Genomic DNA, 56,771 nt, shown 5'->3' on the forward strand with positions numbered 1-56,771 from the left:
TCACGAAGTTCCCACAGTTCGAGACGAATCCAGCGGCATACTACCGGGCCTACCCAGAGTTCTCCCGGCGCGCCGAACGTGAGCCGGTGCATCCACAGATTGTCGCCGAAAACGCACCGGACAGCGCGCATTTCGAGTATGTGCACCACTCGACCGTGACGCCGCGGGTGCTGGACTGGCGCATCGTCGACCACGAGTGGCAGTTCACCGCCGGCTGGCCGGACGCACACAGCGGCGATCCCAACGATCTGGCACTGCTGTTTCACAGCCACTTGTTCGGACTCGGCGGCGCCATCAGCGTGTTCGAGGGCGCGCAGAATCACCGGCTGATCTTCACCTGCACGCCGGTCGACGACCACTGTTCGGACCTGTTCTACTCGATCTGGTGGCCGCGGCAGCCGGGCGACGACGCCCCGGTACCCGATGGCAAGCTGCGTGACGTAATCGAAAAGCAATTCCTGTCAACCGTCTTCGACGACCTGCAGATCTGGCGCTACCAGAAGTACGTGGAGCATCCGCCGTTGTCCAAGGTGGATGCCAAAGGCTATATGGCGCTGCGGAAATGGGCGACACAGTTCTACGATGTCCCGGCCGACGCTTCGCTCGAGCGGTCGGCCGGCGTCGGGACTCCGGGATGACGAGCAGACTCGCCGGCCTCGTCGAGCCGGGACGCACCGCGGTCGTCACCCAGGAATGCCAGGGCGCCGTGATGGGCCCAGATGCCGGGCTGGGGATGCTTGCCGCGGAAGCACGCCGGGTGGCATTACCCAATATCGTCCGGCTGCTCCCCGCGGCGCGTGCCGCCGGCGTGCACGTGGTGCACTGCCTGGTACAGAAGCGACCGGACGGGCTGGGCTCCAACCACAACGCCAAGATCTTCGCCCTCGGTCAGGGTGAAGTGGACATTACCCCCGGGACGCCTGGTGCGACGTTGCTACCCGAATTAGGCCCTGAACCAACGGATCTGGTCCTGGCCCGCTGGCACGGCGTGGGGCCGATGGGCGGCACCGACCTGGACGCGGTGCTGCGCAACCTCGGCGTGTCCAACGTCGTGGTAGTCGGGGTTTCCCTCAACATCGCGATCCCCAACTTCGTGATGGACGCGGTCAACGCCGCCTACCGCGTGGTGGTGCCACGCGATGCGGTGGCCGGTATCCCGACCGAGTACGGCGAGGCCGTGATCGCCAACACCTTGTCGCTGCTGGCCACCATCACCACCACCGACGACCTGCTGCAAACCTGGCCGCCGGCATGACAGAGACGGCATCGCCCAACCGCGGCGGCTTTCCCGACATCAGACCCGTCGAGGAGGCACCCCCGGAGCTGAACCGCTACGTGGCCGCGCTCCGCAGGCTGCACGATCTCACGGTCTCCACGCGCCCGGACCCCGCACTGTGGACAGCCGCCGCCGAGCACCTCGAACAGGCGTACGCACTGCTGGACGGCCACCAGGTCCCAGAGGCGGACGCCGTGGCCGGCCGGGTTCTCAGCCTGCCCGGGCTGGGTCATCCGTTGCTGCCGCCGTGGACACTCACCGATGCTGGTCCCGGCGGCGTGAGCATGGCGGGCCACTTCAGCCAGGCCCATGTCGGCGGCAATCACGCCGTGCACGGCGGCATGATCCCGCTGCTCTACGACTGGCTATTCGGCATGGTGGTCACCTCTGCCGAGATCCGCCCAACCCGCACCGCCTATCTGCATGTGGACTACCGCCGGATCACCCCGATCGACGAACCGCTGACCGCCCGCGGCCAAATCAGCGATATCGACGGCAGGAAGGTTTTCATTGCGGCTACCATGACGGCGGCCGACGGCACGGTGCTGACCCAAGCCAGCGGCCTGATGGTCCGCCTGCTACCCCACCAGCCGTGAGAGAGAAATGACCGACACCACAACACAATTCACGGTTCCCAACGTCCTGGACGCGGTCGTGGCCGCGATACCGGATCGGGATCTGATCATCCAGGGCGACCGGCGGTTCAGCTACGCGCAGATCCTCGAGCGGTCCAACCGACTGGCCAATTACCTGCATTCGCGCGGGCTCGGCTGCCACACCGAACGTTGCGACATCGCCGGCCACCAGGTCGGGCAGGACCTGCTAGGCATCTACGCCTACAACGGCAACGAGTTCGTCGAGGCGTTGCTCGGCTCCTTCGCCGCCCGGGTGGCGCCATTCAACGTCAACTTCCGCTACGTCAAGAACGAGCTTCAGTACCTGCTGGCCGACGCCGATGCCACCGCGCTTGTTTACCACGCCACCTTCGCGCCACGGGTCGCCGAAATCCTGCCCGACCTGCCCCAGCTGCGGGTGCTGATCCAGATTTCCGACGATTCCGGTAACGAATTGCTGGACGGCGCAGTCGATTACGAAGTAGCACTGGCATCCGCGGGCCCCGAAGCCCCGCCGGTGCAACATTCGCCCGACGATCTATACGTGCTCTACACCGGTGGCACCACCGGGATGCCGAAGGGCGTGCTATGGCGACAGGCCGACATTTTCATGACCTCCTTCGGCGGCCGCGACCTGGTCACCGGCCAACCCGTACGCTCCGTCGACGACGTGGTGGCACGGGTGACCGCAGGTCCGGGCAGCAAGTTGATGGTCCTCCCGCCATTGATGCACGGCGCCGCGCAGTGGAGTGTGATGACCGCGATCACCACCGGACAGTCGGTGGTGTTCCCGACGGTCGTGGACCGGATGGACGCCGACGACGTGGTCCGCACCATCGAGCGAGAGAAGGTGATGGTGACCACCGTGGTCGGCGATGCGATCGCGCGCCCGCTGGTCAATGCCATCGACAAGCGCATCGCCGACGTGTCGTCGTTGGCCGTGATCGCCAACGGCGGGGCGCTGCTGACGCCCTACGTCAAGCAGCGACTGATCGAGGTGCTGCCGAACGCAATCATCATCGACGGCGTCGGGTCGTCGGAGACCGGCGCCCAGATGCACCACATGTCGATGTCGGGGTCGGTATCGACCGGCACCTTCAACGCCGGGCCGGACACTTTCGTGGCCGCCGAGGACCTGTCCTCGATCCTGGCGCCGGGCCACGACGGCCTCGGCTGGCTGGCGCAACGCGGATATGTTCCGCTGGGCTACAAGGGCGATGCCACCAAGACCGCCGCGACCTTTCCGGTCATCGACGGTTTGCGCTATGCCATCCCCGGTGACCGGGCCCGGCACCGCGACGATGGCCACATCGAACTGCTGGGCCGCGACTCGGTGACCATTAACTCCGGCGGCGAGAAGATCTTCGCCGAGGAGGTCGAGGCCGCGATCGCCTCGCATCCCGCGGTCGCCGACGTGGTGGTCGCCGGACGCCCCAGCGAGCGCTGGGGCCAGGAAGTGGTGGCCGTGGTCGCGCTCGCCGAGGGCGCCAGCGCCGAGGCCGCCGAATTGATTGCGCATACCGCAAACTCGTTGGCGCGCTACAAGCTTCCGAAGGCGATCGTGTTCCGCGACATCATCCAGCGAAGTCCGTCGGGCAAGGCGGATTACCGCTGGGCACGGGAGCAAGCAGCCAATCCCTGACCTCGCCAACCAGCGCCACGCCGGCGCGACGGTCATGGTAAGGAGCCACGGGCGCGACGTTCGGCGCGCCCTCAGCTCTCGATCACGCCGAGGGCCGCACCTTATCCATGACCGACCTCCGCCTGGCGTATCTGTTGCAGGATCGAGACAACCGTCTCGGCGGGCAGTGACGACGGAAGTGCCGGCATCACCCGGTCTACCGCACCTGCGCAGCGGGCACGCAGAGCAGGTGCCAGTTCGTCGGCGGGCGCGACGACAGCGAAGGCTTCTAGCACGTCGTGGTCGATCAACTCGGCCATTGTGTCCCATTCACCCTGCCGGGATAACCGATGCAACTCGGCGTGCAGGTCGCCCCAGCCGTGCAGATCGAGCACCTTCAGGTACGCCGGCGTGGACCCGTAGAAGGCGATCTGCTTGCGGACTGCGGTGGACGCGGCGACCATTTCGCCCTCGGTGCGGCCCGTTACCACGAACACCGGACACGCCACCGCGACATCACCGCGGTCGCGTCCGGCGCGCATGGCCCCGCGCTCTAGCGCCGGCAGCGTCACCTCCCGCAGGTACCGGCGCGTGGTGAAGGCGTGGGCGATCAGACCGTCGGTGACCTCGCCGCACATCTCCGTCATTGCCGAACCGACGGCAGAAATGAAAACCTTTGGTACCGAACAGGTCAAACGCTCTGGGGTGAACATCGGCGTCATGATCTTGTGGGTGTAGAACTCTCCCTCGAAACGCAACCGGGTCCCGTACTGCCAGCAGTCCCAGATCGACCGCACCGCCGCGACGAACTCGCGCATCCTGGCCACCGGCCGGCTCCACGGCATGCTGAACCGCTTCTCAATGTGCGGCCGAATCTGGGTGCCCAGACCCAGGATGAATCGACCACCGGAGTAGGCCTGCAGGTCCCAGGCGACGTTGGCGACGGTCATCGGGTTGCGAGCGAAAGCCACCGCAATGCTAGTGCCTATCTCGATCGTGGAGGTGTGCTCGGCCGCGAGCAGCATGGGTAGGAACGGATCGTGGTTGATCTCCCCAGTCCAGGCGCCGTCGTAGCCGCGCCGTTGCAGCTCGGCGGCCACCGCGGGCACGCGCGCCAACTCCATGGGGATGCCCCCATCGATCTTTAATTCGGCGCCGGGCTGGGCAACCATCACTGCGCGAGCACACCGCTCATGAACGTGGACGTTACTGTAATTGATTCGGTATGGTCAACCGGGTGAACAGGTTAGCTGAAGGGCTGCTGGGCGGTTGGCGGCTGGAGTCGTTCATATCCCGCTCCGACGGCACCGACGAGGTGCGCTACCCGTTCGGGGAGAAGCCGTCGGGGTTGATCCTTTACACCAGCGACGGCCATATGTCGGCCCAGTTGACGCCGGGCGACCACTCGCAATTCGTCTCCTATGGCGGCAGATTCGACGTCGACGAAGCCGCGGCAGAGGTATGTCACCGCGTTATGATCTCGACCATGCCAGAGTTGTTGCACCAGCCGCAGATTCGGCATGCCAGGATCGACGGCGACCGATTGACACTGTCGGCGACGCAGACGTCTGCGACGGGCCGCGTCACACAGAGCACTCTGGTGTGGCGCCGCGACACCGGTTAGCGCAGCACCCGCACCGGTACGTTGCTCCACCCGGCCACGTTCTGCATGTTGACCCGCTTGCAACCGGCCCAGTCAACCTGGTAGCCCGGCATGAAATCGAGCATCCGCTCCAGCGCAATTGTGCTCTCCAAGCGAGCCAAGGCGGCACCCAGGCAGCTGTGAATCCCGTAGCCCAGCCCCAGGTTCTGCGCCTGGGTACGGTCGCGGTCCACCTCGAAGGTATCTGCGTCGGTCCAGACTTCGGGATCCCGATTCGCCGAGGCGCCCACCAAAAACACCGGTTTGCCGGCCGGGATCGTCACGCCGTGCAAGGTGACCTCGCGCATCGAACGCCGCACGTTGTACTGAGACGGAGCCTCATAGCGCAGCAGCTCCTCGACCGCCGACCCTATCTTGCTGCGGTCGTCCAGCAATTTCCGCCACTGATCTGGGTTGCACGCGAATACCACTGCGGCATTGCCCAGCAACTTGGTGACGGTCTCGGCGCCCGCACCACCCAACAACGTTGCGAATTCTGTGATCTCGAGATTGTTCAGCGGCTCCATCTGGCCGTCGTCGCGCTCGATCTCGGATTGGATCAGCCTGCTCAGCAGATCGTCACCCAGATCCTCACGTCGTGCTTTGATCAGCCGGTAGTAGTAGACGGACATGTCGATGGCCGACTTGATGCCGCCCTCGCTCGCTTCGACCTGGCCAGGTTCACGGTGCAGCAAGTCGTCGATCCAGATCCTGATCTGTTGGCGATCCGGCTCGGGCACGCCCTGCAGCGCGGTCATAACGTCGACCGGAAACAGCGCCGAGAAGTCCTGGACGAAGTCGAAGCCAGCCGGGTTCAGCGCCGCGAGATGCCTGTCAACGGACTCGGTCACCAGTGGCCGAACCGCTTGAATGGCACGCGGGGTGAACACCTTGTTGAGCAAGCCGCGCATCCGGCGGTGGGCCGGCGGATCCATCGCGATGATCGATCCGTGCTCAGCGACCTGACCGGTGCGCACCTGGGCGAGGTCGACGCCATAGGCCGACGAGTAGGTCTGGTGATCCTTGAACGCGGCCGCCACGTCCTCGTGCCGGGTCAGCGCGTAGAAGTCGTACTCCACGCTGTAATACACCGGGGCTTCCGCGCGCATCCGGCGGTAGGTCTCGTAGGGGTTGTTGAAGAACTCCTCGGAGAACGGGTCGAACATTACCGCCGTCGTGGTCATCGAGACGCCCCTCTCGCAGCGGCTTTCACAATGCGTCGGCGAATCTTGCCGCGCACCGGCCAAGGCTGGCCGGTGATCTCTATCAACGTGGTCACGCGGCGCGACTCCTCCCGGCCGCGGGCGCTTTCGGAACGCTCAACGGTAATGGTTACAGTAGTATAGACAGGTCTGTCCGCATAGCTTGCACCGAATCTCGGCGGGAAGGTGTCGCTCCGTGAACGATGTGGCCATCATCGGCGTGGGTTTGCATCCCTTCGGCCGGTTCGACGGGAAGTCCGCGATGCAGATGGGTGTCGACGCGATCGTCTCGGCCATCACCGACGCCGGCGTGCACTGGAGCGACATCCAGGCCGCCGCCGGGGGCAGTTGGACGGTGGCCAACCCGGACGCCATCGTGGGGATGGTCGGGTTGTCCGGGATACCGTTCACCAACGTCTTCAACGCCTGTGCCACCGCGGCCAGCGCCGCAAAGGCTTGCGCCGACGGAATCCGGTTGGGCGACTACGACATCGGCATTGCCGTCGGGCTTGACAAGCACCCGCGCGGCGCGTTCACCGAGGACCCGGCCTTAGTCGGGATGCCCCGCTGGTACGCCGAGAACGGCCAGTACCTCACCACCCAGTTCTTCGGCATGAAGGCCAACCGATACCTAAACGACCACGGCATCTCCCAGCGCACCCTGGCCCGGGTGGCCGCCAAGAACTTTCGCAATGGCGCGCTGAACCCGAACGCGTTCCGGCGCAAGTCGATCGCCGAGGAAGACATCCTCAACTCGACGATGCTGAACTACCCGCTCACCCAATACATGTTCTGCGCACCCGACGAGGGCGCGGCCGCGGTGGTGATGTGCCGCGCCGACGTCGCCCACCGGTACACCGACAAGCCGGTCTATCTCAGGGCCGTCGAGGTCCGCACCCGCAAGTACGGCGCCTACGAGGTAAACACCACCTTCGCCCCGGTCGAGGAGGACGTGGCTCCCACCGTATACGCGGCGCGCGCCGCGTTCGAGAAGGCCGGCATCGGCCCCGACGACGTCAATGTGATCCAGTTGCAGGACACCGACGCCGGTGCCGAGATCATCCACATGGCAGAGTGTGGCTTCTGCGCGCACGGCGACCAGGAGAAGTTGTTGGCCGACGGCGCAACCGAGATCGGCGGCCCGATTCCGGTCAACACCGACGGCGGTTTGATCGCCAACGGCGAGCCGATCGGCGCGTCAGGTCTGCGCCAGATTCACGAGATAGTCCGCCAGCTGCGCGGCCAGGCCGGCGACCGTCAGGTCCCCGGCGAGCCGAGAGTCGGCTTCACCCAGTTGTACGGCGCACCGGGCACGGCAGCCGCGTGCGTGCTCACCACCTGAGCCGCGACCAGACGCAAAAGCCCCTAGATCTGCGCGTTTTGGGGTGCTTTTGCGTCTGCTCGCGAGGGGAAGGCAAGGTGTCCGCGGTTGTGCAGCACATTCGCGGCGGCCACCGCCACGCAGATCGCGGCAGGAACCAGCAGCGCATTTCCGCCCAGCCAGGTGCCGGCGAGGATCCCCGCCGCTGCGCCGGCGAGGAACAGCAGCAGCGTCACCGAGAGCACCGCGACCTTCCACTTGTCGATCCCGTGCCGACGGCTGCGACCGAGGATCAGGCCGAGGTCGGTGACGGTACCGGTGAAGTGGGTGGTGCGGATCGCCATTCCGCGGAAGCTCGACGTCAGTCCGTTCTGAAGACCGAGTGCGGCCGCGGCCAACAACGCTTGAACTGCGGTCTGCTCGATGCCAAGTCTGTCGATTTGTGCCTGCACCGCACCCAGTTGGGCGCCTCCGGCCGCAATCAGCAAAAGCACGGCCTCGACCATCAGGACGCGGGCATGACGCGCACGCTGTGCGGCCTGGGTGTGCGCGAGCAGCGCTCCTGCACCGGCGGCCCCCATCAGAAATCCCAGCAGGATCGCGATGAGTACGTGACTCTCGTAGAGCCACGGGTGGGCGGTGTCCATCCCGATCTGGGTGGTCAAACCGGTGAGATTGCCGACCGGAACGGCAAAGACAAGCAGCGCAACGGCATTCACAAAACCCGCGGTCAATGCGAGTGCCGCGCAATAACCGATTGTGCGTCCTTGGGACGAGTGCCGGAATTCGGCGACCGAAGTAGCGTTGGCGGCGACGGTCAATTCGTCCCTCCCTGTTTGGTCGGCAGTGTGCCTCAGCGCGACCGGTTGCCGCGATCTGACCGCAATGCTGCCGCCGCAGACTTGGAAAGTTCTCAAAGGCTTCTTGACGCGCCGGTCCCCGACCACGCAGCGGTGTTCTAACGGTTGAAGAACTCCGAGGGCATCGGCCTGGCGAAGTGCCAGCCCTGCGCGGCGTCGCAGCCCAGGGTCCGCAACCGAGCAGCTTGGCTGGCTGTCTCGACCTGCTCCGCGGTCACGGTGAGGCCGAGCGTATGCGCCAGATCGATCATCGCTCGGGTGATCTGTTCGTCGGCCAGCCGGCCTTGGATGTTGCCACCGAGATTCTTGGTGAACTCGCCGGCCAGTTTGACCACGTCGACGGGCAGCTCACGCAAGTAAGCCAGGCTGGAAAAACCGGTGCCGAAATCGTCGATCGCGATCGATACACCCAAGGCAGACAGTTGCTGCAGCCGTCGCAACGATGTCTCGTCCTTGCCGAGGACCGCGTTCTCGGTCAGCTCCAGCTGCAACGCGTGCGGCGGCAGATTGGCGCTTACCAGTGCATTCTTGACCACCGAGATGAACCCCGGGTCGCATACGTTGCGGACGGCAACGTTGACGCTGACGAATAGTTGGGAGTCGACACTCTGATCTTTGCGCCAGTCATGCAAGTGGCGGCAGGCTTGCTCGACCACAAACGTCGTGAGCGGAACGATCATGCCGTCGCGTTCGGCGAGGTTGATGAATCGATCCGGCAGTAGGGTCCCCAGCGTGGGGTGCTCCCACCGCAGCAGCGCCTCGGCGCCCACGACGCAGTTGTCGGCAAGTCGCACGATCGGCTGGTAGACGAGCCGGAATTCGCCGCGATCCAACGCCCAGTGCATCGGCGTGTTTTCCTGATGTCGATCGTGGACCGCCCACCGGTTGCCGCCGGATTGCTTTGCGCGCGCTAGCGTTACGTCGGCCCCTTTCATCAGGTCGGCTTCGGAGATGATGGAAACTTCCTGTTCCATCACGCCCACGCTGGCAGAAACCGTGATCGGATTTCCGTCGATATCGAAGGGTGCCTCGAGGACCCGCAGTACAGAGTCAGCCAGGTCGGTGACTTCGTGCGATGCCGGTTCCGGCAACAGGAAGACAAACTCGTCGCCGCCCAGCCGCGCGACAAGCTGGTGGGGTCGTTGCAGGCACAGCGCCAGCCGCTCGGCAACGCTGACCAGCAGCTTGTCGCCGATGTCATGACCGAGGGTGTCGTTGACGTCCTTGAAGCCATCCAGATCGACGTAGCAGACGCCGACCCGAGAATGCGGGTCCTCGAAGGCAGAGCTGAGTCGATCGAAGAACTGTCGGCGATTGGGCAACCCGGTCAAGGGGTCGTGCAGAGTTTGATGACGCAGTTGCTGTTCTAGCTGATGACGGTCGGTCACGTCGCTAAACACCGCCAGGGTGTAAATCGGCACGCCGCTGGCGTCCCGGATCAGCGACACGTTGACGATGTTCCAGATGGTGTGCCCGTCGCGGTGCAGATGCGGTTTTTCGAGGCTGACCATCTCTACGTCGCCCCGCATCAACGCCCCGTACTGCTCCCACACTTCGGCGGTGTCGTCGGGATGGGTGAGGTCGGTGACCTTGAACGTATTGACGAATTCTTCCGTGTCGTAACCGAACATCTCCGCGAAGGCGGTGTTGACCACTAGAATCCTGCCGGTGATGTCGGAGATCCCGACCCCAACCCCGGCCTGTGCGAACACCGCACGGAGCAACGCCGCGTCGCGACCACTCGCACCCCCGGCGAGCATCGAATCGATCGCTTCCTGTGCGACCGTGTTATTGCGGCTCGCTGCGGTGCGCACGCTGCCCACCTCGCCCGCACCATTCATCTCGTCGAGATCCTCCGTCCCCGAGACGACTCAGGTCATATTTCAAACCGGCACCCGACCCGCTGGTCGCCCCCGCAAGAAGCCCCCGCGACCCCAAGTATGGCCGACATGCGGCTCAATCCTACTGGACGGGAGTATAATTAGCACACCTTCGAAAAGCCTGTGGACAATCCGCTGCTCGGCGATTTTCGTGGGGGTGTGTCGAAGTTTGCGAAGTTTGCCGGGCCCACTCCAAGAAAGACCTTGCGATGAAACATGTGATGCAACTGCGGGATGCGAAACAACAGGCGGTGCGCGAACACGCCTTTTTCGAGTGGTTGGCCAACGACCGTGTGCCGGCCCAAGACCGGCTGGCCATCGGACCGGCCGGAGCGCTTTTCATCATGCAATTCCGGGACATGAACCGCTGGGTGCTGCGATTTCCTGAACCGCACGACGAGTTCGAGTGGGTGATCAACCTTGGCACGCTCGAAGACGAGAAGCACTCGAAGATGTTCTTGGAGGACTGGCGAAAGCTCGATTTGGATGCGCAGCTGGGGTGGCGCACCGGTGACATGCTCTGGTGGCTGTTCCTGTCTGCGGATCAGGAACCATTCCGGCGCAGCGGAATCGAGTTCATCCGGCTTGTCGTCGACGACGGCGACGATGCGCTGATCCGTTTCGGCCACTCCGAGGCCGGCGAGGCTACCGGACATGTCCTGCTCAGCCACACCGCCCGAGTCGCGGCCGTGTTGTCGCGCCGCACCGGACTCGAGTATCGCTACTTCGGTCCCTACCATCTGGACCTGGAAACCGGGCACGTCGGGAACACCGAGGGCGTGTTCGAGACGGTGGTGCTCGACCCCGCGCGCCGTGAGCTGGCCAGCGAGGCATGCCAACGGATGTTCGGCATCTTCGATAACATCTTTGACGGATTCTTGCACTACGCAACGACTTACCTGGACGCCGGGACGGTGCCCCAGCGCCCGAGCTTACCCCTGCTGGCCCGCGCCGATTGGACCGCGCCGGCGCTGGTGATCAATCCGCGCGACGAGCACGACACCGAGTTGCTGCGTCACATCGAGCAGCACAAGGACAGGCTGCGCGCACACCCGTTCTACGAGTGGTTGCGCAGCGACCAACAGGGCGCTGCGGAAAAGCTTCGCCAGTTCATCCCGATGTGGGTGATGGATATCCTGGGGTACCGCGATCTGACCAAGTACGCCTTGACTTTCGCCCAGCCGGCATCCGCCGAGGAACGTGCGGTCAATGCTTGGGCGTCGCGGTTGTCTCGGCACAGCCAGCTGTTTCTCTCGGACTGGGATGCGCTCGGCCTCGATCAGCTGCTCAACCACACGGCCAGCCAAGCACTGGAGTGGCTGTTCTTCGACGCCGACATGGATCTGCATCGGCAGAACATGATGGAGTTCGCCAAAATTGCGTTGCGACACAAGGATCCGGTCCTGCGTTGGTGGATGCTGGTTGCCCTGGAATCCACCGGCGAGGAGTTTTTCGCCCAGACGCAACCGCTTGCGCTCGCCGCGGAGGCTGAAACCGGGGGCAGGCTGGATTATCTCGCCGGTCGGCACGACCCGCCGGACGACGGCGGCAGCACTACTGGCTCTATCGAGATGGCGGCGCCGGCATCAATGACCGGAACGCAACTCGAGCTGGCCAAAAGCATCACCGACCACGTATTCGACTCGATGCAACGACAGCTTTGGCGCTCGTATGCGATTGTCCGCGCGGGGAAGTACGCCGACCTGGCACTGCGCGGCTGACCCGCGGACGGTCAGGAAACTTTCTGCGCCGGCGGCGCATAGCTTGCTTTGCCCAGTCCCAGCACATGTTGGGCGATCATGTTGCGGAACACTTCCAGGGTTCCGCCGTAAATTCCGGCCAGCGGGGCGAATCGGTAGAGATATTCCGATGTTCCATTATCGGCCGCGCCCTCGGCCTCGATTGGCAGCGCCGACGCCGGTCCGGCGATATCCATCAGATCGGGTCCGATATCGCGCATGGTCTGCGCCTGCGCTACCCGCCCAAAGATGCCTGGAGTCGACAGGGCCGCTTCCAGCCGGGCCGCGCTGCGACCTAGCCGGTAGGCCACCGATCCGTCGTCGATGCCCCGTGAATCGTCCGGCCCGCGCTGTCCCGCCTTGGCAGCGACAGCGTCCACGGCCGCCGACATGAACCCGGTCTGGTGTTGCATGATCGCGACGTCCTGCAAACCGTCCGGTGCGGCGGCTACCGCGCCGTGTTCGGCGTCCAACGGTCCGCGCAGCACCGTCCAGCCCCCGTTGACCTCGCCGAGCCGATACTTGTCGTCAACCCGGACGTCGCTGTAGTAGACGATGTTGGTCCGGTCGCCGTCGACCGTGCGGATGCCGCGGATCTCGATGCCGGGCAAATTGAGCGGAACCAGAAACATGGTTAGACTCTTGTGTTTCCGCGCGCCTGGGTCGGTGTTGGTGATCAGGAAGACGTACTGACAGTTGTGTGCGCCGGTGGTGAACATCTTGGCGCCGTTGATGATCCAGCTCGACCCGTCCGCCTCCGGTACCGCCCGGGTCTTGCAGGTCGCGACGTCAGAGCCGCCCTCGGGCTCGGTGTAGCCTAGGCACATCCGGACTTCACCGGTGAAGACTTTGGGCATCACCTCGTCGACGAGCTCGGGCTTGCCGAACGCGGCCACAGCGCGTGCCACCATCGCGGTGGTCCCCCAGGTGACCCACGGTGTGTGCACCCGGCGCTTCTCCAGCTCCCAGATCCGTCGCCGCACCCGGGTGAATCCCCCCTCGGCCAACGGCTTCCACTCTTTCTCTAGGTATCCGGCGCCGCCGATTGCCAGGTGGACACCCTCATCGAAGTTGTCTCCGGTCTCGCGGTCACGGCGACGCACCTCGTCTGTGACGTGGTCGGCGAGAAACGCGCGGACTTCGGCCAGGAAAGCCTGGTCGCCTTCGTCAAGTTCTACTCGTGCGAAATCCATTGCTTATGCGCTTTCCCGCTCGGCGACGAGCCGCCCGAGCTGTTTGGCCGTCACACCCGGATCACCACCGGCCAATGCCCAGCCGCGGGCCCGCACCAGATACGCCGTCGCGGCGGCCTCGACGGATACCCCGAGACCGCCCTGGATATGCACCGCCATGGTCGCCGCCTTCGGCGCCTCCTCGGCCATGAAAACAAAAGCACAGCCGGGAAGTTCGGGCCGCTCGCCGGGTTCGTTGTCTAAGAACCACGCTGCCCGCCGGGCCAGGTTGCGGCCGCCCTGCACAACGATCGCCATATTGGCCAGCGGGTGCGAGATCGCCTGCAGCGTCGAGATCGGGACGCCAAGGGTATAGCGGGTCTTGGCGAACTCGGCAGCGATCGTCATCGTCTGCTCAACCAGTCCGGCTAGCGCGGCAGCGGTCAGCACACGCCATTCGTCGACCGCGCGACGGTAGGCTGCAACCGCTTCCGGCCCGGCGCCCAGGACGGTGCGCGAATCCGCCGCACCAGGGTCCACCCAGGCCATTGGCAGTTGCCCAAGGTTGGGCACCCGCGCCGGCCTGGTGGCGAATGTCAGCTGCACCACCTCGTCGCCGTCGGTGACAACGAGGCCGTCGGCTATCGCCGCCGACGCGATCAGCCGTGATCCGGCAGCGGGCTCCGGCGAGGCGTCGAGTCCCAGGATCCGGCTGCCTTGGACCGCGTCGGCCAAATCCGCTCTGGCGACCCCGAGACGTTCGGCCAGCCGCGCTGCGCAGACATGCTCGATCCACGGCACCGGCGCCAGTACCCGGCCCAGCTCCTCTGCCACCAACGCAAGGTCGACCAGCGTCGCGCCGTCACCACCGGCGCACTCCCCCACCGCCATCGACGTCGCGCCGGTCGCGCACAGCCGCTCCCACAGGCTCTTATCAAACCCGGTTTCCTGTGCAGCCCAGACTGTTTCGATCGGACAATGGGTTTCCAGCAGCTGCCGGTAAGCGGACTGCAGGGCCTTGTGGTCGTCGGTCAGGCTGTAGTCGACCCGGCGCAATTCATAGCGATCCATTATTCAGGGCTCCTGGTCCTCGTCAGTGCTGAAGAAAAACTTGTCGGCGTTGTTGTGGAGGTAGTTGTCCAGAGCCTGCGCGGGCAGATCCAGCGCGTTGGCCTCGGGCACCACCCGATGCTGGCGCAGCACCGGCCAGTCCGAAGCAAAGATGACCTTGCCGGAGCCACGGGTGCGCATGTAGTGGATGAGGCTGTCCGGCAACCGCTTCGGAGACCACGCCGAGGTCATCAGGCGCAGGTTGCGGTATTTGATCAGCATTCGGATCGCGGTGTCCCACCATGGGTCCGCGCCGTGGATCATGCACAACTTGAGTTCCGGGAAACGCACGCATACCCGGTCCAGATAAATCGGGTTCTGCACCTCGCCCGGGATCGGCGGACCCGGGATGCCGGTGTTGACGCAGAGCGGCAGCTGCAGTTCGGCGCACTTGGCATACAGCGGGTAGTAGACGGCATCGCTCGGCGGGTATTGCCCGTCCCCCCAGAAGCTCGGTCCCACAACGGCATAGGCAACCGGCAGGTCCGCGGCCGCGGCCGTCAGCTCGCGCAGCGAGGCCACTGGACGCAACAGATTCACACCACCCATGGCGAGTGCGAAGCGGTCCGCGCGGGCCTCGACGAACTTGCGGGCGGTGACAGACGGCTTAGCCAGGTTGTCCATCAGAATGGCCTTGCGGACGCCGTGTTGGTCCATCTCGTCGAGCAACTCGGGGAGCTCCACCGGGTCGAACATCGACTGGGGGCCCTTGAAGTAATCGTCGCGGACCCGCCTCATGAATTCGGGTTGTGTCTCGGTCTCGCCGAAATGGACGTTGACCAAGCAATCGATGACGTTTCGGGGGGCGGGCTGCGTCATCGGTGAATCCTTGCCGTGTTCATGGCCTGTTCTCTGGCCCACCGGTAGTCCGCCTTGCCGTTACCTAGCCGGCGCACCTTGTCCACCACGATATAGGCCTTCGGCGTCTTGAACCGAGCCAATTGGGCGTTGCAGTGCTCCCGCAGCGAATCGCCGGCTGTGTCGGCTCCATCGCGCACTTCGACGAGCGCCACCACCTCTTGCCCCCACCGCTCGCTATCGCGGCCGACCACCAACGCGTCGGCAATGGCCGGGTGGGCGCGCAACACCTCCTCGACCTCCTCGACGAACACCTTCTCGCCGCCGGTGTTGACCACCAGCGAATCCCGACCGTACAGTCGCAACGCGCCATCGGCGTCGACGGCGGCCCGGTCACCGGAGATCACCACCCGCTGTCCCTCTACCACCGGAAACGTCTTGATGGTCGCGGCCTCGTCGTCGAAGTAGCCCAACGGAATTCGGCCCGTGCGGGCCACCCAGCCGACCTGCGGGTCGCCAGGTGCCAAGAATCGGGCGTAGTCCTCCGACAACACCAGCCCGCCGGACCGGATCGTGAAGGTGTCGGTCTGGGTGTCCTGCTTGCTGTGCCCGAAGCCCATGTTCCCGGTCTCCGAGGAGCCGTAGCCGTTGATCACGGTGATGTGCGGTAAGTATTCCAGCAGGGCCCGTTGGTGTTTGACATTGGTGGCCGCGCCACCGGTACCGATGGCGAACAGGCTAGACAGGTCGTAGTCGCGTCGCCCGAGTTCCTCGACGATCGGTGCAGCATAGGCGTCACCCACCATCGTCATCAGTCCCACTTTCTCGCGTTCGGCAATCGCCAGCACCGTGGCTGGGTCGAACCTCTGCCGGGTGTCGTAGAGAACGACGGTCTGCCCGTTCAGGATCGCCGAGAAGGCGGTCCACATGCCGGCGGCGTGCATCAGCGGAGACACCGCGAACCAGGGTGCTCCGGCGTTCTGCACGCGCTGATGGATCTCGGCGACTTCAGAGTGGTCGGCGCCGTTCATCGACGATACATAGATGTCGGCCTGCCGCCACAGCACCCCCTTCGGGCGCCCGGTCGTGCCGCCGGTGCAGATCATCAGCAAATCATCCGGTGACGGCGTGTGGGTATGATCGGAATTGCCTTGCGCCAAAGCATCTTCGAGTGTTACAGCGTCAGGTAGCTCAGGGAGGTCGCTACCGTCGTCGATCGAGATCAGCAGTCCGCTGCCCTCGCCGGGCAGCACGTCGGCGAACTTGGCGCCCAACGCACGATGGTAGATAACGCCGCGTGGCTTGACGTAGGCCAGCAGATCAGCGACCTCACGCGGGGTGTAGTAATGGTTGACGTTGACGGGTACTACCCGCGCCTTGAGGCAGGCGATCACCATGTCGGGATACAGGTCGTTGTGCATTATCAGCGCGACCCGGTCCTGTCCACACTCCCAGTTGGCCAACTGCTCGCGCTCGGTGTGAGCACCGAATCCCTTGGCCGCCAGGAAGTTCGCCAGTCGGCGGGTCCGGTCCGTGGACTGTGCGAAGGTGCTGCGCCGGGTACCGCAGACCGACATCAGCCGATCTGGCACCGCGTTAGCGACCGCGTCGAGGACCGCCCCGATCGTCCATTCGCCCATCGACTAAGCCGATACCGGCACGTTCACCCCGAGGAGATCAAGAGCGTTGTCGCGCATGACTTTATGAGTGTCTTCGGCACTGAACTCGGGGAATTGCGGGATGTCTGCCGTGAACGCCATCGGGTCGGCCAGCCCCTCCCCGTGCGGCCAGTCCGAGCCGAAGAGGATCTTGTCCACCCCGATCGTCTCGGCGAGTAGCTTCACATCGTCCTCGTAATACGGTGCGATCCAGACGTTGTTGCGTAACTGCGCGACCGGGTCCTCTTTGAAGTGGTAAGGCGCGGTGTTGGCGGCCTTCTTCAGCCGCTTGATCAACCGGTAGACAAAGTAAGAGCCGTTCTCGATGCTGGCGACCTTCAACTTCGGATGCCGGCTGAAGACCTGGTGCACGATCATCGATGCCATCGTGTCGTGGATCGCGCGGTCGTCGAGGAGTACCTGGTCCAATGGATCCTTCTTGCCGAACCCCTCGAAGGTGGCCTTGCCGCCCCACAGCGCGTTGATCGCCAGATATCCGCTGTCGCTGAGGTGGAAGCCCACCGGTACACCGGCTTCAGCTAGTCGCGCCCATACTGGGTCGTGCAGCGGGTCGCCCAGCGAGCGCGGTTTGACCACCCCGGGTACCGGGGCAGGTCGCACCAGCACAATTTTGGCGCCCCTACCGAGCACGAATTCGACTTCCTCAACTGCCTTTTCGGGATCAGCCAGCGAAATGATGGGCGCGGAGATGACCCGGTGGTCGGGGCGGTCGAAACCCCAGTCGTCGTCCAGCCATTCGTTGAAGGCGTGCACCGACGCCATCGTCGCGGGAATGTCGTGCTTGAGGGCCTCCTCCACACCGCAGGCGAAGGTGGGCAGCATGAACACCGTCTCGAGGTTCTGGGTGTCCATCACCTTCACCCGGGCATCCCGGTTCTGGTATTCGGGATGGTTCTCCAGGCGGTCCACCTTCATCAGTGAGGCCGGGTCGACGCCCTCGGGAATCTCGCCGCGGAACAACAGATCCAGGCATCCAGGCTCGATGATGGGATCGAAGGTCGGGTTTGGGATGAATTGGTTGATTCGTTCGCCGATGACCGCCCAGGTGCGTTTGCCATCGCGCAGCATCTGCACACCACGGCGCTTGAACTCTTTGGGCAGGTACCGGGTGAACGAGTCGATCGGTTCGTAGTAGTGGTTGTCGACGTCAATCGCTCGGTATTCCAACGTCGTCATGACGGACCTCCTCGCAATCTTGTGTCTCCGGGGCTGTCAAGGGCGGAAAATTCGGCGGCCGCTTCTGAAAGAATGCGGTGATGCCCTCGATGAAGTCGGGACGAGTCATCGATTCGTGCATCAGCTGCTCGGCCCTGACGCTGGTCTCCACGATGGGCAGACCGGCGTCGGCGTACAGCTGCTGCTTCATCACGGCTAGTGAGTTGGGCGCGCAGTTGCGGGCCACGTCGTCGGCGTAGGCCAGGGTGCGGTCCAGCAACTGCGCGCGTGGCACGACTTGTTTGACCAGACCCAGCGCGAGCGCCTCCTCGGCCAAAAAGGTGCGGCCGGATAGCAGCAGATCGGTGGCGGCGCCCCAACCAACCAGCCGCGGCAGGATCCAGGAGATGCCGTACTCGGCGACCAGTCCCCGCCGCGCGAACGAGGTGGTGAACTTGGCGCCGGCCGCCGCGAACCGGACATCGGACATCAACGCCAACGACAGGCCGATGCCGGCGACCGAGCCGTTGATCGCTGTGATCACCGGTTTGCGCAGCTGGGTCAGGAAGTATGGGTGTTTCTCGGCAACCAGGGAACGGACATCCGTCTCGCGGGCGGACTCGACGGTGGTAGACGAGATCGAACCCAGATCGCCCATGTCCGCGCCGACGCAGAAGGCGTCCCCATTGCCGGTCATCACGATAACGCGGACGTGTTTGTCGGCTTCGGCGGTTTCGACGTAGCGAAAGAAGCGATCCGTCATCCCCCCGCCCCAGGCGTTGCGGCGCTCCGGGCGGTTGAGGGTGATCACCGCCACGCCGGTGTCTGAGACGTCATAGAGCACCGGCTCGCTCGACGCGATCGGCCGCTCGGCGACCGCGCTGCCGTCGGTGGTCATCGGGGCTGTCCCTTCGTAATACGGCAACCATCGAAGGATGACCGGGTAGTACATACTGTATACCTATCGGTACTGCTTTCTGCAATGTGGCCCTCCGGTGTCGATGACCCCCCTGATGCCTTCTCAGACCGGCAGTCGTGTCGGCTCCAATACTCTTTCCAGAAAGGCGATCTGGTCGTTGGACGCTTGCCCGAACCAGTCGTGCCCGGGCCACACGTCGAAGTGATCGCACGGGTAGTGATGCACCTGCGCTCGCCCGTGTACGGCAGTCTTGGCTATCGACCATGCCGGCACGAACCGGTCGAAGTCGGCGATCTGGATCAACAGTGCAGCCCGCAGATTCTTCGCGGCCGCTTTGGTCTTGATCTTGGCGAGTTCAAGTCCGACCGCGGAATCCACTTCGTTGCGCCACGACGGACCGGCGATTGACAAGTAGTTTTCATAGGCCCCGTCCAGTGACAGCGCGCCATGTTCACCGGGGCGGGAGGCAAGTTTCATCAACACTGGTTTACGTCCGCGCGACACCGCCCAGCGGCTGCGTACGCCGTCGACGGTCGTGCGCAGGGCCAAACCCAGCTTGTACTGCTTGAGCACGGCGGCGCCAGTGGCCAGCGAATCCGTCAAAGGAGTCATGGCGATCAGCGCGACGATGTCGTCTCGTCCCGCGGCCACCCGCAAAACGTGCCCACCGGACATCGAGACACCCCAGAGCACAATGCGGTCTGGATCCACCCCGGGCAGCGTCTTGGCGAAGGCGACGGCCGCCTGGTAGTCCTGCTCCTGTCGTGCGATCGAAATAGACTGCCGCGGTTCACCTTCGGAGGTGCCGAAGCCGCGGTAATCGAACGCCAACACGTCGAACCCGGCGGCACTGAACTTCTCCGCGAACGGTTGCAGACCGGAGTCCTTGGTTCCACCGAAACCGTGCGCCATGATCACGACGGGGCATACCTGTGAACCGTCGCCCCGGCCGCGAAAGTGCCACGCACTGCACGTGACGCCCTGTGATCGGAATGTTAATTCCCGGTACGGCATGTTGCGCTCCTCATCGGGTCGGTCCTGCCACGATTCCGTACACCGCACCCAGCCATATCGCCGCGGCACCGTCGAGCAATTCGGCCCGCGTCAGCGGGCCTCCCAAAGTCATCCGTTCCAACAAGCGGTCGTTAACTTCCAGCAGTACGGTGGCCAACACCGTCGCGTCGATTCCGTCCGGAGCGATGCCCGATGCGCGTTCGGCGCGGATCATGCCGGCCACCGACTCGACGAACATGGCGCGGCCGTCGTCCCACCTCCGGCGCCCGGCCGCACTGCGCCCATGTGCCTGCAGGGCTGCCTTGAACATCGACCGGTGCCGCTCCCAGGTGTCGAACAACCCGTCCAGCATGCCGCGTACCCGCTCTCGCGGCGCGCAGTCGGTCATCGTGAATATGTCGTTGACGAACATCGTGTCGTCGACCATGCGTTCCATCAACGCTGCGACGGCCGCCGCCTTGCTCTCGAAGTAAAAGTAGAAAGCGGGGCGGGTCACCCCGGCGCGGGCGGCCACCTCGGCGATGTTGACATCATCGAAATCATGCTCCTGCAAGGTGCTTTCGAGCGCGTCGAGGATCGCCTCGCGGCGCTGGTCACCGCGCTGCGGGGGGCGGCGGTCGGTGCGCGCCCGGGTCACAGCGCGGCCCCGGCACGCCGGCGGCCGGCCGGGATCTCGCGGGCCCGCAGGTCGTGCTCGTAATAGAAGTAGTCGACCTGCTGGGTATGCCGCGGCCGGTCGACGCAATGGCCGGTGTAGAGGCGCTGGTCGGCGTCGATCACCCGCTCCATCTCGTCGACCGGCGGCAGCGCATAGCGACCGACAGCGTAGGCGGCGAGCAGTCGCGACTGGCACTCGACGAACGGAAACAGGGTTGGAATGGCCTGAGCGAACCCGATGAAAACGAGGTTGTCCACGCCGGGCTTGAACATCCGCTTGTAGAGCCGGATCTGATTGTCGGGGGCGTCGACGAAGTCCGGGTCGAAGAACGGAAAGGTGATGTTGTAGCCCGTCGCGTAGACGATCGCGTCGAAGACTCCGCTGCTGCCGTCGTCGAAATACGCTGTGGCACCGTCGAGCCGGGCCACGTTGGGCTTGGGCGTGATATCACCGGACCCGAGCCGCAGCGGCAGTTCGACCGATTGGGTGGGATGTGCCTCGAACAGCTTGTGGTTGGCCGGCGGCAGGCCGTACAGAGTCGGGTCGATACCCAGCATCGGGGCCATCAACTGCGCCACTTTGCGTTGCCAGGACAGCGGGAGGTAGGGCGTGGTGCGAAAGAAGCGGTCCCCGGGTTGGCCGGCGAGGTACTTCGGCACGATCCACGCACTGGAGCGGGTGGACAGAGTGACCGTGTTCTGCAGTGCGCGGGAAGACAATTCGACAGCGATGTCCGCGGCGCTGTTCCCGATACCCACCACCAGAATGCGCTTGCCGGTCAGCTCCAGCGGGGTGTGCGGGTCGATGTAGTGGTGCGAATGGATCGCCTCGCCGGTGAAGGTGCCAGGAAAATCGGCCAGGCGCGGATCCCAGTGGTGCCCATTGCCCACCACCAGCAAGTCGAACTCGCGTGTTGCACCGCGTTGATCGCGGATCTCCCATCCGGTACCGACTTTGCGGGCGCGCAGAACGCCGTTGTTGAACTCGATGTGCTCGAGCAGTCCGAAAGCCTGCGCGTAGGAGTCCAGGTAGGCCTTGATGTCGGAGTGATGCGGGAACGACGGGAAGTCGTCCGGGATGGGAAAGTCTTTGAACGACAACCGATGTTTTGAGGTGTCGATGTGCAGCGAGCGGTATGCGCTGCTGTGCCCGTTGGGATTGCCGAACGCCCAGTTACCGCCGATTCGGTCAGACAGCTCGAAGGTGGTGTAGGGCACCCCGTAGTCCTTGAGCATCTTGCCGGCGGTCAGGCCGCTGATCCCGGCGCCGATGATGGCGGTGCGCGGACGCAACATCACCGGAGGCTAACACCGGCTTTTGACGCTGGTCAATGATTTCTGACAGATGTCAAAATACGATTTGCCAACGTCTGGACTCAATTACTGTTGCATCAACTGTACTGGGTTCAGATGATGTGCAGTACGCTGCCTAGGTGACGAGCGCCGCGCTGCCGGTCACCTTCGACAGAGGTTACGAATGATCAAAGTAATGCAGGGCTTTCGGGTCCTGGAGGTCGCACAGTTCACGTTCGTCCCGGCGGCTGGCGCCATCCTGGCCGACTGGGGCGCCGACGTCATCAAGGTTGAGCACCCGTTGCGCGGCGACACCCAGCGCGGCTTCGTCAACATGGGCGGCATCCAGGTCGACCCGCAGCGGCATCCCCTGATGGAGCATCCCAACCGCGGCAAGCGCAGCGTCGGGATCGACATCTCCACGCCGGGGGGCCAGCAGGTGATCTACGAACTCGCCAAGACCGCCGATGTGTTCCTTACTAACTACATGCCCAGGGTGCGGCAGAAGAACAAGTTCGACATCGAACACATTCGCGCGGTAAACCCAAACATCGTCTACGCGCGCGGCACGGCGTACGGCGACAAGGGCGAGGAGCGTGACGTCGGCGGGTTCGACGGCACGGTGTTCTGGACTCGCAGCGGAATAGGGCACGCATGCACCCCCGAGGAGCTGGGCGCTCCCTTGTCGCAGGGGATTCCCGCCTTCGGCGATTCCATCGGCGGCATGTTCATCGCAGGTGGCATCTCGGCTGCGCTGCTGCATCGCGAACGGACCGGCGAGGCGCTAGAACTCGACGTGTCGCTACTCAGCACTGCCTGGTGGGCCGCCGGCGCGAGTGTCACCCAAGGCATGGAGACCGGCGAGGTCATGCGCGCTCCGATGCCGGGAACCACTGGTCCACTGGTGAATCCGTTCATGGGCAACTACCAGACTGCCGACGGCGGCACCATCAACCTGTGCATCATCAGTCCGACCGGGCTGATCCGCGACACCTTCGAGCATCTCGGCATTCCCGAGGCCGCCGACGATCCCCGCTTCTCAGAGGTGCTGCCACTGATCCAAAATGCCAGTGCGGCAGCAGAATTGATTGCGAAGGCGGTCGCTGGCAAGCCTTTCGACTACTGGCGACAGCACCTAAAAACGATGCGGGGCCAGTGGGCTCCGTTCCAGAGCCTCGTCGAGCTGGCCACCGACGAGCAGGCTCTGGCCAACGACATGATCGCCGAGGTCGAGCTTGCCAGCGGCGGTTCGCCTTTCAAAGTGGTTCGCGGACCGGTTCAGTTCAACCACGAACCCCTGGTGACCACCAGGGCCCCGCAGGCTTCCGAGCACACTGAGATCGTGCTGATGGAAATCGGCATGGACTGGGACCGCATCGTCGAGCTCAAAGACGCGGGCGCTATCGCCTGACGCGCCTGACTCAGGGGCAGAAACCGAGGTGGGCGCTTCTCCGGAAAACTCACGATGCCTTCGCGGACGTCGGGCCGCGACAGCGCCTACCACATCAGCGCTTCGGCGTCGGTGGTGGCAGTCACGTCTCCCACGGCGGGAGCCGAACCCGACGAACCCAGGTGAGCGCCGGCAGAGAATGCCCGGCCCGGCCCGTCACGACGATGACCCGGATGTCCGGTTCCTGCTCGGCAGGATCTACCGCGGCATGGAGCGGCGACGCCATATCCGGGCCCATGCGTTGAGGCGCTCGCGACGGTTGAGCGTGACGACGGCAACGCCCGCCGAAGTGGTCTCATAGAGCACCGCATCAGAGTCACCAGCCGGCTCAGGCATCGACGAGGCCGAGCTTCCGATACGCAGCCCGCATCTGAGTCTTGGCCCCATCCGGCAGCTCGGCCTGCGGCGGTCGGGAATGCGGGTAAGCACCAATCGGTAGGCCCAGCAACGAGGCTGCAGCCTTGAAGGCCCCGCCCCAATGCGTGAAGTATTCGGGCCGCCCCGGGTAGCAGGTGAACCACGACGCCATGTCGAGTTCGAACTGGTCCAGACCCGAATCACGGCCATAGTCCATGGCTTCCAGCAGTTTGTCGCTCCTGATCAGGTCCCAGTACTCGGAAAAAATCGGGCGCGCTGGGGTCTCGTAGAGGTAGCCGGCGGTGCCCAGTTGCGCAGCACACACGATTCCGTCGCGCAGCCAGCCAGCCCGGTAGACCGTCTTGTCGCATTCCCACAGCACCAGGCCGGGCGCCAGCTCGTGTAGTCGCCGGCTGGCTGCGGGCCGGAACGCACCCTCCTTGGTGGCGCATACCGCCGGCACCTCGTGGTAGATCCGCGCGCTTTCTTGCGGCGTAAGCACATAGCCGGAGGAAGGCGAATTGAACATGCCCAGCGCGATGTCGGTGCGGGCGGCGATGTACTTGAAGAAGCGCAACACGCCGTCGCCGCCGTGCGTTTCCATCATCGGCGTTTGGATGTAGACGATATCGGCTCCCGCTCGCTGGGCATGCAGCGTGAGTTCAAGGCAGTCCTTGGCGCTGATCGCCGCCGTGCAGGCTTGCACGACGACATCGGGGTTGATCGCGCGCGCCTGGTCGACGGCCACCTCGAGCAGCCGCTTGCGCTCTTCGATGGTCAGTGCCCAGAATTCGGCGATCCCGCTGGTGCACCACAACATCGGGTGTCCCAGATCACCGACGCAGTAACGTATCAACGCGCGGTACGCGTCCCAATCGATATCGTCGCCGTCCTTGCCGCAGAACGGCGTGTACAGGGAGTTGCCGATCCCGCGTAACGCACCGCGCGCCCAACTGCGCGCCTCAGCTGCCATGGCCATGATCCACTCCCTGTCGGACAACTATTTTCGCGGAGTATTCCGAGGTACCCGGGCCAACGCCGCCGGACAGCTCTCCGGGTCGTCACTGCCGCTCGGTACCCTCACCGGGCAACGGGGCGCACCGGCTGCTCCGATGCTGCCACTGCCGCCGCAAGGCCGCCGGAGACGAGTTACCAAAATGCGTACGATAGGGATTACAGTAGCAGAGGTAACACCGTTCGGAGCATGCATCACCAGGGGCTACCGGTAAGCTGGTCGGTCAACGAAACACTTAGGATACGCAGCACGGATCGTCATGGAGGTGCCCGTAGTGGCAAAGCAGGCAACCGCCGAGAAGCGTCAGCGACGTGAACGCGGTTCCATCAATCCCGACGACATCATCAGCGGCGCATTTGAACTCGCCGAGCAGGTGTCGGTCGACAACTTGAGCATGCCGTTGCTCGGCAAACATCTTGGCGTCGGTGTGACCAGCATCTACTGGTACTTCCGCAAGAAGGACGACCTGCTCAACGCCATGACCGACCGTGCGCTGGGCAAATATGTCTTCGCCACCCCCTACGTCGAAGCCAGCAACTGGCGCGATACATTGCGCAACCACGCGCGCTCCATGCGTAAGACATTCATGGGCAACCCGATTCTGTGCGACCTGATTCTGATCCGCGCAGCTCTGAGCCCAAAGGCCGCGCGGATGGGCGCTCAGGAGATGGAGCGTGCCATCTCCAACCTGGTTCAGGCGGGACTGTCGCCCGAGGACGCGTTCGACACCTATTCAGCGGTTTCCCTGCACGTGCGCGGATCAGTGGTGCTTCAGCGACTGTTCGAGAAGAATCAGTCCGCCGACAGTGGGCCGCGCTCGATCGAGGACGCGGTGGGTATCGACCCGCAGACCACTCCGCTGATCGCTCAGGTCACCGGCAAGGGTCACCGTATCGGCGCCCCCGACGAGACCAATTTCGAATACGGCCTGGATTGCATCCTCGACCACGCCGAACGACTCATCGAAGAGGGCGCCAAGTCCGCCAAGGCGAACTCGCGACCACGCAAGGCGACCAAGTCCGCCACGACGCGCACCAGGTCCGCGACCAACCGTTAGGAGCGTCGGTCAGGACCCGTCGGGCTCGGGTACGTGAAAGTGCTCGTCGCGCAACCGGAAAGCCTCCTTGGTGCCGTGCTCGGCACGGGTCTTGACGAAGTTAAATTCGCCGGGGCCGAACTGCAGGTTGGTGCCATAGGCGTGGAAGAGATAACTCGCGACTTCCTCGCCGTTGTAGGCCTGGGTCTGTTCGACGAGCCGGAACGCCTCCTTGGCGATCACGATGCCGTCCGCAGGCATCTTGGCGACCTTCTCGGCCCAGTACCGTGCACGCGCCCTGACTGAGCCGGAATCGCATGTGTCGGTGAAGATTCCGAGGTGCTCGAGCTGGCCCGCCTCGACGATGTCACCCGTCAGCAGCAACCGGCGCGCCAGCACCGGGCCGAGCCGATGGAAGAACATGTGCAGACTGCCCAATGCGGGACCGAGGAATCGCGTCGCCGGCATCCCAATCTTAGTGTCACGGGCGATGACCGAGATATCGGTCATCAGCGCCATCTCGAAACCACCGCCAAGCGCATATCCAGAGATCTCGCCGACCGTCACCTTTGGAAAGCCCATCAGGTTGTGGTAAAAGCCGAATGACTTGCGATCTACGGTGAGTCGCCGACGCTGACTGGGTCGGCTCTTCTGCGCCCGCTGCTCCTTGTCGGCTGCTCCGTACCAGCCGTAGGCGTTGTTCATGTCGGCGCCGGTGCTGAAGACTCCGTCGGCGCCACGCAGGATGACCACGGTGATGTCGTCGTCGTCGGCCACGTCGTCGAGGTGGCCCGCGACGGCGTTTCGCATCGCGGCGTCATAGGAATTGCGCTGCTGTGGGTTGTTCAGGGTGATCGTGGCGATGCGCCGGTCCGGGTCGACGTCGTAGCGCACGCGATCGTCGGTTGCGCCGGTTTTTGTCATGCTTCGGTCTCCGTTCTGCGCCGGCTGAACCGGGTGGTGGACAGCTGATCCGGCCGCGACGCCAAAGTGTTGACCTCGCCGGTGCACAGCACCTCGCCGTCGAGCAGTAACCGTGCCGTCGACGTGATGCCTCGTTCCACCTGCGACCGGACGATGTCGAAGCTTAGGTCTGTCAGCAGCGGTGCCGGACGACGGAACGTGACGTTCAGCGACCGCGTCTTACCCGATCGGCCCGTAAGGCAATTGTGGTGCTGTATAACGCAATCGAAGAAGACTCCGAGAAGACCACCGTGTACTAAACCAGGTGGGCCTTCGTAGAGCAAGGGGAAGGAAACCCACCCGGCGGCGGTCTCGGGGCCGAGTTGCCCGAATCGGTATTCGGGAAAGCACGGGTTGTAGGCGCCGATGTCGGTGGCGTGGTTGAGATAGACCCGGCGGGCGTCGTTCTCCCGCTCGCCGATGCGTGGCGTGTTGTCGGGGGGCGCGGTAGCCGCCAGTTCGGCTTCCCACTCGACGAACTTCGCCACCATCGCATCCACCGCCGGGTGCGGGGTTTCCTGCGACAACAGCAGCGAACTCAGCCGGCGCATCGCCGCCGCCGCGGCGACGGTCTGAGCAAGCGGTGCCTCACCGAATCTGGCAGTCGAGGCTTCGGACGGATTGTCGGACGGGCTGGTGCCCTCGGCCATTTCTCCTCTTTGTCGCCTGTTCCACCGGCCCCATATCCGCCGGTAGGGTTTCTTGCTAACTTAATACACATTATCAATCGTATTGCATACTGTATGGGTAACCGTATCGATGGGAAAGGTCGGAGTCCAGGGTGAGTCACGAGGCAGAGACCGCCACGGCCGACGGTTCGGTGACGGTGACCCGCGCCGGTGCCGTGCTGGAGATAACGCTGGATCGCCCTTCTCGGCGTAACTCGTTGACACCGTTGATGATCGAGAGCTTGATCGACACACTGACCGACGCCGCCAGGGACGACTCGCTACGCGCGATCCACATCCGCGGCGCCGGGAACGACTTCTGCTCCGGTTCCGACTGGGTGGCCGCCAACCGCACGGGCACAGGACGCCCGCGAACCGGCGATCTGGTACGACGGGTGCCGCACGGGGCGCACCGCGTCATCGAACTCATCCACACCATCCAGCTGCCGGTAGTCTGCAGCGTGCGCGGCTGGGCGGTGGGGCTGGGCTGCAACCTGGCGCTGGCGGCTGACTTCACCGTGGCCACCGCCGACGCCACGTTCTGGGAGCCGTTCGTGGACCGTGGGTTCAGCCCGGACTCCGGATCGACCTGGCTGGTGCCCCGGCTGGTCGGCCTCGCGCGCGCCCGGCGGATGTTGCTGCTCGCCGAGAAGATCAGCGGCAGCGAGGCGGCTGACTGGGGCTTGATCCACCACGCGGTGGCGCCGGCCGAGCTCGATGACACCGCTGAACGACTGCTCGCCCTGCTGGCCGGCGGGGCGACAGTGGCGATCGGACTAGCTAAGCAGGCATTGCAGTACGGGCAGCGCGCAACCCTTGCCGAATCGCTGAACCAGGAGCTCTTAAACCTCGAATTAACCTGCCGCACAAATGATTTCAAGGAGGGGTTGGCCGCCTTTCGAGAACGCCGCGCCCCGAACTTTGACGGGCGCTGAGCGGTGGCACAGCCATGAAGGGAACACCGATGCCCGCGTTCGAAACCATCCGCTATGAGGTCGAGGGGCATACCGCCACCATCACCTTGAATCGTCCCGAGGCTCTCAACGCCCTGAGCCCGCACATGATCAGCGAGCTACGAGCCGCCTACGACGAGGCAGAGAACGACGAACAGGTGTGGCTGACGATCGTTACCGGAACCGGTCGCGCGTTCTGCACGGGCGCCGACGTCAAGGAAATTCCCGAAGACGGCAAGGTGATCTACGAGCGGCCGTACCTATCGACCTACGACCAGTGGGAAGCGCCCCAAGAGGGCACCCCGCCGTTTCGCACCACTGCCAAACCGGTGATCACCGCCGTCAATGGATTGTGTTGCGGTGCGGGCATGGACTGGGTCACCACGACCGATATCGTCATCGCCTCCGAGCGGGCCACCTTCTTCGACCCGCACGTCAGCATCGGGCTGGTAGCCGGCCGCGAGATGGTACGGGTGTCCCGGGTACTCCCCCGCTCGATCGCGCTGCGAATGGCACTGATGGGCAAGCACGAACGGATGAGCGCACAGCGTGCCTACGAATTGGGGTTAATCAGCGAGGTCGTCGAGCATGAGCGGCTGCTGGGCCGAGCCCGCGAAATCGCGGACATCGTCAATTCCAATGCCCCGCTGGCGGTTCGCGGCACCCGGCTGGCGATTATGAAGGGTCTCAATGTGAACCTGCATGAGGCCGAGATCCTCGCCGAGACATTCCGCGAACGGGTGTTACGCACCGAGGATGCGCATGAGGGGCCAAAAGCGTTCGTGGAGAAGCGCAAACCGGATTGGCAGTGCCGCTGATGAACACCGGGTATGAAACTCTGCTGCTTGACGTCGACGCCGCCGACCACGTCGCGACTATTACCTTGAACCGGCCCGCACAGCTAAACGCGTTCAACCGCACCATGTGTGAGGAAATGGCCAAGGTTTGGCGTCAAGTCAAGCGCGACGATACGGTGCACGCAGTGGTGTTGCGTGCCGCGGGCGAACGCGCCTTCAGCGCAGGGCTGGACATCACGACGTCCTACGGACAGCCCGATAACATTTGGAACCACGAGGATCCGGGGGAACTGCTCAGCCCCAAATGGCAGAAGATGTGGAAGCCGGTGGTGTGCGCGGTGCAGGGCATGTGTACCGCGGGTGCGTACTATTTCCTGAACGAAGCCGACGTGGTGATCTGCTCTGATGACGCGACATTTTTCGACTCCCACGTTTCGGCCGGTCTGGTCTGCGCATTGGAGCCGATCGGACTGATGCGCAGGGTCGGTCTCGGCGAAACGTTGCGGATCGCATTGATGGGCAACGACGAGCGGGTCAGCGCCGACACCGCACTGCGGATCGGCTTGGTGTCCGAAGTGGTTGCACCGCAGAGCCTGTGGGCGCGTGCCCACGAGATCGCCGCGACCATTGCGGCCAAGCCGCCGTCAGCCACCCAGGGCACGGTGAAGGCGATCTGGGAATCTCTCGATAAACCCTACCGTGCAGCGATGGAGCAGGGACTGATCTACACCAGGCTGGGCAACCCCCTGGGCAAAGCGGAGCTGGCCAACCAACCCAAGTCAACCCGTCGGCCAAAGCTGCGGTGATGAGCCCGCACCCACTCAGTCGGCGAATCGGACACGTTCTCGATCTTCAGCCCGAGGCGCACGCTATCGAGTACAGCGGCGGTTGGTACGCGTGGGCGCAGATCGGCGAAAGTGCCAGACGCATAAGTTCTTTGACCACACAGCAACCCGAAGTCGGCATCCTGCTGCGCAATCGACCCGGGCACGTCGCCGCATTCCTCGGCGTGCTGGCGGGCGGCGGAACCGTGGTCACCATCAACCCGTCCCGTGGCGACGATCGCACCCGCGCCGACATCGCCGAGTTGCGACTGCCGTTGGTGATCGGTGAGCCCGACGATCTGGCCAGGTTCGTCGCGGCGGATGCTCCCACGGTGGCAATATCGGGGAATTTGACCGAGTCTGGTGAAATCAGCGTGCCCGGCCCAGACCGGCCCGATTCGGCCGTCGCGGTACGCATGCTGACCAGCGGGACCACCGGGCCGCCCAAACGCATCGACCTCAGCTACGACATGCTGGCGCACAGCGTCATGGGCGAGGGGTACGCCGACGCAGACCCGCCCACCGAGTTGCGGCGTGGGGTCGCGATCGTGAACTCTCCGCTGGTGCACATCGGCGGTGTTTTCCGGGTCCTGCAGTGTGTCGCCGAGCCGCGGCCGTTTGTGCTGTTGGAACGATTCGAGTTGACGGCTTGGGTCGACGCGGTGCGGCGGCATCGGCCCCGCGCGGTGTCGCTGGTGCCCGCCGCGTTGCGCGCGGTGTTGCATTCGGATCTGACCCGGACCGACCTGGCCGGCATTCGCGTGGTCACCTGTGGCACCGCACCGCTGTCGGCGGACGACGCCGACGCGTTCACCGAAAAATTCGGCATACCTGTGTTGACCTCCTATGCTGCAACGGAATTCGGCGGTGGTGTGGCCGGCTGGACCCTGTCCGATTATGAGCGGTATTGGCGGGAAAAGCGCGGCAGCGTCGGGCGGATCAACCGCGGAGCCCAGCTGCGCGTGGTCGGCGAGGACGGCAAACCGCTCGCATCCGGCCAGCCGGGGTGCCTCGAGGTCAAACCGGCCCAGCTTGGTCGCGCCACCGACTGGATGCAGACCAACGACATGGCGCGCATCGACGAAGATGGGTTCGTCTGGATCCTGGGCCGAGCCGATCAAGCGATCATTCGCGGCGGATTCAAGATCATGCCTGACGACGTGCGCGCCGCCCTGGAGGCCCACCCTTGCGTGGCCGGTGCGGCGGTGGTGGGCCGGGTCGACGAACGTCTCGGCGAAACCCCGGTCGCCATGGTGGAATTACGTGGCAGCGCCGACTCCGACGAGCTGGTGTCATTCCTGCGAACACGCTTGGCCCGATACGAGATTCCCACCGACATTGCGATCGTCGATGCCATCCCGCGGACCGCCTCCGGCAAGGCAGATCTGAGCGCGGTGCGTGCGCATTTCAGACCGGCACCCGCTGAACATGCCCAGTGAACCCGGCACCGTCGCCACGACACTGCGACAACAGGCTCGGTTGCGAGCCGAGCACACCCTGCTGGTATGCGACCACGAACGCATCTCGTACGCCGAGGCCGACCGGCGCTCCGCAGAACTCGCCTGCAGGCTGATCGGCCTCGGTGCGGGCAAGGGGACCCACGTCGGCCTGCTCTATCCCAACGGCACCGAGTTTGTGGTCGCCATGCTGGCCGCGGCGCGCATCGGTGCGGTGGTTGTCCCGTTCTCCACCTTCGCCACCGCCCGCGAGATACGCGAGCAACTGGTGCACAGTGACACCGCGATCCTGTTGGCTGCTCGGTCGTTCCGTTCACATGACTACGTCGAGCGGCTGCGGGACGTGACTGAGGCCGCGCCGCTGCTGCGCCACGTGATATTCGATTGGAGCCAGTTGCGCCATGATGTCGACTCCGCACTGCTGACCGCTATGGAAAACGACGTCGACGGCGGCGATGTACTGGCCATCGTCTACACCTCCGGATCCACCAGCGCTCCGAAGGGCGTCGTGCACACCCACGCCGGGTTACTGGGAAATCAGCTTGGCCTCAACATGATTCGCGGCCTGAACGCAGCGGACAAGCTATTCTGCAATTCGCCGTTCTTCTGGATCGGCGGGCTCGCCTTCGGGCTGCTGGCTACCTTGACTGCCGGTTCGACGCTGGTGTGCTCCAACGCCACCGATGCCGGTGCGACACTTGATCTGATTGAGGCCGAAAAGCCGACCATGACAAATGGGTACGTTGCGGGTATCGGCCAGTTGTGCGAGCACCCCAGCTATCCCGGGCGGGATTTCTCCTCATTGCGGCGAGGCAATCTCTACCCGATCATGGCACCGGAGGCACGGCCGGCCGATCCGGAGCTGCGCCACAACATGCTGGGCATGACCGAGGCTGGGTCGGTGGTGCTGATCAGCGAGGACGAGTCCGATCAACCCGAACATCGACGAGTGTCCTACGGGCGCCCTGCGCCGGGGTTCCAGACCAAGGTCCTCGACTCAGGCGAGCTATGCATCCGCGGGCCATACGTGATGCAGGGATACTACAAACGTAGTCGCGAAGAGTGTTTCGACGCCGACGGATGGTTCCACACTGGCGATCTGGTACGTGTCGACAGCGACGGATACGTGTACTTCCTCGGCCGGCTGTCCGGCATGATCAAGACCGCCGGTACCAACGTATCCGCTGCGGAGGTCGAAAAGGCCATTGCCCGAGCGGGTTTCACGGCCCACGTCGTGGGCCTGCCCGATGTCGTTCGGAGCCAGCTGGTGGCTGCCGTGATCGTGCTTGGCGACGGAATTCGTCATTTCGACGAAGCAGCACTGCGTGAACGGCTCAGATCCGAACTGTCGTCGTATAAGATCCCGCGCCGATTCGTGGCCGTCCCGCGCGCATGCGTGCGGCTGCTGGCCAGCGGGAAAGTCGATGTACAACATCTGAAGACGCTGTTCGATGCCTGACACCATCGACCGGCTGCTCCGGCGACGCGTTGCCGGTGAAGGCACAAAGCCCGCGGTGATCGACCCGACCTCGCGGCTCAGCTATGCCGAACTCGACTCGACCACGGCCAAATTGGCGACAGCACTGGTCTCCATGGGGGTGACCAAAGGCACCCGGGTCGGGCTGATCATGCCTAACAGCGTTCGCTGGGTGCAGATGGCGCTGACGATCACCCGCATCGGTGCGGTGCTGGTACCGCTGAGCACGCTGCTGCGGCCCGCCGAACTTCAGGCGCAGCTCCACATGGCGGCCGTTCAGGTGTTGGTGAGCGTCGAGGAGTTCCGCGGTCATCGCTATATCGACGACGTCTGTGCCGTGCCAAGACTGGAGCTACCCGCGCTGCAACGCGTTTGGCTGGCAGACGAGATCTTTTGGGCGCCAGCCGGTGATGATGCGGCCATGGAAGCGATCGCCGCCAGCGTCACGCCCGCCGACCCATTGGTGATCATCTTCACCTCGGGCAGCAGCGGCGCGCCCAAGGGGGTCGTGCACTCCCACGGCAGCGCGCTGGGCGCGGTGCGCGCCGGGCTCGCGGCGCGCTGCATCGACACCAACAGCCGGCTGTACCTGCCGATGCCATTCTTCTGGGTAGGCGGGTTCGGCAGCGGCATCCTGTCGTCGCTGCTGGCCGGCGCCACGCTGGTGACCGAGGAAGCGCCGAAGCCCGATACCACGCTTCGGCTACTGGAAAGGGAACGGGTCACGCTGTTCCGCGGTTGGCCCGACCAGGCGCAGGCGCTGGCCCGCCACCCCCGACGGTCCGAGACCGACCTGTCCGCGCTGCGGCCAGGGAGCCTGGAGGCGCTGCTACCACCCGAGCAACGCGCGCAACCGGGTGCGCGCGCGACGCTGTTTGGCATGACGGAATCATTCGGGCCCTACTGCGGCTTTCCAGCCGACACCGACCTACCCAAGTCGGCCTGGGGTAGTTGCGGAAAGCCGTTTCCCGGCATGGAAGTTCGAATCGTTGACACCGGTACCGGCGAGCCGGTGGGGCCGGGCACCCTCGGGATGATTCAACTGCGCGGTCCGCACACGCTGCGCGGCATCTGCCGCCGCAGCCGCGAGGGTGTGTTCACCGTCGACGGCTTCTACCCCACCGGCGACCTCGGCCGCCTCGACGAGGAGGGTTTTCTGTTTTATCACGGTCGCTGCGACGACATGTTCAAGGTCAGCGGCGCCACCGTGTATCCCAGCGAGGTCGAAAGCGCGCTGCGGGCCATCGAGGGGGTCGAAGCCGCCGTCGTCACCGACCTGCCCGGCGGCGCCACTCAACGCGTGGGGGCGGCGGTGGTGTGTCGTGACGTCGACGTTGACCAAGTGCGTCGTGCTGCGCGCGAATTGCTAAGCGCCTTCAAGGTGCCGACGGTATGGCTGCTGCTGGACTCCGTCGACGATCTGCCCCGCGGCGGCACGGGCAAAGTCGACGTTCGGGTGTTGCGCGAGATGCTGGAACGTGTCACTTGATCCTCGGCAGCGGAACCCGCTCACCCACTTCGCCGTTGCTGTCGCGCAGGGCCGCAGTCGCCAGACCCTCGCGCAGCAGCCAACGTGCCAACTCGAGAGTCTCGACGATCTCGGACTCCGACAGCAGAAGGCCTTCAGGCTGCAACCGCAGCGAGATCACACCGTTCCACGCGCCCCAAAGGAACTGAGTAAGTCGCATCGAGTCAACCGACCGAGCCTCGCCCGCCTCGATCGCGTCATCGATCAGAGCAGCGAAGCGGCGCAACAACTCTCCGACCCGATCGCGGATCTTGGCCTCTGGTCCGTCCTGGCCGGACGGCGGCGACGCGCCTGGATTGCGGTTGGCCAGGAAGTGGAACGCGCCCGGATGCTCCAGATGAAATCGAAGATAGGCGTCCCCGCCCGCCAGTACGCGCTGCAATGGCGTCAGCGTCGAATCCTCGCCGCGCTTCATGTATTCCGCGAACAACTCCAGCGACCGATCGACCAGATGCAAGTAGACGCCGCGCTTACCGTCGAAGTGGGTGTAGATGGACCCGACCGAGACGTCGGCGGCTTCGGCGATCTCCTCGATCCGGGCGCCGTCATAGCCCTCGCGGCTGAACACCAGCTCGGCCGCGTCTAGGATCGCGGCCCTGGTGCGGGCGCGCCGGCGTTCACCTCGCGCCGCCGCCCCGCTGGTCTGCAAGGGGAGGCCGCCAACGGACACGCGCCAAGGATAAGCCTCCCACATGTTTACAAGTCAATTCATATTTTGAACTCTCTTGTAAATAGCCCCGCACGCTGGCATTCTCACCCTCATGCACGAGCACACGGACGTCGTCATCGCCGGAAGCCGATGCGCAGGCACCGCGGCCGCGATCGCGTTGGCGCGACGTGGTCGCAATGTCATTGCTCTGGACAGCGCGTCCTTCCCGTCGGACACCCTCTCGACACACCTGTTCTTCCCGCACCACTGGGCCGAGTTGGAACTGCTGGGCGCGCACGATCGGGTGCTCGAACTCGGCGCGCCCCTGCACACCCGCGCCGGGCTCGCTGGCCCGGGAGTGGAGGTCGTCGGCGAATTCGGGCCCGCCGACGGGTTCACCGCCGGCGCCTGCGTCCGCCGTCCTGGGCTCGACCTCGCACTGGTGCAGACCGCCCGTGCCAACGGCGCCGAGATCCGCGAACGCACCCGGGTCACCGATCTCCTGCGTGGTGACGACGGCCGCGTCAATGGTGTGCACTACCGTGGGCGCGACGGAGCCGAAGGCACCATCTCCGCCAAGCTGGTTGTGGGCGCGGACGGCCGGCGATCTACGATCGCCCGGCTGGTCGGCGCGAACGAACACCACCACTGGGACAACCAGCGCCTGATGGCCTTCGCCTACTACGAGGACGCCCACGAGTCGGCGCGCCACGTCGCCATGCAGTGGCGCTACGGTTCCGACTTGGTCACCGTATTTCCCTGTGACGGTGGGCAACTGGTGGCGCTATTGATGCCACCGGTCATACGCTCCGACGAGTTCCGCGCCGACAGCGAGCAGGCGTTCTCCGACACGATAAGTCGCGTTCCGCCGTTCGCTGAGCGACTGCGCGATTGCACCCGGGTCAGCGGGATCCGCGTCTCGTATCGGCACCCGTCCTACTTTCGCCACTCACAGGGCCCGGGCTGGGCACTGGCGGGAGATGCGGGCCACTTCAAAGACCCGGTTACTGCACAGGGCATCCGGGACGCACTACGCTTCGGGCGGCTGTTGGGCGAACAGACCGCAGCACACCTCGATGAACCGCAGCGTTTGGCCGCCGCGCTGGTCGCCTGGGAGCTGGACCGCGACGAACAATGCCTGCCGATGTACCAGTGGGCGAATCTGCTCGGCCGCGACGACGCGGTGTCACCAATCGAGGACGCGGCCTACCGGTGGTTCGCCCGTCAACCCGACGGAGCGATGCAGTTGCTGGATGTGTTCTCCCGAAATCGGTTACCCTCGGACGTTTTCACCCCTGGCCGACTGGTCCGTTGGATCGCTGCCGCGGCACGCAATCCGGAGGCCGACCGCAGGCTGCTGTGGCGCACCGTGCGCCGTGACGTCCGCCGGGAAGTCGAGCGCATGATCGAGCAGCGCATGTTCGACCGTCGGCGCGCAGCATCGGCGGCTACGACTGCGGCGCCGAAGCACCCGACGCCGGCTGCGCAACCACTCCCCGCTCGATGAGGTGATCAATCAGCGGAACCGCGCTGGCGGCAAGGTGTTCCGACATCGCCCGGCGAGCCGACTCCTCGTCGCGCTCGGCCAGCGCGGAAAGCACCCGGCGGTGGTCCTTGACAGCCTGATCGGGCCAGTGCTCGATCATCGGGAACACCGATTCGGGGGCGTACCGGGTGATCTGTGACATCATCTGTGCCAACTTCGGCGAGTCCGCGGCGATGTTGATGGCGCGGTGGAACTCGTGGTTGAGCCGGATGGTGAGCTCGTCATCGTCGTCGGCATAGGCCTTCTCCAGCTGCGACTGAATCTCTTTCATTTCTCGCAGCTGGGCGTCGGTGATGTGCAGCGCCGCGCGCGCCGCCAACTCGCCACCGACATGTGCCTGCACATTGGCGACGTCGACAAGATCCCGCTGCGTCAGCGGCAGCACCTGGAATCCACGCCGGGGCTGTTGTGCGACAAGGCCTTCACCGCGTAGCGCGAACAACGCCTCGCGCACCGGCGTGACGCTGATACCCAGTTCGGCCGCCAGCTGGTCCAGCCGCACGTACTGGCCGGCAGCATAGGTGCCCTCGAAGATCCGCTTTCGGACAAAAGCCGCGACGTCCTCGGAAAGCTGAGGGCGCGCACCGAAATCCGGAACTGTCATCGCCTCACATCCGATACTCGTCGAGCAGGCGTTTGCTGATGATCTGCTTCTGGATTTCGCTGGTGCCCTCACCGATCAACAGGAACGGGGAGTCGCGCATAAGCCGCTCGATCTCGTACTCCTTGGAATAGCCGTAGCCGCCATGAATCCGGAAGCTCTGCTGCGTGACCTCCGAACAAAATTCGCTGGCAAGGTATTTGGCCATACCGGCCGCCACATCGTTGCGTTCGCCGGAGTCCTTCAGTCGCGCCGCGTTGACCATCATCAGATGGGCGGCCTCGACTTTGGTGGCCATCTCGGCCAGCTGAAACGCGATGGCCTGGTGCTCGGCGATTGGCTTGCCGAAGGTCTGGCGTTGTTGGGCATAACGAACCGCCAACTCGAAGGCGCGGATACCAACCCCGCAGGCCCGCGCCGAAACGTTGACCCGGCCGACTTCGATGCCGTCCATCATCTGGAAGAAGCCCTGGCCCGGCGCGCCGCCAAGTATGTCGTCGGAGCTGGCCCCGTAACCGTCGAAGATGAGTTCGGTGGTGTCGACACCCTTATAGCCGAGCTTGTCTATCTTGCCCGGAATGATCAGCCCGGGAAGAACTTCGCCGAAACCGACCGGCTTTTCGACGAGGAATGCGGTCAGGTTGCGGTGAGGCTTCTCGGCGCCCTCGTCGGTGCGCACCAGTACGGCGACCAGTGTTGAGCTGCCGCCGTTGGTCAGCCACATCTTCTGTCCGTCGATGGTGTAGGTGCCGTCGGAGTTGCGGGTTGCCCGGGTTCGGATCGCGGCCACGTCGGAGCCCAGTTCCGGTTCGGACATCGAGAAGGCACCGCGGGTCTCACCGACCGCCATCCGAGGCAGGAAGCGTTGCTTCTGCTCCTCGGTACCGTGCTGGCGCAGCATGTAGGCCACGATGAAGTGGGTGTTGAGCACACCGGACACGCTCATCCAGCCACGCGCCAGTTCCTCCACGCAGAGCGCATAGGTCAGCAGGGACTCCCCCAGACCGCCATACTCCTCCGGAATCATCAATCCGAACAGGCCCATCTCGCGCAGCCCGTCGACGATCGCCTGCGGGTAGGTGTCGCTGCGCTCAAGTTCGGGTGCGTTGGGGATGATCTCCTTGTCGACGAATTGCCGCACCGTCGTGACGATCTCGGTCTGGATATCGGTCAGTCCGAGGGTCTGGGCGAGTCTTGTCATTGGCGTTGCGCCCCTATCGTATTCGCGGCCGCCAGGCGCGCGATGTCCGCGGCTGTCAGACCCAGTTCGCTGAGCAGGTCGGCGGTGTCGGCCCCCAATCCCGGCGCGACGGCGCTGGCCGGATGTTTCCCGTCGAACGCCACCGGCATGGCGGGGGCGAGATATTCACCAATGCCAGGCTGGTGTAGCCGAGAAAACAGCGGATTGGCCGTGACTTTCGGGTCCGCGGCGACCTCAGCAAAGGTCCGGTAGCGTTCAAAAAGCACGGTGGTGCCCGCCAGTGCCGCCTCGATCTCTGCGGCGGCGTGGTCGGCGAACCAGGTGCCGAACAGTCCGGAGATCACGTTGCGGTAGCGGTATCGATCGCCTTCGGCGCCGAAGTCCGCACCCAGCGCGTCGGCCAATGCGGTCATCGCCGCTCCGGTGCCGGTCACGTGGACCAGATCGCGAAAGTGCCTGTGCGTCAACAGCACCACCATGAATCTGGCCTCATCTCGGCTGACAAAGTCCTGTCCGTACTGGCCGAAGATGGCGTTGCCGATCCGGGGCCGCTGGGTGCCGAGTATCTGGGGCTCGGTGAGCAGCCCGAGGTTACCCGCCGTGGCCAGTGCGACGTCTTCGAGTGCCAGCGTGATGCGGGCGCCTGCACCGGACTGGTCGCGGAGGTGCACGGCGGCGAGCACGGCCAGCGCCGCATATAGCCCACAGCTGACGTCCCACGCCGGCAGCACGTGGTTGATCGGACCCCTATGGTCGGCCGGACCGGTGACCAGTGGGAATCCGATCGCCGCATTTACGGTGTAGTCCACCCCGGTGGATCCGTCTCCACGGCCAAGCAACTGGACGTGGATGACGTCGGATCGCTTGGCCGCCAACGCCTCATGACTCAGCCAGGACAGTCCTGCCGAGTTGGTGACGACGATGCCGTCGCCCTCCACTATCAGACGCTGTACCAGATCCTGCCCTTCGGGGGACCGTAGATCGATGGTGGCCGAACGCTTTCCCTTGTTCAGGCCGGTCCAGTAGATCGAGGTGCCGTCTTCGGCAAGCGGCCAACGTTGTGTGTCCGAGGCACCCCCGATCGGATCGACACGGATCACTTGCGCGCCAAGTTGACTCAGCGTCATCCCGCACAGCGGCGCGGCGACGAAACTGGACACCTCGACGATGCGAACACCGGTCAGGGGCAACGTCACGGTCACCCGACCCGCTCGAAAACCGCGGCCAGACCCTGACCGCCACCAATGCACATCGTCTCCAGTCCGTAGCGTTCCTGACGGCGATCGAGTTCACGCGCCAGACTGGCCAGCATCCGGCCGCCGGTCGCCCCGACCGGGTGGCCCAGCGAGATGCCGGAGCCCAGCACATTGGTCCGGTCATGATCGGCACCACCGAAGTTCCACTCGCGCATCACCGCAAGAGCCTGGGCGGCGAACGCCTCGTTGAGCTCGATGAGATCGATGTCACTTAGCTTCAGGCCGGCTTTGGCTAATGCGGCTTGGCTGGCGGGCACCGGCCCGATGCCCATGACGTTCGGCGCCACCCCGGCCTGCGCCCACGACACCAGCCGGACCAACGGCGTCAGGCCGAGTTCGGCGGCTTTCTCCGGCGTAGTCACCACGCACATCGACGCCGCGTCGTTCTGACCGCTGGCATTGCCCGCGGTGACAGTCGCTTCCGGATCATCCTTGCCAAGAACGGGTTTGAGCCTATTCAAAGACTCGACGCTGGTGTCGGCGCGGGGGTGTTCGTCGGTGTCGATCCGCTCCTCGCCTTGGCGTGTATAGACCGTTACCGGGATGATCTCGTCAGCCAACAGGCCGTCCTTTTGCGCGGCGACCGCCCGCTGGTGTGAGCGCACCGCAAGTTCGTCCTGTTCCTGCCGGGAGATGCCGTACTGACGACGCAGATTCTCGGCGGTCTCCAGCATGCCACCTGGCACCGGGTAGTTGCGGCCGCCGGCGGTGCTGCGGCCACGGGCCAAAGCGTCGTGCACGCGAATCCCAGATCGTGCTCCGCCCCAACGCATGTCGGTGGAATAGAAGGTGACGTTGCTCATACTCTCGCAGCCACCGGCGATCACCAGCTCGTCGTTGCCGGTGCTCACCTGCAGGCACGCCTGGATCACCGCCTGCAATCCCGAACCGCAGCGACGGTCCACCTGCATACCGGGCACGGTGACCGGCAGCCCGGCGTCCAGCGCTACCACCCGACCGATCGCCGGGGCCTCAGCGCTGGGATAGCAGTGTCCGAGGATGACGTCCTGCACCGCGTCCGGGGCGATTCCGGTGCGATCCAGCAGACCTTTCAGGGCGGCGACGCCGAGTTCAACAGCGCTGAGCGACTTGAACATTCCGCCATATCGGCCGATCGGGGTTCGGACCGGTTCGCAGATCACAGCCTCGCGAGTCACAGGTGCCGTCCTCCGGTGATCTCCATGACGGTTCCGGTCATGTAGGACGACAGGTCAGAGGCCAGGAACAGAGCGACACTGGCTACTTCGCCGGGCTCACCGGCCCGGCCCATCGGCACCTCGGCGACCTTGGAGTCCCAGATGCGTTGCGGCATGGCTTCGGTCATGGCGGAGCGGATCAGGCCGGGCTGGATCGCGTTCACCCGAACACCGAGGTAGGCAAGCTCTTTGGCAGCGGCCTTGGTCATACCGACAATGCCTGCCTTTGCCGCCGAGTAGTTGGTCTGGCCGATCATGCCAACCTTGCCGGAGATCGAGGACATATTGATGATCACGCCGCGCTTTGCCTCGCGCATGACGGCCGCCGCCAACCGTGTCCCATTCCAGGTGCCCTTCAGGTGCACGTTGATCACCTGGTCGAACTGCTCTTCGGTCATCTTGCGCATGGTCGCGTCACGGGTGATACCCGCGTTGTTGACCATGATGTCGAGCGCACCGAAGCGATCGATCGCGGTCTGGATTAGGTTTTGCACCTCATCGGCTGAAGTGACGTCGCAGCGGACCGCGACGGCCGCCCGATCGCCGCCCAACTTTTCGGCTGCCGCCTGCGTCGCCTCGAGATTGACGTCACCAAGCACCACCCGCGCGCCCTCGGCAATAAACCGCTCGGCAATGGCGAAACCAAGCCCCTGCGCGCCGCCCGTGACCACCGCGGCCTGACCCTCCAGCAACGACATTCCGCATCCCTTTCCTGACCCACACCTGGGCATCTAAACTTTCGACATTATATTTCATATATGATATTGGCACATCTATCAAGACGGTCAAAGGAGTACCGAACGATGTCTGCTGCCGAGGTCTCTGACGAGGACTTCCGCGAGATCCTGGCGCAGACGCGCCACTTCGTCCGCACCACGGTCGTGCCGCGCGAGCAGGAGATCCTCGACGGGGATCGGGTGCCCGACGAACTGCGCGATCAGGCCAAGAAGATGGGCCTCTTCGGCTACGCGATTCCGCAGGAATGGGGCGGGCTGGGCTTGAACCTGATGCAGGATGTCGAGTTGGCGATGGAGTTGGGCTACACCTCGTTGGCGCTGCGGTCGATGTTCGGCACCAACAACGGCATTGCCGGGCAGGTGCTCGTGGGCTTCGGTACCGACGAGCAGAAGTCCCGTTGGTTGGAGTCCATCGCATCGGGTGAGACCGTCGCCTCTTTCGCCCTCACCGAATCGGGTGCCGGATCCAATCCGGCCGGACTGAAGACGAAAGCGGTTCGAGACGAACAAGTCTGGGTGATCGACGGGCAGAAGCGGTTCATCACCAACGCCCCCGTCGCCAACCTGTTCGTCGTCTTCGCCCGCACCCGGCCCGCGGACAACGAAGGTCCGGGCATCGCCGTCTTCCTGGTGCCCGCCGACACGCCGGGAGTCGAGGTCGGCGTTAAGGACGCGAAGATGGGCCAGGAAGGCGCCTGGACGGCCGATGTCACCTTCACCGACGTTCGCGTCGACGACAGCGCGTTGATCGGCGGCGCCGAAGACATCGGTTACCGGGCGGCGATGACCTCGTTAGCGCGGGGCCGGGTGCACATTGCCGCGCTCGCCGTCGGCGCGGCGCAGCGCGCGCTGGACGAATCGGTGGCCTACGCCGCGACGGCGACGCAGGGCGGCACGCCAATCGGCACCTTCCAGCTGGTGCAGGCAATGCTCGCCGAGCAGCAGACCGGGGTGCTGGCCGGACGCGCGCTGGTGCGTGACACCGCACGAGCGTGGGTCGCCGAGGAGGATCGTCGCATCGCGCCGTCGGCGGCCAAACTGTTCTGCACCGAAATGGCGGGCAGGGTGGCCGACCTGGCGGTGCAGGTGCATGGCGGCACCGGCTACATGCGTGGCGTTCCTGTCGAACGCATCTACCGCGACGTCCGGCTGCTTCGACTCTACGAGGGAACCAGCGAGATTCAGCAGTTGATCATCGGCTCGAACCTGGTCAAGTCGGCGCAAAGATAGCCAATCGGCGCGCCGCGATCCGGGTGACTGGCGCCGGACGGAGTGCCAATTGCCGGATTCAATCTTCCTCGGAAAAGCGCTCCCACGCAGACTGGCGGGTGATGCCGAGGCGGCTCGCCGTAATTGACTGCTGACTCAGCTGATCAATTCCAGTGTGCCCAGGTCGCGGATAGCCTGACATCCCCGGGAAAGCATGGTCAGCACCATGTCGTCACCGCGCTCGGTGGAGCTGGCAAAGGCGAAACCGAACGCGGAGATCAACGGCGCCTGTATCACCCCAATGCGGTAGTCTTGCCAACATCTTTCTTGGTCGTAATCGGTCACGCCGTAACGCATTAGCGTGCGGTGGTAATCGGCTACGAGGGCTCCTTCCAAGTCCACCCGCAGCTGCGGACTCAGACTGGTGGCGGTGAAGTAGGCCAGGTCCCGCGTCGGCAGACCCACGCCGAGCGTCTGCCAGTCGACGATGCTGATCCGCGTGCACTCAGGATCGAAAAGCATATTGTCCAGCCGGTAGTCGCCATGCAGCAGTGCGAATCGTTCGTATTCGGTCATCAACCACGGCGCAATCAAACCCATTGTCGCACTGAAGGTATCGCGATCCTGGGTACTCATCCGATCGCCGAGCTTTTCCAGCGTGATGTCGGCGCTCATTTTCGCTACCTCACCCATGCCCGCTGCGCCGGCTTCGTCGGGCCGAGCGAATGCTATGCCCGGGAAATCCAGCCATATCGGATCGCACCAACTCGGCGCGTGCAGGCCGGCCAACGCGGTCACCGCCAACCGCGCCTCCTGTTCGCCGCATCCGGCGAGCTGATCGCCCTGCACCGCCGGTGCCTGGTCGGCCAGCAACAGAGCGAAATCTGCAGCGTCCTCGCTGATTTCGACACAAAAGCATTCCGGCGTCGGCACCCGAACCCGGTCGGCCACCGACGCATAGAAAGCGCACTCGCTGCGATAGCCGAACACAACCCGCTCACGCACCGCGTCGTCCTGAGCCGGCAGCTTGATCACGAATGTCGAGGGCAGATCACCGGGATCCGAACCATAGGTGGCACTCACGCGGTAGGTAGCCCCGGTCTGCCCGGTCCCGATCGCTTCGACGACGGCCGCGGTGACCTCGACGGGGGTGCCCCGTTGGCTCAGCACCGCCGAAAGCCACTCGCCCGTCACATCTGTGGGATGTCGCGGAATCGACCTGACACTCATCGCAATGCCTCTCAGCCAGGTTTACAACCAATCTAGGAACTGTAAGGCATACGGCATGTACTTCTGGACGGCCCCTATATTCAGTCCTGGTCTGCGGCGATCCTCCAGTCGGCGGCTTCGTGTTGCTGGCGCCAAAACTCGCTGAACCGTCCACCCGCCGCCAGCAGCTCGTCGACCGGTCCGTCTTCGACCACCCGGCCGTTCTCGACGAACAGCACCCGGTCGGCATGTCGGATGCTGGCCAGCCGGTGCGCCACGATCACCCTGGTGTGCGACTGCGGCTCGGCGGTCAGCGCATCGACCACCGCGACCTCGTTCTCGTTGTCCAGAGCGCTGGTCGCCTCGTCAACCAGCAAGATCGGCGCCCCCTTGAGCAGGGCCCGGGCGATGCTGACCCGTTGACGTTCCCCTCCGGACAGCGCCGAGCCCGCCTCGCCGACGACCGTGTCGACTCCGTCAGGCAGCCTGCCGGCGAGTTCGTCGACTCGCGCCAGCCGGATTGCCCGGGTGAAACGGTCTTCGTCGGCTCCCGGGTCGCCGGCGAGCACGTTCTCGCGGATCGTCCCGTGGAACAGGTAGGGATGCTGGAACACCACGCTGCTCGCGTCGCGGCGGGCGCCGGCGTTCAGCGCGACCGTGTCGACGCCGGCTATCAGAACCCGTCCCCGGACCGGCTGATGCAGCCCGGCGATCAGCGCCAGCACCGTGCTCTTTCCGGATCCCGAGGGCCCGACGATCGCGGTGGCAGTTCCGGGCTCCAGCGCGAAGCTGACGCCGTCGAGCGCCGGATGGCTTCCTCCGTCGTAACTGAAAGTGACACCGTCGAACTCGATGCGTGGCGCGGCCCCTGATGCCAGTACGTCGGTACCGGCTCCAATTGCCGGCGCGGTCAGCACCGACCGGATGTGGTCGAGTGTGGCCCGGGTGCTTTCTAACGCCGGCGCCAACTCGCTGACGGTATTGAAGGGCTCCAGGTAGCGGGCAATCACCACGATCAGCGCGATGGCCTCCGGCACGCTAAGCGTCCCGCCCACAGTCAACGCCGTAGTGGCACCGGCGAGCAGAATCAGCGCCACCTGACTGGCGATGCTGAACAACAACTGCCCCGGAATCTGCATACCCAGCAACCGCATCGTCGCGCTGTGCTGCGCGCTGAGCGCGTCGCCCACCATGCTGCGCGCCGGCTCGACGCGCCGCGCGGCGCGCAACGCCTGCTGGGTGCGAGCGAATTCGATGATTCGCTCGGTCAGTGCGCTGTTCGCCGCACCGGCCGCAGCATCGGCCTTGCGTGACAGCCGCACCGAGGCCCATAGTGCGCCCAACATCAGCGGCACCCCGGCCAGCGCCGCCGCGCCGAGTTGCAGGGAGATCGGCAACAACGCCAGCGCGATCACGGCGGGCAGCAGTACCGCGCTGATCAGTGGCGTCAGCAGGTTGACCACCAGCCCGACCAGTTCGGGGCCCGTCGAGGCGATTGCTTGCCGTGCGGTCGCGGTGTTTTCGGCGGTGAACCAGTCCAACCGAACATCGGGCAGTCGGTCGGCCACGTCGTGCTGGGTGTGATCCAGCACCGCAAAACCCAGGTCGAATCCGATGCGCGCGGTAGTTGTGTCGATCAGCCAACCGATCACGGTCGCCGCGGTCAGCCAGCCCAACCACACCAGCGCGTGTTGCGGTGTATCACCGAACAACGCCCCAACTAGCGGGACCAGCAACACGGTGCCCACCGCTCGTATCACCACTGAGACGAAAGTCATTGTGGCGTAGGCGATCACCTTGCCACGGCGGTCGGCCGGGACCAGACGCAGCCAGGTACGGATCATCGGGCAACCTCCCGCCCGGTGCTGAGGGCCGCCCGGGGCCGACCGGTATCCCAGAGCCGGCGGTAGCGGCCGTCAGCGGCCAACAGTACCTCGTGGGTACCTCGTTCGACGATGCGGCCGTCGTCTAGCACGACAATCTGATCCGCTCCGGTTACGGTGTGCAGCCGGTGAGCAATCACCAGCACGGTGCGGTCTCGGGTCAACCGGTTGAGTGCCTGCTGCACAAGGTATTCCGATTCTGGGTCGGCGTAGGCGGTGGCTTCGTCGAGAATCAGGATGGGGGTGTCCGCCAGGATCGCCCGAGCGATGGTCAACCGTTGCCGTTCCCCACCGGACAATGCGGCGCCCGCGCCCAGCACGGTGTCGTAGCCCAGCGGCAGACGCAGAATGCGGTCGTGGATCTGGGCCTGCGTGGCCGCGGCCTGGATCTGCTCAAGGGTGGCGTCGGGTACGGCCAGCGCGATGTTCTCGGCGACGGTGCCGTGCACCAATTGAGTCTCTTGCAGCACGAACCCGACCCGGGTGTAGAGCTCGTCGGCGGTCAGTGACCGGATGTCTTGTCCACCAATGCGTATGGACCCGCTCTGGATGTCGTGGAATCTCGCCAGCAGCGCAGCCAGCGTGGACTTTCCGGATCCCGACGGCCCAACCAGCGCGGTCACGGTGCCGGGCCGCAGCTCCAGCGACACGTCGCGGATCACCGGCACGTCCGGTCGGTAACCGAAGCTGACTGCGTCGAACACCACACCCGGTACGGTGCCGGAAACCGGCAGCTGCTGGACCGTGAGTTCCGGTTCGGCGAGCGCGATCTGCAGGCGCCGGGCGGCCAGCATGCCGCCCCGGATACCACCAAGGCCATAGCCGATGCCAAGTAAGCGGGCCCCAAAGGTGGTGCCCAGCAACAAGAACGGCAGCAGATCCACCGGATCCATCTGGTGGGTAACCACCAGCAGCGTGCCGGTAGTCGCGATCAACCACAGGAATGTGGCCGGCCGGGTCGCCAGATCCATCAACGTCTTCTTGCCGGTAAACGGCCGCTGCCACGCGACGAGGAAACCAACGTACTGGTCCAGCAGCCGCCGAAAGCTGGACGCGGCGGCGCCGCCGAAGACCCGGATCACCGGCTGGCCTTCCAAGTAGGCGCCGGCTTCGGTGTTCATCCGCTCGGCCCATCGCTGCGCCTGCGCGATACGTGGCCCGGATTGGACCAGCATCACCGACATTGTCACCAGGTAGACAAGGACGGGTACGAACAGCACCAACCCCACCCGCCAGTCGACGGCAAACAGGTAGACCAATACGGCCACCGGGGCCACCACGGCGTTTACCGCGTCCGGAATGGCGTGAGTGACCAGATAGTGCAGCGACAGCGTGTCGTCGGTCACCAGCTGCTTGATCGACCCCGATCCGCGCGCGGTGAACCAGCCCAGCGGCAGCCGGGACAACTTGGCGAGCAGCCGAGATCGGAGCTCGGTGGCAAACCGCGCGTCGACGACGTGCAGCCACAGTGTCAGGGCGGAACCGAGCAACACACCCAACCCCAGCAGGGACACCGCCCACAGCCCGAGGTTCCATAATCGCGATTCGTCGGCGCCGGCGATCAGCAACCGGGCCAGCTCGACCAGCAGCACGAACGGCGCCAGTTGCACCAGCGTGACGATCGCCTGCAGCACGCCGGAGACGATCAGCGCCGAACGCAACGGCGCGAGTAACTGGCCGGCGGCCTGCGCGCGCCAACTGCCCCTAGTGACCGGTGCGATTGACACCTCAGCAGATTCCTCTTGCGCTGCAACAATTTCCGGCACAGTGGCCGACTTGGCCTCAAGCGCTTGATCCGGCTCGTCACCGCGTCGGGTGCCCATCTCCTTCCCGGCGCTCCAATACGCCTGCGCGTGAATCTCGGACTTGGGGAATCCAAACTCGTCACGCAGCCGTTTGCGAACGTTCTTAAGGGCGTTGGCTTCCGGGGTCGCCCAGCAGTACCAGTTCGACCAGTCCCGGTTCTCAATCGCGTTGGCTAGTGCCTTCTCGTCGCGGCGCGGCACCCAGTGGACCCGCAGCCGCGGATGCGGCGTGATCGGAATCAGCGGGTCGTTGTCGTCGTGCTGCTCGAGATACATCTCGATCGCGATGTCGTCCGGAATGGTTCCGATGATCCCGTTCATCCCGGGAATGGACGCCGAGTCACCGATAAGCAGGTACCCCGCCGGTTGTTCCTCGGGAGGGTCGAAGCGTGAGGAGCCCATTAGCACCATGACGGCGATACTCGCGCCCGGCGCGACGTTACGGGCCCAGGTCGAGGCAGGGCCGGCCGGCTCGTGCAGGACGACGTCGACGGCGAACCGGCCGCTGGCCGGGTCCGCTTCCGAAAGCGTGTAGCCGCGCTGGAATTCGGTCTTGGACCCCTTGGGATCTGGGAACCAGAACCGCAGCCACGCCGCTGGCTCGGGCTCGATTTCGTCGAACAGCGTCGTCGACTCCATCCGAATCCGCACCAGATGCGGTGCGACCATAAAGGTTTCGAGCACTGTCGCCATGTGGTCACGCGCCCCGTAACTGCGCATCACCACGCCCGAAAAACCGCGTGCCATCAACGGTCCTCTCCCGTGACGGCGCGAGCCGCCACGACTTCCATGATCGGACGGTCGGGCGGTATCTCCCCTACCAGTCCCCGAATCGACGCGGCCAACAGCAGCCGCACATACTCCGCACTCGCCAACTCCGGCAACACCCCGTGTGCGGTGCCCAGCCGCGGGTGCCCAGCCAGCCGTTGCGCCACGGCCTCGCGTTCCATCGCGAACCGGTCGGCCTGGTCCCCGCCGGTACTGCTGGTATTGCTTTCTTCCCGAGCGGCCAAGCTGATCGCTAGCGTCGCGACGGCGCTGCTTAACACGATCGCCGCTTCTTCGACGTAACCGCGCCGGCTCAGCGCATCCACCTCGGTGACCAGCAACTGCACCCCGGCATCGCCCCGCGGAAAGAGAACCTGCAAGTATGACGCCAATCCAGGGTGCTCGACGCTGTAGTGCCACAGCTGCAGCCCGAACGCGAGCAAGTGCTGCTCGATGCCGTCGTCCGGGTCGTCGCGCAGCTCAAGCTCGGCCAGCAGACTCTCGCCTACGAGGCGCTCCAACTCCCAGCGGCTCTCCACATGCCGGTACAGCGCGGTCGCCGAGACCCCAAGTCGCGCCGCGACGGCGTTGACGCTCAGCCGGCGCATACCCAGCTCACGACCGACGCGGACAACATCCTCCAGCGCGATCAGTGCAGGCCGACCGCCCATACGCGACGCCACGGTACTCATTGCAGAACCACCCGGAGCTAGTAAGTTACCCCCACAAACTAAGGGTTGCCTTACCGTAGGTCAACCTCAGGTGCGCTACCGCACTACAGACCCTTGGGCGCGTCCTGCACGGCTTGCACGGCGGATGGTTCACCCTCGAGGTCGACTCGCGCGGTCCGCCCGACGGCGAACAGCAGTAATTCCTCGGGATCGCCGGTCACCGTGACCGCCGGGCCGTGGCCGGCAATCAAAATCGTCTTGCCGTCAGTGGTACGCAGTGCCACCCGGCCGGGCACCTTCGCCAGCGTCAGCCGGCCCATCAGCGGTACGGTTCGCCGTAACCGTTCGACCAGCTTTGGTTCGAGTTCACGCGGCTCCCAGCCGGGCTGGGCGCGTCGCACGTCTTCGTTGTGGATGAACATCTCCGCGACATTGGCCACCGCGTCAAGCAGTTTGAACGGGGAATAGGCGGGCGGCCCAGACGCGACCTTGTCCACCAGCGTCCCCCAGTCCGTTTCCTGGGCGACCTTGTTCTGCAGCTTCTGGGTGTGGCCGGCGAAATACGGGATCAGGATGCCCGGCCCGGCGTCCGGCCGGTACTCCCGGATCACCAGATGGGCCGCCAGATCTCGCGTGTCCCAGCCCTCGCAGAGGGTGGGCGCGTCTGGACCGGTGCCGCGGATGGTCTCAACCAGAGCGGCACGTTCGCGTCGTGCGACTGACACGTTGACCCTCCCTTCACTGCTCGGGGCGTTCCTGGATCGTATCCCGGCCGGCCCGGCGGATCACGCGGCGCGCAGCTCCCGCAACGCGGTGCGCAGCCCGCGCCGCTTGCCGGTCTCTGGGTCGACAAAACTTTCCCGGACTCCCTTGCGATTTTGGAACTTCCGTTCGGAACGCGTCTCGGGCGCGTCGTCGGAGGACGCCTTAAGGTACTTGTCCGGCAGCGCCAGTTTTAGGATCGTCCAGAACGACTGGAAGTACTGTCGCCCAAGCGATCCCGTGGTGTACGGCAAATCGTACTTCTCGCATAGTTCGCGGACCCGGACGGCGATTTCTGCGTACCGGTTGCTGGGCAGGTCCGGGAAGAGGTGGTGCTCGATCTGGTAGCACAGGTTCCCGCTGACGAACGCCATGATCGGTCCGGCGTTGAAGTTCGCCGATCCGAGCATCTGGCGCAGGTACCACTCCCCCTTGGTCTCGTTCTCGAACTCCTCGACAGTGAATTTCTCTGCGCCGTCCGGGAAGTGGCCGCAAAAGATCACCATATAGGCCCAGTAGTTGCGGATCAGGTTGGCCGTCATGTTGGCCTTGAGGGTGTGCTTCCAGTTGCGTCCGGTCAGCGCCGGGAACACCAGATAGTCCTTACCGGCCTGCTTGGCCACCTTCTTGCCGATGATCCGCAGATCCTTGCGCGCCTCCGCCCAGGTCTTCTCTTTCTTGCGGAGCTTCTTCGACTCGATGTGGTGCAGCGCAACGCCCCACTCGAACAGCGTGCCCAGCAATATGTTGTATATCGGGTTGCCCAGGTAATAGGGCTCCCACGGCTCGTCGCGGGTGACGCGCATGATGCCATAACCTACGTCGGCATCCAGGTCTACGACATTGGTGTACTTGTGGTGCACGAAATTATGCGAGTGCTTCCACTGCACACTCGGGCAAGTGGTGTCCCACTCCCATTCGGTGGAGTGAATCTCCGGGTCGTTCATCCAATCCCATTGTCCGTGGGTGATGTTGTGACCCAGTTCCATGTTCTCGATGATCTTCGCCATCGCGAGCATGCCTGTCCCGGCCAGCCAAGCGAGCCGGTTTCGACTGGCGAACAAGGCAACTCGGCCGCCCGCGGCCAGCGCACGCTGCCACTGAATGGAGCGCCGGATGTAGCGCGCGTCGCGTTCGCCGCGGGATTCCTCGATATCGGCGCGAATTGCATCCAGTTCTTGCGCCAGCTGCTCGATGTCCTCGGTGGTGAGGTGGGCATATTCCTTGATGTCGGTGATAGCCATGCAATTTCCTCCTAGATCTTGAGCGTGCAGTCGCCGGACGCGGTGGAGATGCAGGTCTGGATGCGGTCGCCCTCGCGATGCTCGTTTCCCGACCTGATATCACGCACGTGCCCCGCTTCCAGCGGGAGCACACAGGATTGACAGATGCCCATCCGGCAGCCGAACGGCATCTGGATACCCGCTTCTTCTCCTGCTTCGAGAAGCGTTGTTGCTCCGTCGATTTTCAATGTCTTGTCAGAGATGGCGAAGGTGACCGTGCCACCCTCGCCGCCCTTGTCGGTGGCGGCGATAGTGAACCGTTCCATGTGTAACTGATCGTCGAGATCTGCTTTTTTCCAGTGCTTTTCGGCCTCATCTAGCAACGCGGGTGGCCCACATATCCAAGCCGGCCGATCATGCCAGTCGTCAGCGATATCGGCGAGATCGGAGAAATCCAGGTGTCCCTGGCTCTCGGTGAGCTGCAGGTGCAGCCGATAACTCGCTTGCTCCTTTTCCAATTCGCGCAGCTCGTCACCGAAGATGACGTCGTCGACAGTCGGCGCAGAATGGATGTGCACCACGTCGGCTTGGTGCCCGCGGGACTTCAGGGTGCGCAGCATAGCCATCACCGGGGTGATCCCGCTGCCGGCGGTGATGAACAGAATTTTCTCCGGCGGCGGGTCAGGAAGCGCAAAATCGCCTTTCGGGCTTGCCAATCGGACGATGGTTCCCGGTTTCACACCATTCACCAAGTGCGTCGACAAGAAGCCTTCCGGGGTGGCCTTGACCGTGATGGTGATGTTCTTGTTGTCGCGCCGCGGGATCGACGTCAGCGAATACGAGCGCCAATGCCAGCGCCCGTCCAGCCGCAGCCCGATGCCGACGTATTGGCCTGGGTCGTATTTACCGGAGAAACCCCAGCCAGGCTTGATCGTCACCGTTGCCGAATCGGCCGTTTCCGATTTGACGTCCACGACGCGGCCCCGGAGCTCACGCGCGGACCACAGCGGGTTGAGCAGCTTGAGGTAGTCGTCGGGCAGCAGCGGCGTGGTGGCCCGAGCGGCCAACCCGCGGGGGATGTTGACCCAGGGTTTAGATGCCGTCTCAACGCCTTTGGCCGGAGCCGTACTCCAGCGGGTGAAGCTGCGAAGGGTGGAACCCATAGTTCTTCTTCCCGTGATTGAGGGGCCTGATCGCGGACGCCGCGCGATAGGGCTGGATGCGCGGTCCCCATCGGCTTCCCCAGCTGCTTCTTCGCTAAACACTTGTTCGCCGAAACTCGGACTCGGGCCGCTCATCAGGCACCGCCGTGCCGCAAGAAAGCGCTACGAACTGCTGCGACAGCCGGCTTCGAATTCCGGGGGCGCGTTTCGACGTCGAACAGAATCAGTGCACAGTTTGGCTACGCAGCCGCTATTCAGCGCCAACGCTCAAACAGACGGCGAGGCTTCCGTCCCTGCCCACCCAGCTCGGCGCAACAGGGGCCGTAGAAATTTCCTTGGGCCGTGCGCCGCGACTGCCACAGCGGCACATTACGTTCACAGAAAAAGCAGGTGACCGACCAGACGCTCCAACCGCCCATATCGGTCAGACTACGGCTGTCCGGTGCAATCATCCGCGATTGCCAGTGCGGGCGGTGGGACTCGAACCCACACGCTCTCTCGAGCACCGGCACCTAAAGCCGGCATGTATGCCAATTTCATCACGCCCGCGCGCTGCCGATAGTACCGTCCGGCCACGCTGCGAACCCCTCGGCCGCGCGGACCCGGAGGCGTCAGCCGAACCCGGCCGCAGTCACCGCGCGGTACCGTCATGGGGTGTCCAAGCAGGCCAACACGAGGCACCATCGGCCCGCGGCGATCGCCTTGGTGATCGTCGCGGCGTGCGGCTGCCTGGCGTTGGGCTGGTGGCAGTGGACGCGGTTCCAGTCTGTGTCGGGTAGCTATCAGAACCTCGGCTACGCACTACAGTGGCCGATGTTCGCCGCCTTTTGCGTGTACGCGTACCGCAAGTTCGTCCGCTACGAACAAGAACCGCCGCGGCGCAGTGACACCGTCACCGAGATACCGTCCGGCCTGCTGCCGGAACGGCCGAGGCCCGCAGCCGGCCAGATCGACGACCCCGCCCTGCGCGAGTACAACGCCTACCTAGCCGAACTCGCCGAGCACGATTCAAAGAAGAAACAGAACAGGACCACCGCATGAGCACTCCCGAGACACCTGAGGCCGAACGCGGCGCCTCGGTATTTCCCGTCGAGAAAATCCGCACCGCGCTAATTGCGTATCGGGTCATGGCGTGGGTGACGGGCATCTGGCTCATCGCGCTGTGCGGCGAGATCGCCTCGCACCTGGTCTTTCACCACGAGATCCGCTGGATCGAGGTGGTGCACGGCTGGGTCTACTTCATCTACATGCTGGCCGCGTTCAATCTCGCGATCAAGGTCCGCTGGCCGATCGGCAAGACGGTCGGTGTACTGCTGGCCGGAACCATCCCGTTGCTGGGCATCCTGGTCGAGCAGCGCCAGACCCGCTCCGTCAAGGCGCAGTTCGCGGTCTGAGCCGCGATTACGGGGACGTGAAAAGAGTCCGCAGCGCCGGCAGCAGCAGCGTCAGCGCGCGACCCCGGTGCGATATCGCGTCTTTCTCGGCCGGGCTGAGTTGGGCCGCGGTGCGGCCAGGGGCGTCGTCGGGGAGAAACACCGGGTCGTAGCCAAAGCCACCGTCACCGCGCAGCTCACGGCCGATGGTGCCGGTCCACTCCCCGCGCACCACCACCTCGCCCGCTCCGGAGACCAGCGCGCATGCCGATACGAAGGCGGCGCCGCGTCGCCCATCGGGCACGTCTTGCAGTTGCGCCAGCAGCAACGCGGTGTTGGCGGCGTCGTCGCCGTGCCGGCCCGACCATCGCGCCGACAGCACGCCCGGCATTGCGTTCAGGGCGGCGACTTCCAGCCCGGAATCATCGGCGACGGCCGGCAAGCCGGTCGCCGCGAAAGCATCGCGCGCTTTGGCCAGCGCGTTATCCTCGAACGTCGCACCGGTCTCCGGCGCTTCGTCGAACGGCGCCACGTCGCTTAGCGACACCAGTGTTACGCCAGATAGTCCTGCGCCATCCAGCACTCGCTGCAGCTCTGCCAGTTTCTTGCGATTGCGGCTAGCCACCAGCAGCCGTGGCGGGTCATCACCCGCGTGTGCAGTCAGCTTCCGAACGCCTTCGGTTGTGGCGCTCCCTCGGGCAGCTCGCCCGGATACGGCAACGCCAACGCCTCGCGCTGAGCGGCGAACAATTTGTCACACCCGGCCAGCGCCATGTCGAGCAACTTGTCCAGGGTTGATCGCGGAAAGGTCGCGCCTTCGCCGGTGCCCTGCACCTCGACCAGCGTCCCGGTGTCGGTCGCGACGACGTTCATGTCGACCTCGGCGCGCGAGTCCTCCTCGTAGGGAAGATCCGCCCGGACTCGGCCGTCGACGACCCCGACGCTGATCGCCGCGATGGCGCAGGACAGCGGCCGGGGATCGGACAGTTTGCCCAATGCGGACAGGTAAGTCACCGCGTCAGCCAGCGCCACGTAGGCGCCGGTGATGGCGGCGGTTCGGGTGCCGCCGTCGGCCTGCAGCACATCACAGTCCACCGCGATGGTGTTCTCCCCCAGCGCCCCGAGGTCGATGCACGCCCGCAGCGAGCGACCGACTAACCGGCTGATCTCCTGGGTACGGCCGCTGGGCCGGCCCTTCACCGATTCCCGATCCGACCGCGTGTGGGTGGCCGACGGCAGCATCGCGTACTCGGCGGTCAACCAACCCAGGCCCGATCCTTTGCGCCAGCGGGGCACGCCTTCGGTGACGCTGGCGGTACACAACACCTTGGTGCGACCGAATTCGATCAGCACCGAACCCGCCGGATTCTCGGTGAAACCCCTGGTGATGACCACTGGACGAAGCTCGTCGTCGAGGCGGCCGTCTTCTCGTTTGGACACGACGCTTACCCTATCGGTCGCGACGCGCACGCACCGGCGCGGCGAGATTTCGCCAGGGTTTAGCGAGCCGGGTTACGGTCGGCGACGCGCTAGGAGTTCTTGACCTCGAAGGTCTCACCGGGCACCACCGCGTGCACCGGACCGTCGAATTCCGCTTTCGCCTCGCTGATCACGTCCTCCCGCGAGGTCCAGGGCGGGATGTGGGTCAACATCAACTCGCGCACTCCGGCCCGCGCCGCGGCCCGGCCGGCCTCGGTGCCGGAAAGATGCAACGCCGGCGGATGTTTCGGGGAGTGCGTCCAGGATGCCTCGCACAGGAACGCGTCGGCGCCCTGCGCCAGTTCGACCAGCTGATCGCACTCGCCGGTGTCGCCGCTGTACACCAGCGATGCCCCCGTGGGGTCGGTGAATCGCAAACCGAATGACTCGGTGGGATGCGCGACCACTCGAGGGACGATGGTAAGCGCGCCGATCGTCACCGCTTCGCCGTCCACCCAGTGGCGAACGTCGAAAATGTCTGAGCAGTCGTCGATTTCGCCACCGTAGGGTGACGACGCCGCCCCCATCCGCGACCACGTGTCGCTGGGGCCATATAGCAGCGCCTTGCCACTCGGGCGTGACGTCGGATGGTACCGGCGCCACACGAACAGTCCCGGCAGATCCAAGCAATGATCGGCGTGCAGATGCGACAGCAGCACGTGCACGGAGCCTGGGTCGGCGTGGCGCTGCAGTGCGCCGAGCACACCTCCGCCGAAGTCGATGACCAGGGGCGGAGTGTCCGGTGCCCGGAGCAGGTAACCGGACGCGGGTGAATCCGGACCCACGACGCTGCCGGAGCATCCGAGCACGGTTAGTCGCACGGACACCACTGTGCCATGCCGGATACCACGATGGGGAAAACATCGCCGCATTTATCGCCGCATTCAAGGGTCGCAATCATCGGCATTCCTAATGTACGTGTGTATGACGAACGGGCTCGACACCGGTGACAGCGGGCCCCAGGAACCGGGCCGCCAGCCGCAGGAACGCCTCGGGGTCACCGGTGGCCTCGAACAGCCGCGACGGCACCGCGCCGTCGGACTCGACCGGATGTGGTCGCAGCAGGTCGCGCTCGGTGAGAACGCGCAGCACCTGCTTAGCGGTCTCCTCGGCGCTGGAAACCAGCGTGACGTCCTCGCCCATCACCAGTTGGATCAACCCGGACAGCAGCGGGTAGTGCGTGCAGCCGAGCACCAGCGTGTCGACCCCGGCGCGCTGCAGCGGCTCCAAGTACCCCTCGGCCAGGCCGAGCACCTGGCGGCCGCTGGTGATCCCCCGCTCGACGAAGTCGACGAAGCGCGGACAGGCCACCGCGGTGATCTCGGTGTCGCGGGCGGCGGCAAACGCGTCCTGGTAGGCGTGCGAGGTGATCGTGGCCCGGGTGCCGATCACCCCGATGCGGCCGTTGCGGGTGGCGGCCACGGCGCGGCGCACCGCCGGCAGAATCACTTCTACGACGGGCACGTCGTAGCGTTCCCGCGCATCGCGAAGGCAAGCCGCGGACGCCGAGTTGCATGCGATCACCAGCACCTTGACGCCGCGGTTGACCAAGTCGTCGCCGAT

At 64.8% G+C, this 56,771-nt stretch carries 53 protein-coding genes, 1 tRNA gene and 1 pseudogene (2 of these 55 only partly in view); 19 read left to right on the plus strand and 36 right to left on the minus strand.

Annotation, left to right across the window (positions count from 1 at the left end; translation table 11 throughout):
* The 4 genes in view from H0P51_RS19995 to H0P51_RS20010 are tightly spaced (at most 7 nt apart) and all read left to right on the plus strand, a layout consistent with a single transcriptional unit that may run on beyond the window.
* On the plus strand, positions 1 to 638 hold the 3' portion of the coding sequence (locus H0P51_RS19995; RefSeq protein ID WP_180914626.1) for a Rieske 2Fe-2S domain-containing protein. It extends 397 nt beyond the left edge of the window; 638 of the gene's 1,035 nt are visible here — the last part of the coding sequence; the start codon falls outside the window, past its left edge; it ends in the stop codon at positions 636 to 638.
* Positions 635 to 1,255, plus strand: coding sequence for an isochorismatase family protein (locus tag H0P51_RS20000; protein WP_180914627.1), 621 nt, complete (start codon positions 635 to 637; stop codon positions 1,253 to 1,255). The genes H0P51_RS19995 and H0P51_RS20000 overlap by 4 nt, the downstream gene beginning before the upstream one ends.
* Entirely contained in the window at positions 1,252 to 1,872 is a 621-nt protein-coding gene (locus H0P51_RS20005; protein WP_180914628.1) for a PaaI family thioesterase, read from the plus strand. The genes H0P51_RS20000 and H0P51_RS20005 overlap by 4 nt, the downstream gene beginning before the upstream one ends.
* A gap of 7 nt (positions 1,873 to 1,879) precedes the next feature.
* A complete protein-coding gene (locus H0P51_RS20010) occupies positions 1,880 to 3,532 on the plus strand; it encodes an acyl-CoA synthetase (protein WP_180914629.1) in 1,653 nt (550 codons plus the stop codon).
* Positions 3,533 to 3,633: 101 nt separating this feature from the next.
* On the opposite strand, the gene H0P51_RS20015 is transcribed toward H0P51_RS20010, so the two are convergent.
* Positions 3,634 to 4,683, minus strand: coding sequence for an LLM class F420-dependent oxidoreductase (locus H0P51_RS20015; RefSeq protein WP_180919112.1), 1,050 nt, complete (start codon positions 4,681 to 4,683; stop codon positions 3,634 to 3,636).
* 65 nt (positions 4,684 to 4,748) lie between these two features.
* Between H0P51_RS20015 and H0P51_RS20020 the strand changes: the two genes are divergently transcribed.
* Positions 4,749 to 5,135, plus strand: a complete 387-nt coding sequence (locus tag H0P51_RS20020) for a lipocalin-like domain-containing protein (protein WP_180914630.1) — start codon at positions 4,749 to 4,751, stop codon at positions 5,133 to 5,135.
* Here H0P51_RS20020 and H0P51_RS20025 read toward each other — a convergent pair.
* Positions 5,132 to 6,337, minus strand: coding sequence for a cytochrome P450 (locus H0P51_RS20025; protein WP_180914631.1), 1,206 nt, complete (start codon positions 6,335 to 6,337; stop codon positions 5,132 to 5,134). The genes H0P51_RS20020 and H0P51_RS20025 overlap by 4 nt on opposite strands.
* Positions 6,338 to 6,551: 214 nt before the next feature.
* Here H0P51_RS20025 and H0P51_RS20030 point away from each other — a divergent pair, with 214 nt between their 5' ends.
* A complete protein-coding gene (locus H0P51_RS20030) occupies positions 6,552 to 7,697 on the plus strand; it encodes a thiolase family protein (RefSeq protein ID WP_180914632.1) in 1,146 nt (381 codons plus the stop codon).
* Between the two features lie 23 nt (positions 7,698 to 7,720).
* Here H0P51_RS20030 and H0P51_RS20035 read toward each other — a convergent pair whose 3' ends face one another.
* The 3 genes and pseudogenes from H0P51_RS20035 to H0P51_RS29120 form a co-directional block, all read right to left on the minus strand.
* A complete protein-coding gene (locus H0P51_RS20035; protein ID WP_180914633.1) occupies positions 7,721 to 8,497 on the minus strand; it encodes a DUF1275 family protein in 777 nt (258 codons plus the stop codon).
* Between the two features lie 137 nt (positions 8,498 to 8,634).
* Positions 8,635 to 9,957 (minus strand): putative bifunctional diguanylate cyclase/phosphodiesterase, encoded by a 1,323-nt coding sequence (locus H0P51_RS20040; RefSeq protein ID WP_425489083.1) that lies wholly within the window; start codon positions 9,955 to 9,957, stop codon positions 8,635 to 8,637.
* A pseudogene (locus H0P51_RS29120) lies at positions 9,952 to 10,377 on the minus strand (PAS domain S-box protein); the annotation flags it as partial. The gene H0P51_RS20040 and the pseudogene H0P51_RS29120, both read right to left, overlap by 6 nt.
* Before the next feature lie 248 nt (positions 10,378 to 10,625).
* Between H0P51_RS29120 and H0P51_RS20045 the strand changes: the two are divergent.
* Positions 10,626 to 12,137: a hypothetical protein gene (locus H0P51_RS20045; protein WP_180914635.1), complete on the plus strand. Its 1,512-nt coding sequence runs from the start codon at positions 10,626 to 10,628 to the stop codon at positions 12,135 to 12,137.
* An 11-nt stretch (positions 12,138 to 12,148) separates the two neighbouring features.
* Here the strand turns inward: H0P51_RS20045 and H0P51_RS20050 are convergent, their stop codons facing one another.
* The 9 genes from H0P51_RS20050 to H0P51_RS20090 form a co-directional block, all read right to left on the minus strand.
* Positions 12,149 to 13,348, minus strand: coding sequence for an acyl-CoA dehydrogenase family protein (locus tag H0P51_RS20050; RefSeq protein ID WP_180914636.1), 1,200 nt, complete (start codon positions 13,346 to 13,348; stop codon positions 12,149 to 12,151).
* Between the two features lie 3 nt (positions 13,349 to 13,351).
* Entirely contained in the window at positions 13,352 to 14,398 is a 1,047-nt protein-coding gene (locus H0P51_RS20055; RefSeq protein ID WP_180914637.1) for an acyl-CoA dehydrogenase family protein, read from the minus strand.
* 3 nt (positions 14,399 to 14,401) lie between these two features.
* Positions 14,402 to 15,256, minus strand: a complete 855-nt coding sequence (locus tag H0P51_RS20060) for an amidohydrolase family protein (RefSeq protein WP_180914638.1) — start codon at positions 15,254 to 15,256, stop codon at positions 14,402 to 14,404.
* Complete coding sequence (locus H0P51_RS20065) at positions 15,253 to 16,875, minus strand: acyl-CoA synthetase (RefSeq protein ID WP_180914639.1); 1,623 nt, start codon at positions 16,873 to 16,875, stop codon at positions 15,253 to 15,255. Before H0P51_RS20065 ends, H0P51_RS20060 begins: the two co-directional genes overlap by 4 nt.
* 3 nt (positions 16,876 to 16,878) lie before the next feature.
* Positions 16,879 to 18,090: an amidohydrolase family protein gene (locus H0P51_RS20070; RefSeq protein WP_180914640.1), complete on the minus strand. Its 1,212-nt coding sequence runs from the start codon at positions 18,088 to 18,090 to the stop codon at positions 16,879 to 16,881.
* On the minus strand, positions 18,062 to 18,967 hold the full coding sequence (locus H0P51_RS20075; RefSeq protein WP_180914641.1) for an enoyl-CoA hydratase: 906 nt from the start codon (positions 18,965 to 18,967) through the stop codon (positions 18,062 to 18,064). The genes H0P51_RS20070 and H0P51_RS20075 overlap by 29 nt, the downstream gene beginning before the upstream one ends.
* A gap of 123 nt (positions 18,968 to 19,090) precedes the next feature.
* Positions 19,091 to 20,002, minus strand: a complete 912-nt coding sequence (locus H0P51_RS20080; protein ID WP_180914642.1) for an alpha/beta hydrolase — start codon at positions 20,000 to 20,002, stop codon at positions 19,091 to 19,093.
* Between the two features lie 10 nt (positions 20,003 to 20,012).
* Positions 20,013 to 20,639: a TetR/AcrR family transcriptional regulator gene (locus tag H0P51_RS20085; RefSeq protein WP_180914643.1), complete on the minus strand. Its 627-nt coding sequence runs from the start codon at positions 20,637 to 20,639 to the stop codon at positions 20,013 to 20,015.
* Positions 20,636 to 21,955, minus strand: a complete 1,320-nt coding sequence (locus H0P51_RS20090) for a flavin-containing monooxygenase (RefSeq protein ID WP_180914644.1) — start codon at positions 21,953 to 21,955, stop codon at positions 20,636 to 20,638. The genes H0P51_RS20085 and H0P51_RS20090 overlap by 4 nt, the downstream gene beginning before the upstream one ends.
* A 193-nt stretch (positions 21,956 to 22,148) precedes the next feature.
* Between H0P51_RS20090 and H0P51_RS20095 the strand changes: the two genes are divergently transcribed.
* Complete coding sequence (locus H0P51_RS20095) at positions 22,149 to 23,363, plus strand: CaiB/BaiF CoA transferase family protein (protein ID WP_180919113.1); 1,215 nt, start codon at positions 22,149 to 22,151, stop codon at positions 23,361 to 23,363.
* A 121-nt stretch (positions 23,364 to 23,484) separates the two neighbouring features.
* Here H0P51_RS20095 and H0P51_RS20100 read toward each other — a convergent pair whose 3' ends face one another.
* Together H0P51_RS20100 and H0P51_RS20105 are read right to left on the minus strand one after the other, a co-directional pair.
* A complete protein-coding gene (locus H0P51_RS20100; protein ID WP_180914645.1) occupies positions 23,485 to 23,628 on the minus strand; it encodes a hypothetical protein in 144 nt (47 codons plus the stop codon).
* Positions 23,629 to 23,730: 102 nt separating this feature from the next.
* Positions 23,731 to 24,738, minus strand: coding sequence for a dihydrodipicolinate synthase family protein (locus tag H0P51_RS20105; RefSeq protein WP_180914646.1), 1,008 nt, complete (start codon positions 24,736 to 24,738; stop codon positions 23,731 to 23,733).
* Positions 24,739 to 25,033: 295 nt separating this feature from the next.
* Between H0P51_RS20105 and H0P51_RS20110 the strand changes: the two genes are divergently transcribed.
* On the plus strand, positions 25,034 to 25,831 hold the full coding sequence (locus H0P51_RS20110; protein WP_180914647.1) for a TetR/AcrR family transcriptional regulator: 798 nt from the start codon (positions 25,034 to 25,036) through the stop codon (positions 25,829 to 25,831).
* A gap of 9 nt (positions 25,832 to 25,840) precedes the next feature.
* Here H0P51_RS20110 and H0P51_RS20115 read toward each other — a convergent pair whose 3' ends face one another.
* Together H0P51_RS20115 and H0P51_RS20120 are read right to left on the minus strand one after the other, a co-directional pair.
* On the minus strand, positions 25,841 to 26,734 hold the full coding sequence (locus H0P51_RS20115) for an enoyl-CoA hydratase/isomerase family protein (protein WP_180914648.1): 894 nt from the start codon (positions 26,732 to 26,734) through the stop codon (positions 25,841 to 25,843).
* Complete coding sequence (locus H0P51_RS20120) at positions 26,731 to 27,423, minus strand: hotdog family protein (RefSeq protein ID WP_180914649.1); 693 nt, start codon at positions 27,421 to 27,423, stop codon at positions 26,731 to 26,733. Before H0P51_RS20120 ends, H0P51_RS20115 begins: the two co-directional genes overlap by 4 nt.
* A gap of 131 nt (positions 27,424 to 27,554) precedes the next feature.
* Here H0P51_RS20120 and H0P51_RS20125 point away from each other — a divergent pair, with 131 nt between their 5' ends.
* Genes H0P51_RS20125 through H0P51_RS20150 form a run of 6 tightly spaced genes read left to right on the plus strand, consistent with a single transcriptional unit; the run spans position 27,555 to position 34,438 of the window.
* Entirely contained in the window at positions 27,555 to 28,376 is an 822-nt protein-coding gene (locus H0P51_RS20125) for an enoyl-CoA hydratase/isomerase family protein (protein ID WP_180914650.1), read from the plus strand.
* A gap of 14 nt (positions 28,377 to 28,390) precedes the next feature.
* Positions 28,391 to 29,212, plus strand: coding sequence for an enoyl-CoA hydratase/isomerase family protein (locus H0P51_RS20130; RefSeq protein ID WP_425488892.1), 822 nt, complete (start codon positions 28,391 to 28,393; stop codon positions 29,210 to 29,212).
* Entirely contained in the window at positions 29,212 to 29,997 is a 786-nt protein-coding gene (locus tag H0P51_RS20135) for an enoyl-CoA hydratase/isomerase family protein (protein ID WP_180914652.1), read from the plus strand. The genes H0P51_RS20130 and H0P51_RS20135 overlap by 1 nt, the downstream gene beginning before the upstream one ends.
* Positions 29,997 to 31,454 carry a class I adenylate-forming enzyme family protein gene (locus tag H0P51_RS20140; protein ID WP_180914653.1) on the plus strand — a complete coding sequence of 486 codons (1,458 nt, stop codon included), beginning with the start codon at positions 29,997 to 29,999 and terminating at the stop codon, positions 31,452 to 31,454. The genes H0P51_RS20135 and H0P51_RS20140 overlap by 1 nt, the downstream gene beginning before the upstream one ends.
* Complete coding sequence (locus tag H0P51_RS20145) at positions 31,444 to 32,931, plus strand: class I adenylate-forming enzyme family protein (RefSeq protein ID WP_180914654.1); 1,488 nt, start codon at positions 31,444 to 31,446, stop codon at positions 32,929 to 32,931. Before H0P51_RS20140 ends, H0P51_RS20145 begins: the two co-directional genes overlap by 11 nt.
* Positions 32,924 to 34,438: a class I adenylate-forming enzyme family protein gene (locus tag H0P51_RS20150; protein ID WP_180914655.1), complete on the plus strand. Its 1,515-nt coding sequence runs from the start codon at positions 32,924 to 32,926 to the stop codon at positions 34,436 to 34,438. The genes H0P51_RS20145 and H0P51_RS20150 overlap by 8 nt, the downstream gene beginning before the upstream one ends.
* Here the strand turns inward: H0P51_RS20150 and H0P51_RS20155 are convergent.
* Complete coding sequence (locus H0P51_RS20155) at positions 34,431 to 35,147, minus strand: TetR/AcrR family transcriptional regulator (protein WP_246398105.1); 717 nt, start codon at positions 35,145 to 35,147, stop codon at positions 34,431 to 34,433. The two genes, H0P51_RS20150 and H0P51_RS20155, sit on opposite strands and share 8 nt — an antisense overlap.
* A 91-nt stretch (positions 35,148 to 35,238) precedes the next feature.
* On the opposite strand from H0P51_RS20155, the gene H0P51_RS20160 reads away from it, so the two are divergent.
* On the plus strand, positions 35,239 to 36,633 hold the full coding sequence (locus H0P51_RS20160) for an NAD(P)/FAD-dependent oxidoreductase (RefSeq protein ID WP_180914657.1): 1,395 nt from the start codon (positions 35,239 to 35,241) through the stop codon (positions 36,631 to 36,633).
* Here the strand turns inward: H0P51_RS20160 and H0P51_RS20165 are convergent.
* The 5 genes from H0P51_RS20165 to fabG are packed head-to-tail and all read right to left on the minus strand — an operon-like array spanning position 36,575 to position 41,657.
* Positions 36,575 to 37,276: a GntR family transcriptional regulator gene (locus tag H0P51_RS20165; protein WP_180914658.1), complete on the minus strand. Its 702-nt coding sequence runs from the start codon at positions 37,274 to 37,276 to the stop codon at positions 36,575 to 36,577. The genes H0P51_RS20160 and H0P51_RS20165 overlap by 59 nt on opposite strands.
* Before the next feature lie 4 nt (positions 37,277 to 37,280).
* Positions 37,281 to 38,474: an acyl-CoA dehydrogenase family protein gene (locus H0P51_RS20170; RefSeq protein WP_180914659.1), complete on the minus strand. Its 1,194-nt coding sequence runs from the start codon at positions 38,472 to 38,474 to the stop codon at positions 37,281 to 37,283.
* A complete protein-coding gene (locus tag H0P51_RS20175) occupies positions 38,471 to 39,670 on the minus strand; it encodes a CoA transferase (protein WP_180914660.1) in 1,200 nt (399 codons plus the stop codon). The genes H0P51_RS20170 and H0P51_RS20175 overlap by 4 nt, the downstream gene beginning before the upstream one ends.
* A 2-nt stretch (positions 39,671 to 39,672) precedes the next feature.
* Complete coding sequence (locus H0P51_RS20180) at positions 39,673 to 40,827, minus strand: acetyl-CoA C-acetyltransferase (RefSeq protein WP_246398880.1); 1,155 nt, start codon at positions 40,825 to 40,827, stop codon at positions 39,673 to 39,675.
* Between the two features lie 56 nt (positions 40,828 to 40,883).
* Entirely contained in the window at positions 40,884 to 41,657 is a 774-nt protein-coding gene (gene fabG, locus H0P51_RS20185) for a 3-oxoacyl-ACP reductase FabG (RefSeq protein WP_425488893.1), read from the minus strand.
* 72 nt (positions 41,658 to 41,729) lie between these two features.
* On the opposite strand from fabG, the gene H0P51_RS20190 reads away from it, so the two are divergent.
* Positions 41,730 to 42,893 carry an acyl-CoA dehydrogenase family protein gene (locus H0P51_RS20190; protein WP_180914663.1) on the plus strand — a complete coding sequence of 388 codons (1,164 nt, stop codon included), beginning with the start codon at positions 41,730 to 41,732 and terminating at the stop codon, positions 42,891 to 42,893.
* 135 nt (positions 42,894 to 43,028) lie between these two features.
* On the opposite strand, the gene H0P51_RS20195 is transcribed toward H0P51_RS20190, so the two are convergent.
* From H0P51_RS20195 to H0P51_RS20230, 8 genes are all read right to left on the minus strand, one after another.
* A complete protein-coding gene (locus tag H0P51_RS20195; protein ID WP_180914664.1) occupies positions 43,029 to 44,102 on the minus strand; it encodes a phosphotransferase family protein in 1,074 nt (357 codons plus the stop codon).
* An 80-nt stretch (positions 44,103 to 44,182) separates the two neighbouring features.
* Positions 44,183 to 45,925 (minus strand): ABC transporter ATP-binding protein, encoded by a 1,743-nt coding sequence (locus H0P51_RS20200; RefSeq protein ID WP_180914665.1) that lies wholly within the window; start codon positions 45,923 to 45,925, stop codon positions 44,183 to 44,185.
* The gene (locus H0P51_RS20205; RefSeq protein WP_180914666.1) at positions 45,922 to 48,516 is read right to left on the minus strand and encodes an ABC transporter ATP-binding protein/permease; all 2,595 of its coding nucleotides are present in this window, start codon (positions 48,514 to 48,516) and stop codon (positions 45,922 to 45,924) included. The genes H0P51_RS20200 and H0P51_RS20205 overlap by 4 nt, the downstream gene beginning before the upstream one ends.
* Entirely contained in the window at positions 48,516 to 49,229 is a 714-nt protein-coding gene (locus H0P51_RS20210; RefSeq protein WP_180914667.1) for a TetR/AcrR family transcriptional regulator, read from the minus strand. Before H0P51_RS20210 ends, H0P51_RS20205 begins: the two co-directional genes overlap by 1 nt.
* Before the next feature lie 83 nt (positions 49,230 to 49,312).
* Positions 49,313 to 49,933, minus strand: a complete 621-nt coding sequence (locus H0P51_RS20215; protein ID WP_180914668.1) for a TIGR03085 family metal-binding protein — start codon at positions 49,931 to 49,933, stop codon at positions 49,313 to 49,315.
* A 60-nt stretch (positions 49,934 to 49,993) separates the two neighbouring features.
* Entirely contained in the window at positions 49,994 to 51,214 is a 1,221-nt protein-coding gene (locus tag H0P51_RS20220) for a fatty acid desaturase family protein (protein ID WP_180914669.1), read from the minus strand.
* Between the two features lie 11 nt (positions 51,215 to 51,225).
* Positions 51,226 to 52,356: a ferredoxin reductase gene (locus H0P51_RS20225; RefSeq protein WP_180914670.1), complete on the minus strand. Its 1,131-nt coding sequence runs from the start codon at positions 52,354 to 52,356 to the stop codon at positions 51,226 to 51,228.
* A gap of 465 nt (positions 52,357 to 52,821) precedes the next feature.
* Positions 52,822 to 52,905: transfer RNA gene (locus tag H0P51_RS20230), tRNA-Leu, on the minus strand.
* Positions 52,906 to 53,010: 105 nt separating this feature from the next.
* Between H0P51_RS20230 and H0P51_RS20235 the strand changes: the two genes are divergently transcribed.
* Positions 53,011 to 53,397, plus strand: coding sequence for a hypothetical protein (locus H0P51_RS20235; protein ID WP_180914671.1), 387 nt, complete (start codon positions 53,011 to 53,013; stop codon positions 53,395 to 53,397).
* The gene (locus H0P51_RS20240; protein WP_180914672.1) at positions 53,394 to 53,750 is read left to right on the plus strand and encodes a DUF3817 domain-containing protein; all 357 of its coding nucleotides are present in this window, start codon (positions 53,394 to 53,396) and stop codon (positions 53,748 to 53,750) included. Before H0P51_RS20235 ends, H0P51_RS20240 begins: the two co-directional genes overlap by 4 nt.
* 7 nt (positions 53,751 to 53,757) lie before the next feature.
* On the opposite strand, the gene rdgB is transcribed toward H0P51_RS20240, so the two are convergent.
* From rdgB to murI, 4 genes are all read right to left on the minus strand, one after another.
* Positions 53,758 to 54,393: an RdgB/HAM1 family non-canonical purine NTP pyrophosphatase gene (gene rdgB, locus H0P51_RS20245; RefSeq protein WP_180919114.1), complete on the minus strand. Its 636-nt coding sequence runs from the start codon at positions 54,391 to 54,393 to the stop codon at positions 53,758 to 53,760.
* A complete protein-coding gene (gene rph / locus H0P51_RS20250; protein ID WP_180914673.1) occupies positions 54,390 to 55,169 on the minus strand; it encodes a ribonuclease PH in 780 nt (259 codons plus the stop codon). The genes rdgB and rph overlap by 4 nt, the downstream gene beginning before the upstream one ends.
* An 89-nt stretch (positions 55,170 to 55,258) precedes the next feature.
* On the minus strand, positions 55,259 to 56,035 hold the full coding sequence (locus tag H0P51_RS20255; RefSeq protein ID WP_180914674.1) for a cyclic nucleotide-degrading phosphodiesterase: 777 nt from the start codon (positions 56,033 to 56,035) through the stop codon (positions 55,259 to 55,261).
* Positions 56,036 to 56,117: 82 nt separating this feature from the next.
* A protein-coding gene (gene murI / locus H0P51_RS20260) for a glutamate racemase (protein ID WP_180914675.1) crosses the window boundary here: on the minus strand, positions 56,118 to 56,771 show its 3' portion. It continues 174 nt past the right edge of the window; 654 of the gene's 828 nt are visible here — the last part of the coding sequence; the start codon falls outside the window, past its right edge — the gene reads right to left on this strand; its stop codon occupies positions 56,118 to 56,120.

Origin of the sequence: Mycobacterium vicinigordonae (assembly GCF_013466425.1) — a bacterium.
Lineage (GTDB): Bacteria > Actinomycetota > Actinomycetes > Mycobacteriales > Mycobacteriaceae > Mycobacterium > Mycobacterium vicinigordonae.

What these genes read in the sequence shown, in the direction of transcription:
- H0P51_RS20000 (WP_180914627.1), top strand. Translation starts at nt 635, where the DNA reads ATGACGAGCAGACTCGCCGGCCTCGTCGAGCCGGGACGCACCGCGGTC.
- H0P51_RS20005 (WP_180914628.1), top strand. Translation starts at nt 1,252, where the DNA reads ATGACAGAGACGGCATCGCCCAACCGCGGCGGCTTTCCCGACATCAGA.
- H0P51_RS20010 (WP_180914629.1), top strand. Translation starts at nt 1,880, where the DNA reads ATGACCGACACCACAACACAATTCACGGTTCCCAACGTCCTGGACGCG.
- H0P51_RS20015 (WP_180919112.1), bottom strand. Translation starts at nt 4,683, where the DNA reads ATGGTTGCCCAGCCCGGCGCCGAATTAAAGATCGATGGGGGCATCCCC.
- H0P51_RS20025 (WP_180914631.1), bottom strand. Translation starts at nt 6,337, where the DNA reads ATGACCACGACGGCGGTAATGTTCGACCCGTTCTCCGAGGAGTTCTTC.
- H0P51_RS20045 (WP_180914635.1), top strand. Translation starts at nt 10,626, where the DNA reads ATGAAACATGTGATGCAACTGCGGGATGCGAAACAACAGGCGGTGCGC.
- H0P51_RS20050 (WP_180914636.1), bottom strand. Translation starts at nt 13,348, where the DNA reads ATGGATTTCGCACGAGTAGAACTTGACGAAGGCGACCAGGCTTTCCTG.
- H0P51_RS20055 (WP_180914637.1), bottom strand. Translation starts at nt 14,398, where the DNA reads ATGGATCGCTATGAATTGCGCCGGGTCGACTACAGCCTGACCGACGAC.
- H0P51_RS20060 (WP_180914638.1), bottom strand. Translation starts at nt 15,256, where the DNA reads ATGACGCAGCCCGCCCCCCGAAACGTCATCGATTGCTTGGTCAACGTC.
- H0P51_RS20065 (WP_180914639.1), bottom strand. Translation starts at nt 16,875, where the DNA reads ATGGGCGAATGGACGATCGGGGCGGTCCTCGACGCGGTCGCTAACGCG.
- H0P51_RS20070 (WP_180914640.1), bottom strand. Translation starts at nt 18,090, where the DNA reads ATGACGACGTTGGAATACCGAGCGATTGACGTCGACAACCACTACTAC.
- H0P51_RS20075 (WP_180914641.1), bottom strand. Translation starts at nt 18,967, where the DNA reads ATGACCACCGACGGCAGCGCGGTCGCCGAGCGGCCGATCGCGTCGAGC.
- H0P51_RS20080 (WP_180914642.1), bottom strand. Translation starts at nt 20,002, where the DNA reads ATGCCGTACCGGGAATTAACATTCCGATCACAGGGCGTCACGTGCAGT.
- H0P51_RS20090 (WP_180914644.1), bottom strand. Translation starts at nt 21,955, where the DNA reads ATGTTGCGTCCGCGCACCGCCATCATCGGCGCCGGGATCAGCGGCCTG.
- H0P51_RS20095 (WP_180919113.1), top strand. Translation starts at nt 22,149, where the DNA reads ATGCAGGGCTTTCGGGTCCTGGAGGTCGCACAGTTCACGTTCGTCCCG.
- H0P51_RS20100 (WP_180914645.1), bottom strand. Translation starts at nt 23,628, where the DNA reads ATGGCGTCGCCGCTCCATGCCGCGGTAGATCCTGCCGAGCAGGAACCG.
- H0P51_RS20105 (WP_180914646.1), bottom strand. Translation starts at nt 24,738, where the DNA reads ATGGCCATGGCAGCTGAGGCGCGCAGTTGGGCGCGCGGTGCGTTACGC.
- H0P51_RS20110 (WP_180914647.1), top strand. Translation starts at nt 25,034, where the DNA reads ATGGAGGTGCCCGTAGTGGCAAAGCAGGCAACCGCCGAGAAGCGTCAG.
- H0P51_RS20115 (WP_180914648.1), bottom strand. Translation starts at nt 26,734, where the DNA reads ATGACAAAAACCGGCGCAACCGACGATCGCGTGCGCTACGACGTCGAC.
- H0P51_RS20120 (WP_180914649.1), bottom strand. Translation starts at nt 27,423, where the DNA reads ATGGCCGAGGGCACCAGCCCGTCCGACAATCCGTCCGAAGCCTCGACT.
- H0P51_RS20130 (WP_425488892.1), top strand. Translation starts at nt 28,391, where the DNA reads ATGAAGGGAACACCGATGCCCGCGTTCGAAACCATCCGCTATGAGGTC.
- H0P51_RS20135 (WP_180914652.1), top strand. Translation starts at nt 29,212, where the DNA reads ATGAACACCGGGTATGAAACTCTGCTGCTTGACGTCGACGCCGCCGAC.
- H0P51_RS20140 (WP_180914653.1), top strand. Translation starts at nt 29,997, where the DNA reads ATGAGCCCGCACCCACTCAGTCGGCGAATCGGACACGTTCTCGATCTT.
- H0P51_RS20145 (WP_180914654.1), top strand. Translation starts at nt 31,444, where the DNA reads ATGCCCAGTGAACCCGGCACCGTCGCCACGACACTGCGACAACAGGCT.
- H0P51_RS20150 (WP_180914655.1), top strand. Translation starts at nt 32,924, where the DNA reads ATGCCTGACACCATCGACCGGCTGCTCCGGCGACGCGTTGCCGGTGAA.
- H0P51_RS20160 (WP_180914657.1), top strand. Translation starts at nt 35,239, where the DNA reads ATGCACGAGCACACGGACGTCGTCATCGCCGGAAGCCGATGCGCAGGC.
- H0P51_RS20165 (WP_180914658.1), bottom strand. Translation starts at nt 37,276, where the DNA reads ATGACAGTTCCGGATTTCGGTGCGCGCCCTCAGCTTTCCGAGGACGTC.
- H0P51_RS20170 (WP_180914659.1), bottom strand. Translation starts at nt 38,474, where the DNA reads ATGACAAGACTCGCCCAGACCCTCGGACTGACCGATATCCAGACCGAG.
- H0P51_RS20180 (WP_246398880.1), bottom strand. Translation starts at nt 40,827, where the DNA reads ATGTTCAAGTCGCTCAGCGCTGTTGAACTCGGCGTCGCCGCCCTGAAA.
- fabG (WP_425488893.1), bottom strand. Translation starts at nt 41,657, where the DNA reads ATGCCCAGGTGTGGGTCAGGAAAGGGATGCGGAATGTCGTTGCTGGAG.
- H0P51_RS20190 (WP_180914663.1), top strand. Translation starts at nt 41,730, where the DNA reads ATGTCTGCTGCCGAGGTCTCTGACGAGGACTTCCGCGAGATCCTGGCG.
- H0P51_RS20195 (WP_180914664.1), bottom strand. Translation starts at nt 44,102, where the DNA reads ATGAGTGTCAGGTCGATTCCGCGACATCCCACAGATGTGACGGGCGAG.
- H0P51_RS20200 (WP_180914665.1), bottom strand. Translation starts at nt 45,925, where the DNA reads ATGATCCGTACCTGGCTGCGTCTGGTCCCGGCCGACCGCCGTGGCAAG.
- H0P51_RS20205 (WP_180914666.1), bottom strand. Translation starts at nt 48,516, where the DNA reads ATGGCACGCGGTTTTTCGGGCGTGGTGATGCGCAGTTACGGGGCGCGT.
- H0P51_RS20210 (WP_180914667.1), bottom strand. Translation starts at nt 49,229, where the DNA reads ATGAGTACCGTGGCGTCGCGTATGGGCGGTCGGCCTGCACTGATCGCG.
- H0P51_RS20220 (WP_180914669.1), bottom strand. Translation starts at nt 51,214, where the DNA reads ATGGCTATCACCGACATCAAGGAATATGCCCACCTCACCACCGAGGAC.
- H0P51_RS20225 (WP_180914670.1), bottom strand. Translation starts at nt 52,356, where the DNA reads ATGGGTTCCACCCTTCGCAGCTTCACCCGCTGGAGTACGGCTCCGGCC.
- H0P51_RS20240 (WP_180914672.1), top strand. Translation starts at nt 53,394, where the DNA reads ATGAGCACTCCCGAGACACCTGAGGCCGAACGCGGCGCCTCGGTATTT.